Below are 56,096 nucleotides of genomic sequence, written 5' to 3'. Positions count from 1 at the left end.
GGTCGTGGTGGCACTCATCAGAAGTAGCCCTCCTTCTTGCGGTCCTCCATGGCCGCCTCGGTCATCCGGTCGTCGGCGCGGGTGGCGCCCCGCTCGGTGATGGTGGTGGCGGCCACCTCGGCCACCACGTCGTGCACGTCCATCGCCTCGGAGTCGACGGCGCCGGTGCAGGACATGTCGCCGACGGTGCGGTAGCGCACCTGGCGGGTCTCCACCTGCTCGCCCTCGCGGGGCTGGGAGACCGCGCCGACGGCCAGCCACATCCCGTCGCGGCAGAAGACCTCGCGCTGGTGGGCGTAGTACAGGCCGGGCAGCTCGATGCCCTCGCGCTCGATGTAGCGCCAGACGTCCAGCTCGGTCCAGTTGGACAGCGGGAAGACGCGGACGTGCTCGCCGGGGCGGTGGCGGGCGTTGTAGAGGTTCCACAGCTCCGGGCGCTGGTTGCGCGGGTCCCACTGGCCGAACTCGTCGCGCAGGCTGACGATGCGCTCCTTGGCGCGCGCCTTCTCCTCGTCGCGACGGCCACCGCCGTAGACCGCGTCGAACCGGTTCTCCGCGATGCCGTCCAGCAGCGGGACGGTCTGCAGCGGGTTGCGGGTGCCGTCGGGGCGCTCGGTGAGGCGGCCGTCGTCGATGTAGTCCTGCACCTTCTTGACCACCAGGCGCAGGCCCATCCGCTCGACGGTGCGGTCGCGGTAGTCGATCACCTCGTCGAAGTTGTGGCCGGTGTCGACGTGCATCACCGGGAAGGGGACGGGTGCCGGCCAGAAGGCCTTGGCGGCCAGGTGCAGCATGACGATCGAGTCCTTGCCGCCGCTGAACAGCAGCACCGGGCGCTCCAGCTCGGCGGTGACCTCTCGGAAGATGTGGATGGACTCGCTCTCGAGGGCATCCAGATGGCTCATGGTGTGGCTCACAGGTGGATTCCGCATTCTGTCTTGGCGAGACCGGCCCAGCGGCCGGCTCGGGGGTCTTCTCCGGGGGCGACGCGACGGGTGCACGGCTGGCAGCCGATCGACGGGTAGCCGTCAGCCAGCAGCGGGTTGGTGGGCACCCCGTGGCCGGTGGCGAAGTCGAGGACGTCCTCGAAGCTCCAGGCCGCGATCGGGTTGAGCTTGACCAGCTCGTGGGTGGCGTCCCACTCGAGCAGCTGGGCGTTGGCGCGCAGCGCATTGTCCTCGCGACGGATGCCGGTCACCCAGGCCTCGTAGCCGGACAGCGCGCGGGCCAGCGGTTCCACCTTGCGGATGCCGCAGCAGGCGCCCGGGTCACGCTCGTAGAGCCTCGGCCCGTACTGCTCGTCCTGCTGCTCGACGGTGATGGCGGGCAGCACGTCGACCACGTTCACCGGCCAGCTGGTGGCCAGCGCGTCGCGGGTCTGGTGGGTCTCGGGGAAGTGGAAGCCGGTCTCCAGGAAGAGCACGTCCACGTCCGGGATGGTCTGGCTGACCAGGGCCGGCAGGATGGTGTCGGCCGCCATCGAGCAGGCCACCGCCAGCGCCTCGCCGAACTCCTCGGCGGCCCAGCCCAGCAGCTCCTCGGCGCTCGAGGTGGCCAGCCGCTGCTGGTTGGCGTCCACCAGGGCGCGCAGCTCCTCGGTGCTGCGGCGCGGGCCGGTCCGCAGGCTGCCGGCTGCCGGCACCACGGGTGCGCCAAGCTGCAGTCCGGGCGCCACGAATCCCTCGCGGGCCGCGGCCCCCAGGCTGTCCCCCTGGCGGGTGAGGTCCTTCGGCTTTCCGTCGACGGGTGCATCGCTCATCGCAGCACGTCCTCCTCGGCGCGGTGCGCCCATTCGGCGAAGGTCTCGTCGCCCTCGCGGTGGGACAGGTAGTTGCGGGTGACGCGCTCGACGTAGTCGGGCAGGTCGTCGGCGGTCACCTTGAGCCCGCGCACGGTGCGACCCAGGCCGGCCTCCTCGCGGTCGGCACTGGCCAGACCGCCGCCCAGGTGCACCTGGAAGGCGAAGTCGTCGCCGGCCAGCTGGCCCTTGAGGCCGATGTCGGCGATCTGGATCCGGGCACAGGAGTTGGGGCAGCCGTTGATGTTCAGGCTGATCGGGCGGTCCAGTTCCACGTCGCCGAGGCGCTGCTCCAGGTCGGTGATGGTGCGCGCCGCCAGGCCCTTGGTCTCGACGAAGGCGAGCTTGCAGAACTCGATGCCGGTGCAGGCCATGGTGGCCTGCCGGAAGGGCGAGGGGTGGGCGGTCAGCCCGATGGCGTCCATCCCGGCCACCAGCTGGTCCACCTTCTCGGGATCCACATCGAGCACCAGGATCTTCTGCTTGACGGTGAAGGCGATCCGGCCCGAACCGGCGGCCTCGGCCAGGTCGGCGATCTGGTTCAGCAGGGTGCCCGACAGCCGTCCCACCACCGGGGCGAAGCCGACATAGGCGCGGCCGTCCTTCTGCTGGTGCACGCCCAGGTGCTCGGCCGAGCCGGTGGGGCGGGCCGGGGCGGGGCCGTCGGCGAGCCGGTAGCCCAGGTACTCGGTCTCCAGCACCTCACGGAACTTCTCCGGCCCCCACTCGGCCAGCAGGAACTTCAGCCGGGCCTTGGTGCGCTGCTTGCGATAGCCGTAGTCACGGAAGATGCCGGTGACGCCGGCCCAGACCTCGACGGCCTGCTCGGGCGTCACGAAGGCGCCGAGGCGCTCGGCCAGCCGCGGCGTGGTGGACAGCGCGCCGCCCACCCACAGGTCGTAGCCGGCGCCCAGCTCGGGGTGCTGCACGCCGACGAAGGAGATGTCGTTGATCTCGTGCACCACGTCGAGGCTGGGATGGCCGGTGAGCGCGGTCTTGAACTTGCGCGGCAGGTTGGCGAAGGACTCGTCGCCGATCCAGCGCTCCGCGATGGCGCGGGCCTGCGGGGTGGGGTCGATGATCTCGTCGGCGGCGATGCCGGCCACCGGGCTGACCAGGAAGCCACGCGGCGTGTCGCCGCAGGCCTCCGTGGTGCTCAGGCCCACCGCGGCCAGCCGGGTCCAGATCTCGGGCAGGTCCTCGACCCGCAGCCAGTGGAACTGGATGTTCTGCCGGTCGGTGATGTCGGCGGTCTCCCGGGCGAAGTCGACGCCGATGCCGCCCAGGGTGCGGACCTGGTCCAGGGTGAGTTGCTGGCCGTCGATGCGCACCCGCATCATGAAGTAGTCGTCGCTCAGCGCATCCGCGTCCAGCTTGGAGGTCTGGCGGGCGTCGATGCCCTGCTTGCGCTGGGTGTAGACGCCCAGCCAGCGGAAGCGGCCGTGCAGGTCATCGGTGGGGATCGACTCCAGGCCCAGCTTGGAGTAGGTGTCGATCACCCGCTGGCGCACGTCCAGCGGGTTGGACTCGGCCTTGAACTCCTCGTTGTGGTTCAGCGGCTCGTGGCCGTCCACCTTCCACTGGCCCTTGGACTGCCCGGCCCTGGGAAGGCGCACGCGACTCGGCGCGGTCTCGGTTGCGGGATTCTGGCTCACTGTGGCTCACCTCGGTTGGAGATGGCGCGTGAGCACGGGCGGCAGGTTCTGACAGACCTGCTGGTGGGGGTGTCCGGGCGTCACGCGCCCGGACGGTTTCTGCCCTGTGGGAGGGCTCGTCAGACGCGGGTCAACGCATCCAACACATGCAGCCATTGAGGCGCAGCAGGTCCACGTGACGACGGGTCACGAGGAGCGGGTTGCTGGCGGTCTGCATGTCCGTGAGTCAACCACGCGACCTCCCGATTTCCAATCTGGTCTCAACTTCTGGGATCTCGTCGAGGACGCCGGGAACGACGAGAGGCCCCCGGCCGGGTGGCCGGGGACCTCTCGCGAAGGCCTTGCTGGACGGGCGCCGCAGGCGCCGCAGGATCAGTGGCGGAACTGGTCCGCCGCGGTGGCGCCACCCCGGCGACCCGGCTCGGGGTCCACCTCCAGCTCGTCGTGGCGGGCATCGGTGTCGACGGCGCGCGCGGGCGCACCCTCGACGGCGCGCGAGGGCTGGGCGCGGCGCAGCGCGGGGCGGTCGGGATCGTCGACCAGGCCGACGGCGGCCTCCTCCTGCGCCACGGCGTGGCGGCGGCTGCCGCCCAGGAAGAAGGCGGTGACCAGGGCGCCGAGCAGCAGCGGGCCGAGGATGCAGATCAGGAACAGGTGCCACAGCGAGGGCTCGGGAACCTCGGGCCAGCCGGGGAAGGTGAAGGTGTCCAGCAGCGTCCATGCGTTCATGTCCCGGATCCTAGCGAATCCGGCCCCCGGTCGGTGTGCGACCACCCCTCGGCTGTTGCTAGATTGGCGGTTCGAGGACCTTCGTCCCCGAACCGCGGTGACATCGGGGTCCCAGAGCGGAGACCCATCGTGACATCCGAAGCCCCACCGCCCGAGCGTGCCGACGATCCCGGCGCCGATGTCGGCCCGGTGCGGACCATCCTCGACTCCGCCGAGATCGCGCGATCGCTGACCCGCATGGCCCACCAGGTGGTGGAGCTGAACCATGGCGCGGACGACCTGATCGTGCTCGGCATCCCCACCCGAGGCGTGCCGCTGAGCCGTCGCCTGGCCGCCCTGGTGGGCCAGGTGGAGGGCGTCGAGGTGCCGGTGGGAACGCTGGACATCACCATGTACCGCGACGACCTGCGCAAGAACCCCACCCGCAAGGTGGGCCCCACCCATGTCCCGGGCAGCATCGAGGGCAAGAACCTGGTGATCGTCGACGACGTGCTGCAGTCCGGCCGCACCGTGCTGGCCGCGCTGGACGCGCTCAAGGACATCGGCCGCCCGGCCCGGGTGATGCTGGCCGTCCTGGTGGACCGCGGTCACCGCGAGCTGCCGCTGCAGGCCGACGTGACCGGCCTGGCCATCGGCACCGCCGCCGACGAGCGGGTCAGCGTGCACCTGTCCGAGGCCGACGGCACCGACGAGGTCACCATCCAGCGTGTGGGAGGAGTGCGATGAAGAACCTGCTGGCGGCATCCAACCTGGACCGCGCCGAGGTGCTCGGCATCCTGGACCTGGCCGAGGAGATGCACGAGGTGCAGGGCCGCGAGATCAAGAAGCTGCCCACCCTGCGCGGTCGCACCATCATCAACATGTTCTTCGAGGACTCCACCCGCACCCGCACCTCCTTCGAGATCGCGGGCAAGTGGATGAGCGCGGACACCATCAACGTCTCCGCCAAGGGCTCCAGCGTCAGCAAGGGCGAGTCCATGAAGGACACCATGCTCACCCTGGACGCGATGGGGGTGGACTGCTTCGTGATCCGCCATGCCGGCTCCGGCACGGTGCAGCAGGCCGCCGACTGGGTGCGCGCCAGCGTGGTCAATGCCGGCGACGGCTCCCACGAGCATCCCACCCAGGCGCTGCTCGACGCCTATGCCATGCGCCAGCACTTCCGCAGCCTCGACGGCGGTCCGGTGGACGGTTTCGAGGGCCGCACGGTGGCCATCACCGGCGACCTGCTGCACTCCCGCGTGGTGCGCTCGAACGTGAGCCTGCTCAACACCCTGGGCGCCGAGGTGCTGCTCTGCGCTCCCCCGACCCTGATGCCCACCGGCGCGGACCAGTGGGGTGTCGAGGTGGTGCAGGACTTCGACGAGGCGCTGCAGCGCGCCGACGTCGCCATGATGCTGCGGGTGCAGCGCGAGCGGATGAGCTCGGGCTTCTTCCCCAGCGCCCGGGAGTACATCGCCGGCTGGGGGCTCACAGCCAACCGCCTGCGCCGGCTGCGCGAGGGCGTCGCGATCATGCATCCGGGCCCGATGAACCGTGGCCTGGAGATCTCCAGCGAGGCGGCCGATGCCGCGAGCTCGCTGATCCTTGACCAGGTCTCAGCCGGTGTCGCCGTCCGGATGAGCGTCCTGTACCACGTGCTCGGCGGCTCGAACGAGGGATCCAAGTGACCAACTACCTGATCAGCGGCGCCCGACTGGCCGACGGCACCACCACCGACCTGCACCTGCACGAGGGGCGGATCGTCGACGAACCGGTGCCCGGCGCCGAGCGGATCGACGCCGACGGCCTGCTGGCCCTGCCCGGCCTGGTGGACCTGCACACCCACCTGCGCGAACCCGGCCGTGAGGATGCCGAGACGGTGCGCACCGGCACCCTGGCCGCGGCGCGCGGCGGCTTCACCGCCGTCTTCGCCATGGCCAACACCGACCCGGTCACCGACGACGCCGAGAAGGCGGAGTACATCCAGCTGCTGGGCCGTCGCGACGGCTCGGCCCAGGTGGTGCCGATCGGTGCCGTCACCAAGAACCTGGACGGCAAGGAACTGGCGGAGATGGGCCTGATGGCCCGCTCCGAGGCGGCGGTGCGGGTCTTCAGCGACGACGGCAGGTGCGTCATGGACTCGCTGCTGATGCGTCGCGCGCTGGAATGGGTGCGCCCCTTCGACGGCGTCATCGCCCAGCACTCCCAGGACGCCGGCCTGGCCGGCCCCGGCGCCTGCTGCCACGAGTCGGAGATCTCGGGCCGGCTCGGCCTGGGCGGCTGGCCCGCGGTGGCGGAGAGCGTCATCATCGCCCGCGACGTGCAGCTGGCCGAGCTGACCCGCTCGCGGCTCCACGTCTGCCACATCTCCACCGCCGAGGGCGTCGAGGTGGTGCGCTGGGCCAAGCAGCGCGGCATCAACGTGACCGCCGAGGTGACCCCGCACCACCTGCTGCTCGGCACCCGTGAGGTGGAGGGCTACGACACCACCTTCAAGGTCAATCCCCCGCTGCGCACCGACGAGCACATCGAGGCGGTCCGCGAGGCGCTGGCCGACGGCACCATCGACGTGGTGGGCACCGACCACGCCCCGCACGCCGCGCAGGACAAGGACCACGCCTTCGCCGACGCGCGCCCCGGCATGCTCGGGCTGGAGCAGGCCCTGGCGGTGGTGATGGAGACCATGGTGGAGACCGGCCGGATGGACTGGCCCACCCTGGTGGAGCGGATGAGCACCGCCCCGGCACGCATCGGCCGGATCGCCGACCAGCAGGGCCAGCCCCTGGTGCCCGGCTCGGTGGCCAACCTGGTGCTGGTGGACCCCTCCGCCCGCGGCACCGTCGACCGCGAGGCCTCGGCCTCGATGAGCCGTAACAACCCCTACCACGGCCGCGAGCTGCCCGATCCGGTGGTGGCCACCTTCTGGCAGGGACGGCGCACCTTCCAGCGCTGACCCCGCATGCCTGCTGCACCTCGGTCTGCCCTGTCCTCGCCGGTCCCCGGTCCGCCCCTGCGGCGGCCCGGGGACCGTCGTGCTCCCGGTGCGGGAATGCGCCGCCCCGCCGCGACGTTGTACCGTCCCGGAGCGCAGGACAGCGGCCGGCGCGACACCAGCACCGCAGGGCATCGACAGGAAGGGGACGGCCATGGGCATCCTGGGCCTGCCCCTGGAGGGCGTCGGCCTGCTGCTGGCCATCGACCCGATCCTCGACATGATGCGCACCGCCACCAATGTGGCCGGCCAGGCCGCGATCCCCGTGATCGTCGCCAAGCGCCACGGCATCCTGGACGAGGAGGTCTACAACGGCCGGCACCTGGCCCAGGACCGCGTCGAGGAGCGGGAGTTCTCCCCCGCGCTGTGACACCTCCTGGCATGACACGGGCGCCCGGGAGCAGTTGCTCCCGGGCGCCCGTGGTGTCCGTGCCGGTCGAGGTGAGACCGGCGTCGGATCAGATGTCGCGACGACCGTCGTTGTTCAGGTCGCCCTGACGCAGGTTGTCGGTGCGGCTGTTCAGGTTGTCGGTGCGGTTGACGTCGTGACGGACATCGTTGCGCACGTCGTGGTTGGTCTCCACGCGACGGGTCTCCACGTGGGCGGGACGCACGGTGGTGTGGTGCTCCGGCTTCTTGCGGAGACCAGCCAGGCCGGCCAGGCCCAGCAGACCGGTGAGGCCCCACAGGCCGGTGCGATCCTTCTCGTGCACGGTCTTGGTGGTGGTCTCGGTCTCGGTCGCGGTGGCGGTCGCGGTCGGCGAGGGGGTCGGGGTGGCGGTCTGGGCCTCGGCGATCTGGGGGGCACCCAGGACGACGACACCGGCCAGAGCGGAAGCGGCGAGAGTCTTGCGCATGATTTTTCTCCTCGTTTTTCGGGGAAGGAATTACTGCGGTCCTCCGTCCGGCAATTACCCCCGGACGACGCTTGGAAACACTAGGTGCAAACAACTCCACAGTGCCTACCCAATCCACTCACAGCGAACGCCAAGCGGCTTGTGAGCGGCGATTCCACCCCAGAAGATGCACCCAAAGGGGTGGGAATCGACGATTTTGGTCAGCCAGTGATCGACATGGGTGCCGCAATTCTTCACCGCATGACAAATGGCACCCGATCATCGGGTGCCATTGGTCTGTCCCCGGTCGATTGCAGCTGCCGGGGGCGAGAAATCAGACGATCTCGAGGGTCTTCGGGACCGAGGCAAGGGCCTGCGAGACCGGGCAGTTCTCCTTCGCCCACTCGGCCTTCTCGGCGAAGTCGTCGGCGCTCAGGCCGGGCACGTCGCCCGACACCTTCAGCGTGATGCCGGTGATCCCCTGGCCGGGCTGGAAGCTCACCTCGGCGGCGGTGTCCAGGCTGGTGGCGGGCGTGCCGTCCTGGGCCAGCTTGTTGCTCAGCGCCATCGAGTAGCAGGTGGCGTGCGCGGCCGCGATCAGCTCCTCGGGGTTCGTGGTGCCCTGGCCGGCCTCGGCGCGGGCGGCCCACTTCACGTCGAAGCCGGCGACGCCGGAGGTGGCCAGCTCGGTGCGGCCCTGGCCCTCCATGAGGGTGCCTTCCCAGTGTGTGGTGGCGGTGTTGGTGGTGGCCATGTCGGTTCTCCTTCTGGGGTTCTGGACGGGACAGGGCCCACCCTGCCACACGGGTGCGTGGCCGGGCAGGCCCTGTCCGGGGAGGGGTCAGCGCTTGATACGGGCGTTGCCCTTCCAGATGCTCCAGACCTGTTCCTCGTCGGCCGGGGCGCCGTAGTCGGTCATCATGGTGGCGGCCAGGGCTCCGGTGGCCCAGCCGAACTGCATGCACTTCTCGGCCGGCCAGCCCTGCAGGATGCCGTAGAGCAGGCCACCCACCGAGCCATCGCCGCCGCCGACGCGGTCCAGTACGCCGATCTCGCGCAGCTCGGCCACGTGGAAGTCGTCGTCGCCGTAGACCACCATGCCCCACTTGTGGGTGTTCACGCTGACCACCTCACGCAGCGTGGTGGCGTAGAAGGAGGCCTTCGGGTAGGCCTCCTGCAGGCGTCCGATCATGTCCTTGAAGCCGTCGATCTTGCTCTCGATGCCCTCGCCGCCGGGCGGGGGGCCCTGGATGCCCAGGCAGAGCTGGAAGTCCTCCTCGTTGCCGATCAGGACGTCGCACAGCTCGGCGATCTCGTGGAAGGCCTTGCCCAGCTCCTCCTCGCGGCCCTTCCAGAAGGAGGCGCGGTAGTTCATGTCCATGCTGACCACGGTGCCGTTGGCCTTGGCCTTCTTGGCCAGCTCGACGCAGAAGGCGCTGGTCTTCGGGCTGATCGCGGCCACCAGGCCGGACAGGTGCAGGATCTTGACGCCCTCCTCGACGAAGAGCTTGTCCAGGTCGAAGTCCTTGACGTCGAGTTCGCGGCCCACCTCGCCGGCACGGTCGTTCCACACGCGCGCGCCGCGCATGCCGTAGCCGGAGTCGGCGATGTTGAACTGGTGGCGGAAGCCCCAGGCGTCGCCCTGCGGGATGTCGGGTCCCTCGAAGGCCATGCCGCGGGCGCGCAGGTTCTGCTTGATGAAGGCGCTGATCGGCGAGCCCTCCACGAAATTGGTCAGCACCTTGGTGGGCAGGCCCAGGTAGCTGGACACCGAGGCGACATTGGTCTCGGCGGAGGTGGCCTGCATCAGGAAGCGGTCGGAGGTGTGGACCGGCTGGCCGTTCTCGGGTGTGATGCGGATACCCATGCTGGTGGGCACCACCAGCGCCCAGCGGGCGTCTTCTCGAAGCTGCATGTCATTCGTCCTTCGCTGTCGTGGCCGTCAGGCCTGGATCTCGGCCATCTGTCGCCTGACGCTATCGAAGATGCGTCCATCGTCGATCCCCAGGTGGCCGAGAACCCGGTGGACCGCAGTGTCCTCGTCGCCCTGCACCAGGGCCAGCACCTCCTCGGCACGGGCATCGGTGACCGGGGCGCCGGCGCCGCGCAGGTGCAGCACCCAGGCCGCGACGGCGCGGGTGGCACCCTCGGCCACCTCGCCCTGGGCCAACGAGGCCTTGATGGTGGGCACATGACGGATCAGCACCTTCTGCGAGCCGTCACCGGCGATCTGGGCCAACAGGTGCTTGATACGGGGGTTGCGGTAGCGAGCCAGCAGGGCCTCGCGGTAGTCGGCCAGCTCCTGGGCGGGCAGCTCCAGGTGCTTGACGGCATCGTCCCAGAAGTCGTTGACCCAACCGAGCACGGTCTCGTCGCTGATCGCCTCGTAGACGGTCTCGTGGCCGCGGATCGAGCCGGCATAGGCCATCAGGGAGTGCGAGCCGTTCAGCAGGGTGAGCTTGCGGGCCTCGTGCGGAGCCACGTCGTCGACGAAGCGGGCGCCCTTCGTCTCCCACTGCGGGCGGCCAGCCGTGAAGTCACCGCAGAGCACCCACTCGGAGAAGGGCTCGGTGACCACCAGGGCCGGGTCCTCGACGCCGGTCTCGGAGGCGACGCGCTCGCGGTCCTCGTCGGTGGTGCGCGGGGTGATCCGGTCCACCATCGTGGTGACCACGCCGACGTGCTGCTCGATCCACTCCACCAGGGAGGGGTCCACCCGCTCGGCGGCCTGGCTGACCAGGCGCTTCACCATCGGGCCGTTCTCCGGGATGTTGTCGCAGGGGCAGAAGGTGATGTCACCGGCGCCGGCCTCGCGACGGGCCAGCAGGCCGGCCACGAACTTCGCCGGTGCGGTGGAGACATCGGCCCTCGGATCGGCGGCCAGGGCGGTCAGGTCTGCGGTGAGCTGCTGGTTGGACGCGTCGAGGTTGCCCTCGGCATCGCGCAGGTAACCGGCCTCGGTGATGGTCGAGGTGACGATCGCCAGCTGCGGGTCGGCGAAGTAGCCGCGCCAGGCGTCCAGGTCGTCGGCGGCGTGCACCTCGGACAGGCAGCTGATCACCTCCACCTCGTCGCCCTCGGGGGTGGCGGTGCAGAGCTGGTAGAGGCCCTCGGAGGGGCGCAGGGTCTCGGCGATGGCGGCGGAGCGGCCGGTGAAGGCGGCGATCCCCCAGTCGGCCGCGTCGGCGGCGTGCTCGGTGTACCAGGCCTGGTGGGCGCGGGTGAAGTTGCCGATGCCCAGGTGCAGGATGCGCACCGGGGCCTTGGGACGGCCGTGGGTCTGTCGGGAGAGCGTGGTCACAGCTTGAACACCTTCTTCGGGTTGTTGCTGACGAGGTCCAGCAGGGAGTCGAGCGCCTCGTCCTCGTCGAGGCGGTGCTTGACCACCAGGTCGGCCAGGTGGGCGCAGTCCAGGCGACGGCTCATGTCGTGCCGGGCGGGGATGGAGCAGAAGGCGCGGGTGTCGTCGATCATGCCGGAGACGCGGCTGAAGCCGCCCATCTCGGTCACCGACTGCTTGAAGCGCATGATCGACTCCGGGGCGTCGATGAACCACCACGGGACACCGATGTAGACGCTGCGATACCAGCCGGCCAGCGGTGCGATCTCACGGCTGAAGACGTCCTCGTCCAGGGTGAAGATCACCAGGTTCAGGTTGGGGTGGTTGCCGAACTGGTCCAGCGCCGGCTGCAGGGCGTTGGTCACCTCGAGCTTGACCGGGATGTCATTGCCCACGTCGGCCCCGTAGCGACGGGTGGCCTCGGTGTCGTGGCCCCGGCGCACCGCCGGGTGCAGGGTGAGGGTGAGGCCGTCCTCGGTGGCCATCCGGATCTGGTCGGTGAGCAGCCAGCGGCGCAGCAGGGTGCACTCCTGCTCGCTCGCCTCGCCGCGACGGGCCTTGTCGTACAGGGAGGCAGCATCCACCTCGTCGAGGCGCACGGTGCCCAGGTCGGCATGGGAGTGGTCGGTGGAGACCGCCCCGTGCTGCTTGAAGAAGGCACGACGGTTCTCCATGGCGGCGGTGTAGCCGGCCAGGCTGTCCACGGCCACGCCGGCGGCCTCGCCGAGCGCGTCGACGAGCTGGTTCCAGTCCTCGCGCGCCGGCTCCAGGTACTTGTCGGGCCGGAAGGTGGGCACCACGCGACGGGTGAAGCCGGCGTCCTGGGCGATCTTCTCGTGGTGCTCCAGGCTGTCGCAGGGGTCGTCGGTGGTGGCGATGAAGGCGATGTCGAAGCTCTCCATCAGGGCCCTGGGCCGCATCGCCGGGGTGGCGAGCTGGGCGGCCACCTGGTCGTAGATCTGGTCAGCGGTCTCGGCAGAGGGGCGCACGTCGACGCCGAAGATGCCGCACAGCTGGTCCTGCATCCAGTAGCGCATCGCGGTGCCGTTGAAGTCGCGCCAGTGGGAGCAGAAGATCCGCCAGGCCTCGCGCGACTGCTGCTCGCTGAAGTCGCTGCCCACCGGCACCCCGAGCTGGGAGAGTTCCACGCCGTTGGCGTGCAGGATCCGGTTGATGTAGTGGTCGGGCGTCAGGAAGAGCGCGGTGGGATTGGTGAAGGGGACGTCGTCGGCGATCCACGCCGGCGGCACGTGGCCGTGGGGCGAGATGATCGGGAGGTGCTCCACCTCCGCGTAGAGACGCCGGGCCACCTCGCGGGTGGCAGCATCGGGCGGCAGGAGTCGGTCTGGGTTGAGCGTCATTGCACGGGCCATGGCGGCAATCCTGCTCAGGGCACGGCGCGGCCACCACGGGTTGCCAGTTGTTGCAGCCTTTCGACTGCGCGAAAACCCCTTCCCACAAGGGAGTTCGCGCCCCTTCGAGCGGAGGCGAGGGGGACCCTCCTCCGCCAACCGGCGGCAACCGCTTGCCGCGCCCCATCACCGCGGCTTGGATGGGGCCATGACCACTGCGATCCCCTGCGAGTCCATCGGCGGCCCCCACCAGCACGTCCAGGAGGCCGACTTCGAGGCCTTCGTCGAGCGCAACCTGGCCGCCCTCCCGCTGGACGGCAAGAAGGTGGTGCTGGTGGTGCCCGACGGCACCCGCTCGATGCCGCTGCCCCAAGTGATGCGCGTGGTGCACCGCTGCCTGGTCGACCGGGTGGGCCAGCTCACCGCCGTGATCGCGCTGGGCACCCACTCCTACATGGAGCCCGAGGAGATCGACCGGATGTTCGGGGTGGGCGGCGAGGGCCAGCCCGCCAGCCTCGCCGAGGCCTACCCCGGCCTGACGGTGGTCAACCACGAGTGGCAGGACCCCGAGCAGATCGTGAAGGTGGGCACCCTCACCGCGGACCGGATCGCCGAGCTGAGCCAGGGTGCGCAGAAGGTGGACGTGGACGTGGAGATCAACCGCCACGTCGTCGAGGCCGACTACAACATCGTGATCGGGCCGGTCTTCCCGCACGAGGTGGTGGGCATCTCCGGCGGCAACAAGTACTTCATCCCCGGCTGCGCCACCCACGACGCGATCGACCTGAGCCACTGGGTGGGCGCCCTGCTGGGCGTCGAGAAGGTGATCGGCACCACCGGCATCACCCCGATGCGCGCGATCATCAATGCCGGCACCGACCTGATCCAGAACGAGAAGCTGGCGCTCTGCCTGGTGGTGGAGTCCGGCACCGGGGAGCTGGAGGCCGCGGCCTTCGGCACCAGCGAGGATGCCTGGGCCGCGATGGCCGAGGTGGCCGCGGAGAGCCACATCGTCTGGGTGGACGAGCCCTTCCAGAAGATGGTGGCCTGCATGCCCACCCGCTATGACGACATCTGGACCGCCGCCAAGGGCTGCTACAAGGCGCAGCCCGCGATGGCCGACGGCGGCGAGGTGATCATCTACGCCCCGCACGTCACCGAGGTGAGCGAGACCCACCACGAGATCTACGAGATCGGCTACCACTGCATCGACTACTTCACCAAGCAGTGGGACCGCTTCTCCGAGGTGCCCAAGGGGGTGCTGGCCCATTCCACCCACGTGCGCGGCGCCGGCACCTGGGACCCGGCCACCGGCGAGCAGAACCGGATCAAGGTGACGCTGGCCACCCAGATCCCGCCGGAGGTCTGTGCGCAGGTCAACCTGGGCTATCTGGACCCGGCCACCGTCGACCTGGAGGCGCTGGCCGCCGAGCCCGGCACCACGGTGGTCGAGAATGCCGGCGAGGTCCTCTTCAAGCTCGCCAGGGACCGACGCGGCTGAGCCCCACCCCGCGACGGGCAGGGCGGCTCAGCGGCGCGCCGCCCGGGGCGCGGGGCCGGTGGACTCCCGCACCACCAGCTTCATCGGCATGGTGGACAGGGCGTCCTGCGGCAGCGGCTTCTGGGAGCGCAGCATGGCCAGCACCGCCTTGGTGGCGCTCTCCCCCAGCTGGCGCAGCGGGGCGGCGACGGTGGTGAGCGCCGGGCTGACCAGGTCGGAGGCGAAGGTGTTGTCGAAGCCCATCACGGAGTAGTCCCGCGGCACCTCGATCCCGCGGTGGGCCAGGCCCCGCAGCACGCCGATGGCGGTCAGGTCGTTGTAGCAGACCACCGCGCTCTCGCCGTGCGAGCCGAGCTGCTGGGCGGCCACCAGGCCGCCGCGCACCGTCGGGGCCACCGGGCCGTAGCGGCAGTCGTCGAGCTCCAGCTCGGAGCAGGCCTCGCGGAAGGCGCGCCAGCGGGTGCCATCCACCCAGGAGGCCTCCGGCCCGGCGAGGTAGGCCACCTTGCGATGCCCCAGCTCGCCCAGGTGCTCGAGCGCCCGGCGCATGCCGCGCTGGTTGTCGCTGGTCAGGCAGGGCAGGCCGGAGACCTGGCGGTTCAGCACCACGGTGGGCAGCTTCTTCGCCACACCGCGCAGCGCGGTGTCCGAGACCCGCGAGGTGACGATCACCAGGCCGTCCAGGGCCGGCAGGGTGCGCTCGAAGAAGGCGCGCTCCAGGTCGCTGGACTCCTGCGCATCGGCCAGCACGATCGAGAAGCCGGCCTCGTTGGCCACCTGCTCGGCGCCGCGGATGATGTTGAAGTAGAAGGGATTGGTGATGTCGCTGATCGCCAGGCCGATCATCTGGGTGCGCGGGGGCCGTTCGGCGCGGAAGACCGCGTCGGTGCGGTAGCCCAGCTCGCGGGCGATCTGGTGGATCCGGGCGGCCGTCTTGTCGCTCACCCGTCCCGGGCGCGAGAAGGCCCGGGAGACGGTGGAGGGGCTGACGCCGGCGGCCTCGGCCACCTGGTAGATCGTCGCGGAGCGTTCGCCGCCGCCATCGTTGTCCATGGGAGGACGTTAACTTTGGGCATGGTCCTTGGCAAGCGCTCTGGCAAGCCATTTCACAGCGTGGGGAGGCCCGTCCCGGTGGGTGGACGAGAGGTCAACAGATGGCAAGGGATGCAGCGGTGCACCCGGTGGTGGTTGCATGGGCCCATGGCCCGCCGCACCGAGGCGCGCGGCACCGGACGAGCAAGACCTGCAGCACCGACGGAATGGAGATCTGATGACCGAGACCACCCCCACCCCCAGCGGCGAGCTGGCCGACGTCGGCGTCATCGGCATGGCCGTGATGGGCTCCTCGCTGGCCCGCAACATGGCCCACAAGGGCTACACCGTGGCCGTCTACAACCGCACCTATGCCAAGACCGAGGAGGTCATCGCCGACCACGGCTCCGAGGGCCGCTTCATCGCCTCGGAGAAGATCGAGGACTTCGTCGCCTCGCTGGAGCGCCCCCGCCGCATCGTCATCATGGTGCAGGCCGGCAAGGGCACCGACGCCGTGATCGAGCAGCTGATCCCGCTGCTGGAGCAGGGCGACATCATCGTCGACGGCGGCAACGCCTTCTACGAGGACACCATCCGCCGCGAGAAGGAGGTCAGCTCCCACGGCCTGCACTTCGTCGGCTGCGGCATCTCCGGCGGTGAGGTCGGCGCCCTCGAGGGCCCCTCGATGATGCCCGGCGGCACCCAGGAGGCCTACGCGGCACTCGGCCCGATCCTGGAGAAGATCGCGGCCCAGTACGACGGCGAGCCCTGCTGCACCTACATCGGCACCGACGGCGCCGGTCACTTCGTGAAGATGGTGCACAACGGCATCGAGTACGCCGACATGCAGTTCATCGGCGAGGCCTACACCCTGCTCAAGGCCGCCGGCCTGGACAACGACGCGATGGCCGATGTCTTCGCCGAGTGGAACACCGGTGACCTGGACTCCTACCTGATCGAGATCACCTCCGAGGTGCTGCGCCAGAAGGACGCGAAGACCGGCGGGCACCTGCTCGACGTGATCGTGGACCAGGCCGGCATGAAGGGCACCGGCACCTGGACCGTGCAGTCCGCGCTGAAGCTGGGCGTGCCGGTCAATGCCATCTCCGAGGCCGTCTTCGCCCGCGCCATCTCCTCCAGCCCCGAGCTGCGCGAGCACGCGCAGGCCGCGCTCGAGGGCCCCGACGGCAGCCTGTCGGTGGACGACCTGCACGCCTTCACCGACGACATCCGCCAGGCCCTGTGGTCGGCCAAGGTGATCGCCTATGCCCAGGGCCTGGACGAGATCCGCATCGCCGGCCAGGAGTACGGCTGGGACATCGATGTCGCCGAGGTGGCCAAGATCTGGCGCGACGGCTGCATCATCCGCGCCAAGCTGCTGGACCGCATCTCCAACGAGTACGCGGCCCACAACCTGGTCACCCTGCTGGAGGCCCCCTCCATCAAGGCCGAGCTGGCCAAGGGCCAGGACGCCTGGCGTCGGGTGGTCACCACCGCCATCACCGCCGGCGTCCCGGTGCCCGGCTTCAGCTCCGCGCTGGCCTACTACGACCAGGTGCGCGCCCCGCGCCTGAACGCGGCCATGACCCAGGGCCTGCGCGACTACTTCGGCGCGCACACCTACAAGCGCACCGACGCCGAGGGCGCCTTCCACACCCTGTGGTCCGGCGACCGCAGCGAGGTGGGCGGCTCGGTCACCGGTCACTGAGCTGGACCACGAGGGGGCGCATCCTGCGGGATGCGCCCCCTCGTCGTGCCGGGGTCACTTCGTCGGGGCCGTGGGGGTGGCCGCCCCGCTGGCGCGTACCCCGGGGTCTGGCCATAGGCTTGACCGGTGAGATTCGACGACCCGAACTGGTGGCGCCATGCCGTCACCTACCAGATCTACCCGCGCAGCTTCGCCGACAGCAACAACGACGCCACCGGCGACATCCGGGGCATCATCGACAAGCTGGACCACCTGGCCAGCCTGGGCGTCGATGCCATCTGGGTCTCGCCCTGGTACCCCAGCCCGCTGTGGGACGGCGGTTACGACGTCTCCGACTACGGCGACATCAACCCCGACTTCGGCACCCTCGCCGAGGCCGACGAGTTCATCGCCAAGGCCCACGAGCTGGGCCTGCGGGTGCTGATCGACCTGGTGCCCAACCACTGCTCCATCGACCACCCGCTCTTCCAAAAGGCGCTGGCGGCCGGGCCCGGCTCGCCCGAGCGCGACTGGTTCATCTTCCGCGACGGCAAGGGCCCCCAGGGCGACGAGCCGCCCACCAACTGGGGCGGCATGTTCGGCGGTCCCGGCTGGGAGCGCGTCACCGAGGCCGACGGCCGTCCGGGCCAGTGGTACCTGCACATGTTCGCCCCCGAGCAGCCGGACTGGAACTGGGACAACGAGCAGGTGCGCGCCGAGATCGACCGCGTGCTGCGCTTCTGGTTCGACCGGGGCGTGGACGGCTTCCGCGTCGACGTGGCCGACTCGCTGGTCAAGGACCCCTCCTTCAAGGACATGCCGATCGACCCGCTCACCGGGCACGGCTCGTTGCAGAAGGTGGCAGGGTCCCCGCTGTGGGACCAGCCCGGCCTGGCCGAGGTGCAGCGTCGCTGGCGTCGGCTGGCCGACTCCTATGCCGGCACCGAGCTGGGCGCGCGGATCTTCGTCTCCGAGGCCTACCTGCCGCTGGAGCAGCTGGTGGAGTACGTGCGCCCCGACCGGCTGCACACCTCCTTCAACTTCGAGTTCCTGCAGTCGGAGTGGACCCCCACCTCGATGCGCACCGTGATCGACGCCTCCATCACGGGCCACGACGCCGTGGGGGCGCCCACCACCTGGGTGCTGGAGAACCACGACGTGATCCGCGTCCCGAGCCGCTACGGCAAGCCGGTCAGCGGCCGCCCCTTCACCGGCGCGGACCAGGAGGAGGACGGCCACTGGCAGGAGCGTCTGGCGGGCCAGCCCACCGACCTGGAGCTGGGCCGTCGTCGGGCCCGCGCGGCCGCTGCGCTGATGCTGGCGCTGCCCGGCGGCGCCTATGTCTATCAGGGCCAGGAGCTGGGTCTGGAGGAGGTCGAGGACCTTCCCGACGAGGCACTGCAGGATCCCACCTGGGTGCGCTCCAACCACACCGTGCGGGGCCGCGACGGCTGCCGCGTGCCGCTGCCCTGGGGCGGCGACCAGCCGCCCTTCGGCTTCGGCACCGACGCGGAGCCGTGGCTGCCGCAGCCCGAGGGCTGGGGCGAGCTGAGCGTCGAGGCGCAGGACGGCGACCCGTCGAGCACCCTCAACCTGTTCCGCACCCTGCTGCGGCTGCGCCACGAGCTGGAGGCGCTGGGCGACGGAGCGATGGCCTGGGACCAGAGCGCCCCCGAGGTGCTCAGCTTCACCCGTGAGCCGGGCTTCCGCTGCGTGGTGAACTTCGGCGCCACCCCGGTGGAGCTGGACGGGGAGCTGCTGGTCAGCACGGTCGAGCTGGTGGACGGCAAGCTGCCCGTCGACGCGGCGGCCTGGCTGCGCGTCTGAGCCGGCACGAGGCCCCGGGACCGCCATCGCGGTTCCGGGGCCTCGTCGTCTGCGGACCTCTTGGTCTTGCGGGGTCGTGGCTCAGGCGGTGACCAGGGCCGCGGAGAGGGCGGCGCGGGTGGACTGTGACAGCGGCTGCGGGCGTCCCTGGGCATCGGCGCAGACCAGCACGGTGCGGCCCCGGGCCAGCACCAGGCCGGAGCCGTCGGCGTGCGGGTGCAGCGGGTCGGTCACCTCGGCGGCGAGCACGATGGAGGAAGTGCCCAGCCGCACCGGCGCCGTCACCACCTGGTAGGGCTCGAGCCGGTGGTCCATCTGCACCACGTAGTCGATGTCCTGGCGGGCCACCAACCACATCTGCTCATCCAGCCCGGCCTGGCGGCCGTCGTCGAGCTGGCTGCCGGCACGCACCATGCCCGGGTCCAGCGCGGTGGTCATGGCGATCCGCGCCTCCTGCAGGTAGTCGAAGTAGCGCACATTGTTGACATGGCCGTAGGAGTCCAGGTCGCTCCAGCGCACCCGGAAGGAGTGCACGTGGCCGCGGCCCCGCAGCGGCGGGGCGGACAGCTCGCGCTGCGGCTCCACGGGGGCGCTCAGCGAGGCGAAGTGCTCCCGCTCGGCGTCGGTGAGCCGGCGGGGCCGCTGCCGGGTGAAGTCGAAGGGGCACAGCGTGGTGCGGGCCCGGCCCACCGGCTCACCCTCGTGGAAGAGCTCGTAGGCCAGCCGGAAGCGGGAGGCGCCCACCTCGGTGACCTGCAGTTCGACCCGCAGCGGCTCGGCGGAGAAGACCACCGGGCGCAGGAAGTCCACGCTGTGGCCCACCACGACGACTCCCCCACCCAGCAGGTGGCGGTTCGGGCCGTGGAGCAGGAAGTCGGCGCGGGCCTCCTGCAGGTAGTCCACGTAGGTGCCGTTGTTCACGTGCGCCTGGGCGTCCATGTCGCCCCAGCGCAGCGGGACCTCCACCACGTGCCTCACCTGGGCTCAGTCCTCCTTGTCGTAGAGCGAGTCCACGACGTGGGCGTACTTCTTGTCCACCGCGCCGCGGCGCACCTTCATGTTCGGGGTGACGCCGCCGTCGTCGACGCTGAACTCGTGGTCCAGGATCGCGAAACGCTTGACAGTCTCCCACTTCTCCAGCTTGGCGTTGGCGCGGCCCATCAGCTTGTCCATAGAGGCCTTGATCTCGGGCAGCTGGGTCAGCTCCTCGTAGCTGGCATTCGGGTGGCCGTGGTTGCGGCCCCAGCGCAGCAGGGCCTCGCGCTCCATGGTGACCAGGGCGACGACGTACTTGCGCCCCTCGCCCAGGGCGACCGCCTGGCTGACATAGGGGATGTTCGCGGTGATCGCGTTCTCCACCTTCTGCGGGGCCACGTACTTGCCGCCGGAGGTCTTGATCAGGTCGCGCTTGCGGTCGGTGATCGACAGGTAGCCGTCGTCGTCCAGCTCGCCCAGGTCACCGGTGTGGAACCAGCCGTCGGCATCGAAGACCTCGGCGGTCTTGTCCTCGGCATTGTGGTAGCCGCGGAAGATGGTGGGGCCCTTGAGCAGGATCTCGCCGTCCTCGGCGATGCGGACCTCCAGGCCGGGGGTCACCGGGCCGACGGTGCCGAAGCGGGGGGTGCGCGGGTCGTTCACGAAGGCGATGGCGGTGGTCTCGGTGGAGCCGTAGCCCTCGATGACGGTGATGCCGGCGGAGTAGAACCACTCCTGCACCTGGCTGGACAGCTTGGCCGAGCCGGAGATCAGGAACTTGATGTTGCCGCCCAGCTTGGCCTTGAGCTGGCTGAAGACGAGCTTGTCGGCCAGCTTGTACTGCGCCGCCAGCTTCTTGGGCATCGGCTCGCCGGCCAGCCGGTAGGGACGCGAGTCGCGGCCCACGGCAAAGGCCCAGCGCGAGATCCGGCCCTTGGCGCCGGTGCTGGGGCTGGCGGTCATCACCGCGGCGCGCACCTTCTCGAAGATGCGCGGGGCGCCGCACATGAAGTCGGGCTTCACCTCACCCAGGCCGGTGACGATCCGGTCCACCCGGCCGTCGACGGCGGTGGCGAAGCCGTAGGCCAGCGAGACCGCCACCAGGCAGTTGCCGAAGACATGGCTCAGCGGCAGCCACAGGTACTGCACACCGTCCTCGTCCATCATCTCCATGTACTTCATGGCCTTGGCGATGTAGGTCCAGCTCTCGTGCGCCAGCTCGACGCCCTTCGGGCGACCGGTGGTGCCGGAGGTGTAGATCAGCGTGGCCAGGCTCTCGGGCCGCAGGCTCGCCACCGCATCGGTGACGCAGTCGGGCTGCTCGGCGAGCCGGGCACGCCCCAGCTCGCGCAGCTGCTCCAGCGTGATGACGCGCTGGTCGACGCGCTCGGCGGCATCACGGTCGTCGTCGATGATGACGATGTGGGCCACCTGGTCCCACAGCTCGGCATTGTGCAGCTGCACCTTGGCCACCTGGGCCTGGTTCTCGGCCACCAGCATCACCGAGTCGGAGTCCTGCATGATGTAGAGCACGTCGTGGTCGGTGGTGTTGGGGTAGATCGCCGTGACGGCACCGGCGGCGCACTGCACGGCCAGGTCGGCCACCACCCACTCGTAGCGCGTGCTGGCCGCGATCGCCACCCGCTGCTCCCGCTCCAGGCCCAGCGCCAGGAAGCCGGCGGCGTGCTCGTGGATCTCCTGGCGCGCCTCCTGCCAGGTGATGCGGCGCCACTGGTTGGGGCCCTTGGGCTTGCGGTCGGGCTGCAGGAAGGCCAGCTTGTCGGGTGTCGCGCGGGCCCGCTCCTCCAGCATGTGGCCGACGCTCGGCGGACAGGTGGCGAGGATCTCCTGCTGGACGGTGCTCAATGGACGACCTTTCGTGTTGACCGCTCGATCCTAGACCCGCCCGCGGGGACGGTCTGGGAGGCACTTCAGCAGCGTCGACGACCAGTCGTCAACCATTCAACCGCTGCCCTACCGCGCGCGAACCCGGCACGCGCGGCTGACTGCTTTGCAGGCAAGGGAATCGTCTTGTCCTGCAGGCAAGGGAATCGCCGCCTCAGTCATCGACGCCACGGGCGGCCAGCGCCTCGCCCAGCGCGTCGGCGTCGCGCAGGCAGCGCACCACCAGCGGCACCGCGAAGCTGCGCAGGCTGAACTGCCCCAGTCGGGCGTACTGAGCCTCGCGCACCTCGGCGGCGATGGCCGCCACCAGCGGCACGCAGCGGATGCCCAGGTTCAGCACCAGGCCCACGCGTTCGGGGTCGACGCCCAGGCGGCGCAGCGGGCCGGCGGCGCGCACCACCTGGTCCACCATGGCGGTGGTGCGGGTGGTGAGCGTCACCAGGGCGGCGGCCAGCACCATCACCACGATCATGGCGGTGTAGACCAGCGCCTTGCGCCAGCCAGAGGCCCACAGGTGGAAGGCGGCGGTGAAGAGCAGCAGCCAGGCCATCGGGCGCACCTGCTGCCAGGTGGTGCGCAGGTCCATGCCGGCCACCGCATAGAGCACCAGCACCACGGCCAGGCTGCCCAGGGTGGCCACCAAGGAGCGCTGCAGCAGCACCGAGGCCAGGCCCAGGACCAGCAGGGCCACCAGCTTCGGACCGGCACCCAGCCGGTGCAGCGGGGAACTGCCGGGACGGTAGAGGCCCAGGGTGGAGCGCATCAGGCCTCCATGATGCGCTCGTAGGTGGCGATCGACTCCTGCGGACTGCCGTCGGCCACCAGCCGGCCCTGGTCGAAGACCAGTACCCGGTCGAAGGAGTGCAGCAGGTGCAGGTGGTGGGTGGCCAGCACGACGGTGGCCTCGACGGTGTCGATGATGCGGCCGATCTGGTTGGCATTGCGGATGTCGAGCAGGGTGGTGGGCTCGTCCATCACGATCATCCTCGGCTCGGTGACCAGCACCGAGGCGAGTGCCAGCAGCTGTTTCTGCCCGCCGGAGAGCAGCTGGGCCGGGTGGTCGCGGTGGCCCAGCAGCCCGAAGCGCTCCAACAGGGCGTCGACCCGCTCGGCCACCTGTTGCTTGTCCAGACCGCTGCGACGCAGCCCGAAGGCCACATCCTCGGCGACGGTGGGCATGATGATCTGGTTGTCCGGGTCGGTGAACAGGAAGCCCACCAGCTTGCGGATCTCCTTGGCGCGGGAGGCGGTGTCCATGCCGTCCACCAGGATGCTGCCCTCGGTGGGCAGCACCAGGCCGTTGAGCATCCGCAGGAAGGTGGACTTGCCCGAGCCGTTGTGCCCGATCACGCCGATCCGTCGCTCGGTGGCGCGCAGGTTGACGTCGCTGAGCACCACCCGTCGGGTGCTGCCCTCGCCGTAGGCGTGGCCCACCTGGCGGGCCTCGATCGAGATCATCGCGCCTCCCCCGCCAGCCGGACGGTCGCGGCCGGGACTGGCGCCGGCAGCAGGCCGGGCACGGCGCGGTGCACGCCGACGGCCACGGAGGTGGCCAGGGCCGCCTTGAGCAGGCCGCCCGGAACGTAGGTGGCGGCCATCACCAGTGAGGCGACCGGCCCGGTGCGCAGCACCGCGGCGAAGCCGAGGGCACCCAGCAGGTCGAGCAGCAGCACGCCGCCCAGCAGGTTGACCAGCAGCAGCGGCAGGGCCCGCTCGGTGTGCCAGCGCTGGCAGGCCCAGCCGATCGCCCCGGCGCAGAGCACATAACCCAGCAGGAAGTCCACCGACGGGCCGAGCAGCACGCCCAGGCCACCACGACCGCCGGAGAGCAGCGGCAGACCCAGGGCCACCAGCAGCCAGAAGATGGTCTGCGAGGCCAGCGCCCGCCGCCAGCCCAGCAGCGAGCCGGCCAGCATCGGGCCCAGTGACTGCGGGGTCACCGGCACCGGCGACCACGCCACCGGGAGCGCCGGCAGCAGGCCCAGCAGGGCGGTGAGGCCCGCGAAGCTGCAGACCAGCGCCAGGTCCCGCGAGGAGGAGCCGGTCACCGGGAAGCGCCCACCCGTCGCGAGGCCAGCAGACCCGGGTAGGCACGGTGCACACCGAGCGCCACCAGGCTGGCGATGACCACCTTGATGGCATCGCCCACCAGGTAGGGCACATTGGACAGCAGCGCCGCCTTCAGGGTCATGCCGGTGCGCACCAGGACGCCGGCGATGCCGCAGACATAGAGCAGGACGATGCCGCCCAGCACATTTGCCACCAGCCCCTTGGCCAGTGTGTAGGGGGCGCCCAGCCGCTCGGTGACCAGGCCGATGAACCAGGCGCAGACCACCCAGCCCACCAGGAAGCCCACCGACGGGCCCATGAAGACGCCCAGGCCGCCGCGGCCGCCGGAGAGCAGCGGCAGGCCGATGGCCACCAGGGCGAGGAAGAGCAGCAGGGCACCGGCGCCACGCCGGGCGCCGATGATGGAGCCGGCCAGCATGACGCCCAGCGACTGGGCGGTGATCGGCACCGGGGAGAGCGGGATCGGGATCGGCGGCAGCAGCCCCAGGGCGGCCATCAGGCCAGCGAAGACGGCGATCATCGCGAGGTCGCGGGAACGGGAGGGGCGGGCGGCGTCGGCCATGATGGAGCTCCTGCGGACGAGGCCCCGTGCGGGCCTGAACAGTGTTCAAGTATGGGCCCTGGACAGGGGCGAGTCCACTCGTGGGCGGCCCCGGGAGCAGTGACCTCGCGTGGATATACTCCGCTCCATGGCCAAGCACGACGAGACCCTGTGGCTCACCGAGGAGCAGCAGCGCATCTGGCGCAGCTACCTGCTCGGGGTGGCGCGCATCGACTCCTACCTGGACCAGGACCTTCGTCGTCACGGCCTCGACCTGGGCGAGTACGAGATCCTGGTCTGCCTCTCCGAGGCGGAGGGGCGTCGGCTGCGGATGAGCGAGCTGGCCGACCTGGTGCACCAGTCGCGCTCTCGGCTGACCCACGCGGTGGCCCGGATGGAGAACTCCGGCTGGGTGGCCCGCTCCTCTGCGCCGGAGGACCGTCGCGGCGTGGTCGCGCAGCTGACGGACAAGGGCTACGAGCTGCTCGAGCAGGCCGCCCCCAGCCACGTCTCGGCGGTGCGCCGGGTGCTGGTGGACAACGTCTCCGAGGAGGACTTCGCCGCACTGGGACGCGTGATGCGCGCCGTGCTGGCGGTGGCAGACTGAGCGCGTGAGCGCCCTCGACGACTACCTCGCACAGCCCGATGCCCGTGACTGCACCGACACCACCAGCCTGACCCGGGCCCTCTACTCCAGCGACGGCTCCATCTACCGCGTCGTGCCGCAGGCGGTGGCCCGGCCCCGCAGCGTCGAGGAGCTCACCACCGTGGTCCGCGCCGCCCTGGCCGCGGGACTCCCGCTGGTGCCCCGTGGTGCCGGCACCTCCTGCGCCGGCAATGCGGTGGGCGAAGGACTGGTGGTCGACGTCGCCCGGCACCTCCACCAGATCGGCACCATCGACCCCGAGGCCCGCACCGCCGTGGTGCAGCCCGGTGTGGTGCAGCAGAACCTGCAGCTGGCCGCCCGCCCGCACGGCCTGCGCTTCGGCCCCGACCCGTCCACCGCCACCCGCTGCACCATCGGCGGCATGATCGGCAACAATGCCTGCGGCCCCCGCGCCCTGGGCTATGGCCGCAGTGCCGACAACGTGGTGGCCCTCGACGTCATCACCGGCACCGGGGAGCTGGTGCGGCTGGGCGAGGGGGGCTCGGATGCCGCTCCCCTGCCGGCGCTGCGCGAGCTGGTGGCCGCCAACCTGGGCACCATCCGCACCGAGTTCGGGCACTTCTCGCGCCAGGTCTCCGGCTACTCGCTGGAGCACCTGCTGCCCGAGAACCGCTTCGACGCGGCGCGCTTCTTCTCCGGCACCGAGGGCACGCTGGGGGTCATCACCTCGGCCACCGTGCGGCTGGTCTCCGACGCACCCGTCTCCCGGATGTTGGCGCTGGGCTACCCGACGATGGCCGAGGCCGCCGACGCGATGCCCGCCATCCTGCCCTTCTCCCCGGTGGCCTGCGAGGGCATGGACCGCCGCATCGTCGACGTGGTGGCCCGCCAGCACGGCAGCGCCGCCGTGCCCGAGCTGCCGCGCGGCGACGGCTGGGTCTTCGTCGAGCTGGTCGGCGAGGACGAGGCGGAGGTGCAGGCGCGGGCCGAGGGCCTGCTGGCCGCCTGCGGGGCGCTGGAGGGCTGGATCGTCACCGATGCGGCCGTGGTCAAGGCGCTGTGGAAGATCCGCGCTGACGGCGCCGGCCTGGCCGGTGTCAGCCTGGACAACCCGGCCTATGCCGGCTGGGAGGACGCCGCCGTGCCGCCCGAGCGGCTGGGTGCCTACCTGCGCGAGTTCGACGCCCTGCTGGGCGAGCACGGCCTGCAGGGCCTGCCCTACGGCCACTTCGGCGACGGCTGCGTGCACTGCCGCATCGACTTCCCCCTCACCGAGGCCGGTGGGCCGCAGCGCTACCGCGAGTTCGTGGAGCAGGCAGCCGCGCTGGCCGCACGCCACGGCGGCTCGATGAGCGGTGAGCACGGCGACGGGCGGGCGCGCTCGGCGCTGCTGGGGGCGATGTACTCGCCCGAGGCGATCAGCCTGTTCGGCCAGGTGAAGCAGCTCTTCGATCCCCACAACCTGCTCAACCCCGGCGTCCTGGTGGACCCGCGGCCGGTGGAGGCCGACATCCGCGTCGCCGCCACGCTGGCTTCCCCGCTGCGCACCGAGGACCCTGACTTCGTCACCGCGGTGCACCAGTGCACCGGCGTGGGCAAGTGCCTGGCGGACTCGACGGCCGGCGGCGGCGTGATGTGCCCCTCCTTCCAGGCCACCCGCGACGAGAAGGACTCCACCCGCGGCCGCGCCCGGGTGCTGCAGGAGATGGTCAACGGCTCGCTGGTGGCCGAGGGCTGGCGCTCCCCCGAGGTGCACGAGGCGCTGGACCTGTGCCTGAGCTGCAAGGGCTGCTCGCGCGACTGCCCCACCGGCATCGACATGCCCAGCTACAAGTCGCGGGTGCTGCACGAGAGCTACAAGGGCCGGCTGCGCCCGATGAGCCACTACGCGCTGGGCTGGCTGCCGCGCTGGGGCCGTCTGGTGACCCGCGTGCCGGGCGTCGGTGCCGTCGCCAACCTGGGCACCCAGCTGCCCGGCGCCAAGCACCTGGTGCGACTGGCGGCCGGGGTGGACCAGCGTCGCCCGATGCCCGAGTTCCGTACCGGTGGCAGCGCCCGCTCCGACTTCCGCGGCCTGGGCGCCGTGGAGGGCGCCGCGCGGCCGGGCCTGGAGCAGCAGGCCCAGGCGGAGCACTCCGACGACACGACCCCGTCCCCCTATGCCCCCTCCCGGCTGGTGCGGCGCGTCGCCTCCGGCCTGACGGCCGGACGCACCCGCCCGACCCCGGGACCCGTCTCGGCCCCCGAGGGCCAGGGCCGTCCCGTGGTCATCTGGGTGGACTCCTTCACCGACTCCTTCGTGGGCAACCAGCTCGCCGGCCTGGTGCAGACCCTGGTGGGCGCCGGTTTCGAGCCGCGGGTGCTGCAGGAGGACGCCTGCTGCGGGCTGACCTGGATCACCACCGGCCAGCTCGACGGGGCCCGTCGCCAGCTGCGGGCGGCGCTGGAGGTGCTGCACCCCATCGTGGCGGCCGGCATCCCCGTCGTCGGACTGGAGCCCAGCTGCATGGCGGTCTGGCGCAGCGATGCCAAGGAACTGCTGCACGACGACGAGCGGGTGGCCGAGGTGGCCGACGGGATCCACACCCTGGCCGAGCTGCTGGCCACCGTCGAGGACCTGGAGCTGCCCGACCTGAGCGGGCACACCATCATCGCGCAGCCGCACTGCCACCATGCCGCCGTGCTGGGCTGGGCCGCCGATGCCGCCCTGCTGGCCCGCACCGGTGCCGAGGTGGTGACGCTGGGCGGTTGCTGCGGCCTGGCCGGCAACTTCGGCGTCGAGCGGGGCCACTACGAGGTGAGCGTGAAGGTGGCCGAGCACGACCTGCTGCCCGCCCTGCACGCCAAGCCCGAGGCCATCGTGCTGGCCGACGGTTTCTCCTGCCGCAAACAGGTCAAGGACCTGGAGGCCCGCGACGCCATGACCCTGGGCGAGCTGCTCGCGGCCCACCGGGGCTGAGCGTGGCGGGGCCGCTGGCCAGCTCGGCCCTGCTGCCGCAGGCGCCGGGCGTCTACCGCTTCCACGCCGCCGACGGCCGCACCCTCTACATCGGGCGGGCCACCAGCCTGCGCAGCCGGGTCCGCTCCTACTGGGGAGAGCTGAAGGGACGTCGCCACCTGGGCCGGATGGTGCCGCAGGTGGCGCGCATCGACGCCCTGGAGTGCGCCTCGGTGCACGAGGCCGCCTGGCTGGAGCGCAACCCACTGGAGCGGTCCTTGCCGCGCTGGAACCGGGCGGTGGGCGGGGCGGACGTGCCCTGCTGGCTGGTGCTCGACGAGGACCCTGGGCGCCCCGGCCTGCGCATCGCCTATGCACCACAACCCGGCGGCACCACACGCGCCGTGCTGGGCTCGGACCGTGCCGTCCTGGCCCGCAGCGCGGTGCTCCGCGCCTGGCCGCTGCACCTCACCGGCACCCAGCTGGACGGCGCCGAGCGCGCCTTCGCCGAGGCCAGAGGGATCTCCCCTGCCGTCCACGAGGCCTGCCTGCACTGGACCCGTCGGGTGCTGGCAGGTGAACCCACTGCCGCCGAGGCCCTGCGCGAACGACTGCTCGACGCCCGGGAGCGCGCCAGCGAGGGCCTGGCCTTCGAGACCGCCCAGCGCATCCAGCTGGAGCTGGCGGCCATCGACTGGTTGGTGCAGCCCAACCGGATGACAGACCAGCAGCCGGCCGACCTGTCGGTCGCGGGCTGGCACGACGGGCTGCTGCTGCAGCTCAGCGCCACCGACGGTCGGCTGGACCGCTGGCGCACCCGCCCCACCAGCTCGGACCAGGCCCTCGCGCTGGCCGAGCGCACGCCCTCACACTGGCAGGACCTCGCCTGCCGCAACGCCGAGCTCGCCGCCCGGCTGCGCCGCTGAGGCAACCGGGCTGAGCCTTTCCGGGGTCCGTCGGCGGGTTTCGTGCATCCGACGCCCCGGGGCATCACAATCAGCTGGTGGACCTGACCTGGCGCGGAGCGACGTGGAGCCGGCGCACGCCGCAGCCCAGGATCCGCCTGCAGTGCCCGCGATGGGCCCACCGTTGCCTCACCTGGTGGAGCAGCACCGCCGTCGGCTCCCGCGCCGTGCACCGCTACTACGTGCAGGACGAGTTGCCCTCGCAGAACCTGCTGGACCGCCGCCGCCCACCCACCCAGCTGGCGGTGCTGGTCACCTCGCTCTCCCGCCCCCTGCAGCCGCTGCTGGTCACCGACGACATCACCTTCCCCGTGGGCCAGCACACCCCCGTCGCCCGGGTGGACGTCGAGGTGCCCGAGGACCGCGACGGGTATGACTCGCGGGCCTGGCGGGTCCATGCCGGCTCCACCGACTACGCCCGCACCGTGCTCGACCCACAGGTCTGGCATCTGCTGGAGGAGCACTCACGACGCTGGCCGGTGCGCCTGTTCGTCGACGCCGACCGGCTGGTGGCCCTGGACGACCGCCATCGCAACCAGACGGCGCGGCTGCTGGGGCAGGTGGCCGACCTGCTGGAGCAGAAGATGGCCGCCGGCCTGCTGGCGCGCTGGTACGACCAGCCCGTCGCTCCGCCCGGTCCCGCCCAGCCCTTGCGTCTGGGCAGCCGTCACGACACCCGCACCTGGCCCGGCTGGGAGCACCCGGTGGACCACGACCAGCCGGACCTGCTGGAGCTCGCCACCGATGACCCGGAACTGGCCGACGTGCGTCCCCGGCGGGCGCTCGACCCACCGGGGCGACTGCTGCGGGGACGGATCGACGGCCAGGTCTTCGCCCTGGTGCGTGAGGACGCGCACCACGCCCGGCTGCTGGTGCCGCTGGTGCGACCCATTCCCGACGAGGTCACCATCCGCGCCCGACGCCTCTTCCCGGGCGGCATCGGCACCGAGTGGGAGGACTTCAACGACCGCTACGTCGTGAAGGCCACCTTCAGCCGGGTGGGCCACGCCACCAGCAGTCCGCTGCTGATGCAGCTGCTGCAGGACGACCCGATCGACGCCCTCCACGTCCGTGGCCGCTGGGCCTGGCTGGACGTGGAGGGCGACACGATCGAGGCGCTACGTGGTCCGCTGGCCGTGCTGGCCAGGGCCCGCGAGGTGCTGCCCGACTTCGAGATCTCCCCGCCGCAACGTCGTGGCTACTACGCGCTCGACGACTGAGCCGGCTCAGCCCTTGACCGAGCCCGACATCAGGCCGCCGACGAAGTACTTGCCCAGCGCGATGTAGACCAGCAGCGTCGGCACCGAGGCGATCAGCGCACCGGACATCGAGGCGCCGTAGTCGGCCATGATCGAGCCGTGCGCCAGGTTGTTCAGGGCCAGCGTGACCGGGCCGGACTGCGCGCCGCCACCGAAGAAGAGTGCGAACAGGAAGTCGTTCCAGGCACTGGTGAACTGCCAGATCAGCACCACCACGAAACTCGGGATGGAGATCGGCAGCACCACGCGGAAGAAGGTGCTCAGCATGCCGGAGCCGTCCACCTTGGCGGCCTCGATCAGCTCGGTGGGAACGCTCTCGTAGTAGTTGCGGAAGATCAGCGTGGTGATCGGGATGCCGTAGACCACGTGCATCAGGATCAGCGTCGGGATCCCCATGCCGATGTCGGCCGAGGTGACCAGCTTCATCAGCGGGATCATCACCGCCTGGTAGGGGATGAACATGCCGAACAGGATCATGGTGAACACGATGTTGGCGCCCGGGAAGCGCCACTTGCTCAGCACGAAGCCATTGGCGCTGCCCAGCATGGCGGAGATGATCGAGCTGGGGATCACCAGCAGCAGGGAGCGCACCAGCCCACCCTTGAGCTGGTCCCAGGCCCGGACCCAGTTGTCCATGGTCCAGGTCTCGGGCAGCAACCAGGTGCGCGAGGGGTCGGCGTCGGCGCCGTTCTTGAAGCTGGTGATGAACAGCACGTAGACCGGGATCAGCACCAGGAAGAGCGAGAAGAGCAGCAGGGCGTAGCGCAGGCCGGTGGCCCAGGTGAAGCGCTCGCCGGCGGCGCGGCGGGTGCTGGGCGCGGCGAGCAGCTCGGCCTCGGTGACGGGCGCCGGGGCGGTGGCGGTGGGTGCGGACATGTCAGTTCCTGCCCTTCGCGTCGTGCACCAGGTAGGGGATGACGGCCACGGCCACCAGGACCAGCAGCACGGTGCCCACGGCGGCGGCATTGGAGTAGTCGTTGTCGGTCATGAAGTTGAACATGTCGATGGCCGGCACCTTGGTGGAGTAGGTGCGCTGGTCGGTGATGGACATGATCAGGTCGAAGCTCTTGAGCGACATGTGGCCGATGATGATCACCGCGCTCAGCGCGATCGGGGTGAGCTGGGGGAAGATGACGCTCTTGTACAGCTCCCACTCGTTGGCGCCGTCGACGCGGGCCGCCTCGCGCAGGTCCTCGGGGATGCCGCGGAAACCGGCCAGGAAGAGGGCCATCACGTAGCCGGCGAGCTGCCAGACCGCGGGCAGCGCGATGGCCAGGATGCCCAGCGCGGTGTTCTGGGTCCACGAGTTCTGCAGGAAGTCCAGCCCGACCATGTCGAAGAGTCGGTTCAGGCCCGAGGCCTGCTCCCCCTGCGCGGAGTTGAGCAGCCAGCGCCAGACGATGCCGGAGGCCACGAAGCTGACCGCCATCGGGAACAGGAAGATGGAGCGGAAGATGCCCTCGCCCTTGATCGGGCGGTCCAGCAGCCAGGCCCACAGGAAGCCGATCACCAGCGTGCCGGCCAGGAAGGCGACGGTGAACAGCACCAGGTTCACGAAGGAGTGCTGGAAGTCCGGGCTGGAGAACAGGTTGGTGAAGTTCTCGAGGCCAACGAAGTGGGTGGGCTTGCGACCCGAGATCTGGGAGGCCTTGTGCGAGTCCAGCAGCGAGGTGTGGATGTTGATGCCGATCATGCCGTAGACGAAGACGCCCACCAGCAGCAGGGAGGGCGAGATCAGCAGCAGGCCGGGCAGCCAGTCGCGCCACCGGGGGCGCCGGCGCCGGGTGGCGGGCGCGGGGGTTGTGCTCACGGTATTCCTTCGGTGCTTTGTGCGGACAGCGGGGCACCCGCGACGGTGCGGGTGCCCCGGTGACCGAGAGGTGTCAGGCGACGGACTTGTAGGCGTCCGCCAGGGCCTTCTGCAGCGCGGTGACGTCGGAGGCGCCCTGGGCGAACTTGCTCAGCGCGTCGCCCATCGCATTCGAGGCCTTGGCCGGCAGGGCCGCGCCGTGCGCGATCGAGGAGACGATCGTGTCGGCGGCGAAGTCCTTCATGGCGCTCTGGTGGTACTCGCTGAACTTGCCCTTCTCCTCCTCGCTCAGGTCGGCGCGCGCCGGGATGGAGCCCTTGATGGAGTTGAAGGCGATCTGGCCCTCCTTGGAGGAGATCGTGTTCAGCCAGTTCTTCGCGCCGCCGGGGTGCTTGGCGCCCACCGGCAGGGTGAAGGAGTCGGCCAGGAAGTCGAAGGTGCCCTTGGTGCCGGGCACCGGGAAGTAGACGTAGTCCGTGCCCGCCTTCTTCTTGGCGCCCTCCCAGGCTGCGAAGGCCCAGTCGCCCATCACGTTGTAGGCGGCCTTGCCGTCCATGATCGGCTTCATGGCGGGCTCCCAGTCCTCGGTGTAGAGCGACTTGTCGGTGAAGCCCACGATGGTCTTGTAGTGGTCCAGCGCCTTCTTCACTCCGTCACCGGCCCAGTCGGTCTTGCCGTCGAACAGGCCGTTGTAGCCGTCGGCACCCAGGTCTGCCAGCAGGATGGTCTCCAGCAGCTGCAGCTGGGTCCAGGCAGCGCCCATGGTGATGGGGGTGAGGCCCTTGGCCTTGATCTTCTGCATGTCCGCGATCCAGCCGTCGATGTCGGCCGGCGGGTTCTTCGGGTCCAGGCCGGCGGCCTCCAGCGCCTTCACATTGGCCCAGACCACATTGGCGCGGTGGATGTTGGAGGGCACCGAGTAGATGGCGCCGTCCTCGTCCTTGATCCGGTCCATCAGGGTGGCCGGGAAGGCGTCGGTGAGCTTGAACTCGTCGAAGAGCGGGGCGATGTTCTCCAGGTAGCCGGCGTCGATGTCGTCCTTCAGCTCGGCTCCGGCGTGGGCCTGGTAGGTGTCCGGCGGGTTCTTCGCGGCCAGGTCTGCGGCCAGCTTCTGCTTGGCCTGCGAGCCGGCGCCACCGGAGACGGCCTTGTTCTCGAACTTGGTGCCGGCGTTCTGCTTCTCGAAGACCTTGACCAGCGCGGCCAGGCCCTCCTTCTCCGAGCCGGCGGACCACCAGGTGACGACGTCGACCTGCGAGGCGTCCCCCGCGCCGATGGACCCGGCGGAGGCCGAGGACCCGGACTCGCTCTTCTTGTCGCTGCCGCCACAGGCGGACAGGCCCATGGTGGCGGCGACGGCGACGCCGGCACCGAACAGGCCGCGGCGGGTGATGACTGGATTGATTGCCATGGTGGTGACTCCTGGAACAACGTCGTTCCACCGCTGCTTCCTTGCAACGGCGGGTCGGTGTCTCGACCGATGACAGACAGTGTGCACCCTGCGCCAGTCCAACCCGACATCAGGGTGGCTACGACTTTCAAACATAATCAACAGTTCAGGTTCTGGAGCACCCGGCGAGATTTCGTGCACCGTGCGCGGTCATGGCCGGCCTCGGGCTCGCGGCACAATGGGGGCCATGATCACCATCACCGTGAAGTGGGACGTCAAGCCCGAGTACGCCGACGATTTCATGGAGCTCACCCGTGAGTTCACCGAGGCCTGCCGCGCCGAGCCCGGCTGCCTGTGGTTCGACTGGTCGCGCAGCGTCGACAATCCCAACGAGTACATCCTGATCGAGGCCTATGCCGATGCCGAGGCCGGCAGCGCCCACGTCAACAGCGAGCACTTCACCAAGGCCATGAAGGAGCAGGGGCGATACGCGGCCACCCGGCCCCAGGTGATCTCCTACGAGATCCCGCAGGACGGCTGGAACGACCTGGGCGAGATCGAGATGCCCGACGGGCAGTGACTCAGGCCGCGAGGCTGCTCGCGTCGTAGCGGTGGAAGGCTGGCACCCGCACCACCAGGGCGGCCACGACGGCCACCAGGACGATGCCGCCCAGCAGGGGCGGCGCCCAGACGGCCAGCAGGGCCGCCAGGCCGACGAAGGCATCACCGATCCGAGGCCCGCCGGTGACCACCATGATGTAGATCCCCTGCATCCGGCCACGGATGGAGTCCGGCACGGCCTGCTGCAGGATGGTGTTGCGGAAGATGGCCGAGACGTTGTCGCTGGCCCCCATGCCGAAGAGCATCAGCAGGGCGACGGCGAGCGCGCTGCGGTTGGCGTGCTCGACGCTGCCCGCTCCCCCGGGCCAGATGCCCAGGTGCACCATCAGCACCACGACGCCCATGCCGATGGTGAAGCCGCCGTAGGCCAGCACGGCCAGGTTCACCGCCCGACCGTGGCGGCGCCAGGTGACGATGCGTCCGCTGAACAGGCTGCAGACCACGGCCCCGACGGCCATCGCCGCCGCCAGGACACCGGCGGTGATCGCCCCGCCGCCCAGCACCACGGCGCCGAGGGCCGGGTAGAGCGAGCGCAGGTTGCCGAAGGTCATGGCGACGATGTCCACCACGAAGCTCATCGCCACCACCGGCGTGGCGCGCACATAGGCGAAGGACTGCCGGATCGCGGCCCAGCTGCTGGTCTCCGCACCGGGTTCGGGTGGCATCGGCGGCAGGGCCGCCAGCCCCAGGAAGGAGCCGCAGAAGAGCAACAGGTCCAGGGTGTAGGTCCAGGCGAATCCGCCGTGGGCCACCAGCAGGCCGGCCAGCATGGGGCCGACGGTGATCACCAGCCCCATGCTCATCCCGTTCAGCGCACCGGCCGCCGGCAGCATGGCGGCGGGGATCAGGTTGGGGATCATGGCCTGGCGCGATGCCCCCACCAGCGTGGCGCCGATGGTGTTGACCGCGCTGAGCAGGTACAGGCTCCAGATGGTCTCCTGGCCCAGCCAGGCCAGCAGGGCGATGCCCGCCGTGGAGAGCCAAGCCAGCACGGCGGAGGCCAACGCCACCCGGCGACGGTCGAAGCGGTCCACGATGGTGCCGCCGTACAGGCCCGCCCACAGGGTGGGGAGCAGGGCGATCACGCCCACCATGGAGACCGCGAAGGTGGAGCCGGTGAGCTCGTAGACGTGCAGGCCGACGGCCACCGAGGTGAGCGTGTTGCCGATACCGGTGACCAGGGCACCGATCCACATCCAGGTGAAGTGCCGTGAGGCGCGGAAGGGGCCCAGGTCGAGCAGCAGGCTGCGCCGTGGGCCGGCTGTGGCGTCGGGCTCAGGCGCTTCGGGGTCGGCGGTGCTCACCCGTCGATCCTGCCACGCCGCTCCAGGCCCACTGCGCCAGATCTAGGATGCGTCCATGACGTCCTACCTTCTCTACGACCCCGACTGCGGCTTCTGCACCAGCACCGCGCAGGCCATGCAGGGCTGGGGGCTGGGCTGCCGGATCGAACCGATGAGCCCGCGACGGCTGGCGGAACTGGGCGTCGACGAGCGTCGCGCCGCCCGGGAACTGCCCTTCGTCGACGAGCAGGGCCGCACCAGCCACGGCGCCGAGGCCTTCGGCCGGGCTCTGGCCACCGGTCGCGGTCCGGTGCGGCTGGCGGGGCGCCTGCTGGCGAGCCCGGCCCTGCTCTGGCTGGCGCAGCCGATCTATCGGCAGGTGGCCGCCCACCGCCACCAGCTGCCCGGGGGCACCGGCGCCTGCCAGATGCTCCAGCGCTGAACCAGCGCAGCTCCACGAGCAGACCCCCGACCAGAACGACGAGGGCGCCGCACCCGGATGGGTGCGGCGCCCTCGCGCAGGAGACCAGCGGTCCCGTCGGACCGGTGATCAGTCGCGGGTGAGGCGACGGTGCTTCGAGGCGTGCGGACGGGCCGCCTCGACGCCCAGACGCTCGATCTTGTTGGCCTCGTAGTCGGCGAAGTTGCCCTCGAACCAGAACCACTTGCTCTCGTCCTCGTCGTCGCCCTCCCAGGCGAGGATGTGGGTGGCGATGCGGTCCAGGAACCAGCGGTCGTGGGAGATCACCACGGCGCAGCCCGGGAAGTCCAGCAGGGCGTCCTCGAGGCTGGACAGGGTTTCGACATCCAGGTCGTTGGTGGGCTCGTCGAGCAGCAGCACGTTGCCGCCCTGCTTCAGGGTCAGCGCCAGGTTCAGGCGGTTGCGCTCACCACCGGAGAGCACACCGGCCAGCTTCTGCTGGTCCGGGCCCTTGAAGCCGAAGCTCGCCACGTAGGCCCGCGAGTTCATCTCGAAGTTGCCGACCTTGAGGAAGTCCAGGCCGTCGGAGACGACCTCCCAGACGTTCTTGTTGGGGTCGATACCGGAGCGGTTCTGGTCGACATAGCTGAACTTGACCGTCTCGCCCACCTTCACGGTGCCGGCGTCGGGCTGCTCGAAGCCCACGATGGTCTTGAACAGCGTGGTCTTGCCGACGCCGTTGGGGCCGATGATGCCCACGATGCCGTTGCGCGGCAGGGAGAAGGACAGGTCCTCGATCAGGACGCGGTCGCCGAAGCCCTTCTTGAGCTTGTCCACCTCGATGACGGTGTTGCCCAGGCGCGGACCCGCCGGGATGTTGATCTCCGAGGTGTCGATCTTGCGGTTGCGCTCGGCCTCGGCAGCCATCTCCTCGTAGCGGGCCAGACGGGCCTTGCTCTTGGCCTGGCGGGCCTTCGGGCTGGAGCGGACCCACTCCAGCTCCTTCTCCAGGATCTTGGCGCGCTTGGCGTCCTTCTGGCCCTCGATCTGCAGGCGCTGGCGCTTGGTGTCCAGGTAGGTGGAGTAGTTGCCCTCGTAGGGGTGCAGGCGGCCGCGGTCGATCTCGCAGATCCACTCGGCCACGTTGTCCAGGAAGTAGCGGTCGTGGGTGACGGCCAGGACGGCGCCCGGGTAGGTCTTCAGGTGGCCCTCGAGCCAGTTCACGCTCTCCGCGTCGAGGTGGTTGGTGGGCTCGTCGAGCAGCAGCAGGTCGGGCTGCTCGAGCAGCAGCTTGCACAGCGCCACGCGACGGCGCTCACCGCCGGAGAGCACGTTGACGGGGGTGTCGCCGGGCGGGCACTGCAGCGCCTCCATGGCCTGGGCCAGCTGGGCGTCGATGTCCCAGGCGTTGGCATTGTCCAGGTCGGTCTGCAGCTCGCCCATCTCGGCCATCAGGGCGTCGAAGTCGGCATCGGGCTCGGCCATCTCCATGCCGATGGCATTGAAGCGGTCCAGCTTGCCCTTGATCTCGCCGACGGCCTCCTCGACGTTCTCCAGGACGGTCTTGTCCTCGGTCAGCGGGGGCTCCTGCAGCAGGATGCCCACCGTGGCGCCCTTCATCAGCTGGGCCTCACCGTTGTTGGGCTGGTCCATGCCGGCCATCAGCTTGAGCATGGTGGACTTGCCGGCACCGTTCGGGCCGACGACGCCGATCTTGGCGCCCGGGAAGAAGGAGAGCGTGACGTTGTCGAGGATCAGCTTGTCGCCGATCTTCTTGCGCACGTTGTGCATGGTGTAGATGAACTCGGCCATGGGTGGCTTGTCGTCCTTCGCATCGAGTGTGGAGGCGCCTCGGAACCGGGCGCGGCAAACGTTGTCCAGTATGCCAGCGTTCCCGCTCGCTCCCCTACTTCCCCGGTCAGGGGGCCGTCGCGGTCTCGACCCCCACCCGACCGCGACGGCCCCGGCTCAGGCCGCGGTCAGCGTCTCCTCCGCGGGCGGCGGGGTCGGGGCACTCTCCTCGGGCTCGCAGACCTCTCCGGTCACGCTGTCGATCCGTTCGCCCTGCTCCATCACCACGCGGCGCTCGTTGCGGGTGAACTCGCTGCGCCCACGGGCCAGGTCGTGGCCCAGGCTGCCGGCCTCCACCACCAGGCGCTCGTGCCGCACGCCCTCGGCGTCGTTCCAGGCGCTGGTGCGCAGCTTGCCCACCACCAGCACCGGGTCCCCCTTGGCCAGCGAGACCTTCGCGTTCTCCGCCATCCGGCCCCAACAGTTCACCGAGATCCAGGTGGTCTCCTGGTCCACCCAGGCGCCCTGCCGCAGCCGACGCGGCGTGCAGGCCAGCCGGAAGCGCGCCAGCATCCAACCCTCCCCCTGGCTGAACTCGACATCGGTGCCGACATTGCCCGACAGGCTGATCAGTGCATCCTGCATGTGTCCTCCTTGGTCGTGCCCGCGAGCACGGGCTGTGCGAAGCAGCATGGACGCGCAGCCCGCGCCTCCCTCACCGACCCGGCCAGCTGTGGACAATTCCTCGGCAACCGGCGGTCTGTGGACAAGCCCTAGGCTGGGCGGGTGAGCACCACCCAGGACGACATCCCCACCAGCCGGCTGGCCGCCTGCCCGCACTGCCACGATCCCCTGGTCCTCGGCGTCCGCGAGGTCTGGTGCGCCAACAACCACCGCTTCGACCGCGCCAAGGAGGGCTTCGTCAACCTGCTGCGGCCCGGCCGCTCCCGCAAGGCGGTGATCGGCGACGACGCCGACATGGTGTCCGACCGGCGTCGCTTTCTGGACCGCGGGCACTATGCGGTGTTGTCCGAGGGGCTGGCAGCGCTCACGCACGAGCTGGCCGACGCCAGCCCCGTCGCCACGCTGCTCGACGTCGGCTGCGGGGAGGGTTCCTTCACCCGGTCCCTGGCCGAGGCGGCCCCGCAGGCCGAGACGATGGCCTTCGACATCTCCCGCCCGGCGGTCCGTCTGACGGCCAAGCGGGTTCCCGGCGCCTTCAGCGCGGTCGCGAGCGTGATGGACATGCCGGTGCTCGACGCCTCGGTGGACCTGCTGTGCAGCATCATGGCGCCGCTGCACGAGGCGGAGTTCGCCCGCGTGGTGCGCCCGGGCGGCCGGATCCTGGTGGTCTCCCCCGGTGACAGCCACCTGGCCGAGCTGCGACGGCTGATCTACCCGCACTACCGGCCCCACGACGAGCTGGTGGCCCTGGCGCAGAACCATCCGGTGGTGGAGCGTCGTCGGTTCACGGCCACCGTGCAGCTGGCCACGCCGCAGGAGCTGCACGAGGTATGGGGCATGACGCCCTACCGCTGGAACACGCCGCTGGAGGGCCAGGAGCGACTGGCGCAGGCCTCCAGCCTGGAGGTGCAGGTGCACTTCGTCGCCACCGTCTTCTCCGCCTGAGACACACCCGGCCCCGGGACGCCAGGAGGGCCCGACCGGTGCGGTCGGGCCCTCCTGGGTGCTGTGCTGCTGGGGGGTTCTGCCTCAGAGCGCGCGGGCGACGGTGTCGCGGGCCTGCTCGTAGCGGCGCAGCTCGGCATTGATCGGGCCGATGATGCGTTCCTCGGAGACCCGGCCGATCGACTTCTCCAGCACGGCCGTGGCGCGCGCCGCCTTGGCGCGGGCGGCGAATTCCACCAGGAGCCGACTGACCGCGGCCAGCAGCAGTCCTGCCGCCACGCCCCCGATCACCAGCAGGGTGGGCAGCGCGAAGCCGTGCCAGGTGGGGCCCAGGTCCAGCGGCGGCAGACCGAAGTAGATCATCGCGAAGCGGGCGCCCAGCCAGACCAGACCCACCACCACCGCGGCGATCAGCAGCCACTGCAGCACCTGGAAGATCTTCCACCAGCCCTGGCCTCGGTCCATCGCCAGGTCGGTGGTGGCCACCGCCTTGTCCAGCTCGTCGGCCAGCAGCTTGTCGTCGCGACGCGAGGCGGTGCGCACGGCGTCCGCCCAGCCGCGGGGCAAGCCCGCGGAGGCCTCGTCGGCCACGGCACGCACCGCGGAGTCGACGCGGGCCTGCTGCACGCCGTTGAAGCTCATGCCACCGCGGTTCACGCCGGTGCGCTGCACCCGGGCGGGCTCCAGCTCGGCCTTCTTGCCCAGCTTGACGCTGTCCAGGTGCAGCCGGCGCAGCGGGTCGGGGCGCAGCCGCTTGACCCAGCTGATCGCGGGCCAGCCGGTGGCCAGGGTGCCGCGATGGCGCATCGCCTTGAGCACAGCATCGCTGACCACGCCCACGCCGGCGGCCTCGCCGAGCGCCTTGTTCAGCTGGCGGGTGCGGGCGCTGGAGACCTCATCGGGATCGGCATGGCCGATGTCGGCGCTGAGTGCCTGGGCGGCCTGCACCACATCGCCCTCCAGGCGCTTGGCGGCCATCTGCTTGTTCTGGATGGCGGTGGCCAGCTGAGCGCGCAGCTCCGGGACCCCGGTGCCGTTCAGGGCGCTGATGGCGCACAGCTGCGCCTTGCCCAGGCCTTCGGAGTCGAGCAGGGCGCGCAGGTCGCGCAGGGTGGGTTCGAGCTGGCCCTCGGGCAGCCGGTCGGCCTGGTTGAGCACCACCATCATCACCTCGGCGTGGGCGGCCAGCGGCTTGAGGTAGCGGTCGTGCAGGGCGGCGTCGGCGTACTTCTGCGGATCCACCACCCAGATGAACATGTCCACCAGCTGCACCAGGCGGTCCACCTCGTCGCGGTGGGCGCGCTCGGTGGAGTCGTGGTCCGGAAGGTCGAGCAGCACGAGGCCCTGCAGGGCCTCGTCTCCCCCGGTCACGACGTGGCGGGTGGGGACCTCCAGCCAGTCCAGCAGGTCATTGGGCACCTGCTGGCCCCAGTAGGCGGCCATCGCCTTGCTGGTGGTGGGCCGGGTGACGCCGGGCACGGCCAGCTGGGTGCCGGACAGCGCATTGAAGGTGGACGACTTGCCCGAGCCGGTGGCGCCGGCCAGCGCCACCACGGTGATGTCACCGCTGAAGGCGAGCCGCTTGTCGGTGTGGCCCACCACCTGACGGGCACGGTCGACGAGTTCGGAGTCGGCGCGTCCGTCGGCCAGCTCGATGGTCTCGGACAGCGAGCGGACCTTCTCCGGCAGCTCGATCCGGTCGGGATTGCGGCGGGCCATCACTGCTCCTCGTGGACGATCTCGGCGTCGACGACCTCGCCCTGGGCGGGTCCCTCGACGGTGTTCAGCTGCACCTGCTCGCGCTGGGCGGGCTCCACCACGGGCGTGCTGGCGGTGCGGAAGTCCTCGGCGCTGCCCAGGGCGGGCTGCTCATCGGCCGGCTCGACGGCGGCGGGGGCCGCGGCGGCGGGCAGCGCGGTGCCAGCCAAGTCGTCGTAGCCACCGTGGCGGGCGGACTGGACCTGCTCGACGGCCTCGCGGATCCGCTCGGCCTGCTCGGGGTCGCCGCCCAGCTCGGCGATCGCGTCGTCGAAGCGACGCAGCTCGTCGGCCATCACGGCGCTGACCCGGGCGTCCAGGTCGGACTTGGCCTGGTTGGCCAGCTTGCGCACCGCATCGTCACCGAAGACGGCCTCCAGCACCCGCTGGGCCAGCACCACCGAGCCACCGGCGATGCCCACCTCGGCGCCGGACAGGCCGGCGGTGTGGAAGAAGACCACCAGCATCAGGGCGGCGGAGGCGCCGTTGACGCCCAGTGCCAGGTAGCGGGCCTTGGCACGCTTGTCCATGCCCTCCTGGCTGACCAGCTCCATCACGTCGCCCTGCCAGTCGCGGATGGCACGGGCCACCGCGTCGGGGAAGCCGGCCGAGGCGCGCGACAGGTCGCCGCCGGTGTGGTTGCGCAGCACGTCGCGACCGAAGGGGGTGGCGCGCCAGGCGGCCTCGGCGCGCTCGGCGGCGGCCTCGCCCTCCTCGCGGACCAGCGCCTCCAGACCGGACTCGACGGCCACCTTCACACCCTCGGCCTCCGGCGGGGTGCCCTTGATGGTGGCGAACAGACGGTCACGGACCCAGCCGATCTTCTGCTCCATGGCCTTCATGAACTCGCCGGTGCCGACGAAGTCCTGCCAGCGGGCCAGCACCTCGCCGCGCAGCAGGGTGCCGTCGGCGGACTGCACCGAGACCTGGCGCACCGCCTCGCGGTAGCTGGCGGCGGCGTCCTCGCGCAGGCTGGTCAGCGCCTCGGCCTGGGCGTCGACGGCGGTGGCCACGCCGGGCGCCTTGGCCGCCAGCGACCCGATCGCGCCGTCGAGGGTCTGCAGCACGATCCGCTGGCGGCTGGCCTGGTCGGCGGCCAGGGTGGCCAGCCAGGTGCGGATCGGGGAGACGGCGGCGTCGGGCAGCAGGCCCTCGGCATCGGTCTCGGTCTCCGGCACGGCGAAGAGCGGGGAGTCGGCCAGGCCGCGCTCGGTCATCAGCTGGCCCAGGTGCGGCGGCACCTGGTTCATGGCGGCCGGCGGGATGCGGTCGAGCACCACGGCGACGGCGGCGGAGCGGTCGACGGCGGCCTTGAGGAAGTCCCACGGCACGGCGTCGGCATAACGCGCGGCGGAGGTGACGAAGACCCACAGGTCGGCGGCCTGCAGCAGCTGCGCGGCCAGGTTGCGGTTCTGCTCCACGACGGAGTCGACGTCGGGGGCGTCGATGATGGCCAGGCCCTGCGGGATGCTGGCCTCCTCCACGATCTGCAGGGTGTTCTGGTCGTGGGAGCTGGAACGCGAGCGCACCAGGCCGGGCAGGATCCGGTCGTTCTCGAACCACTTCACGTCGGCCGGGTGGCAGATCAGCACCGGCGACTTGGTGGTGGGGCGGATCACGCCGGGCGTGGTCACGATCCGCCCGATCAGCGAGTTCACCAGGGTGGACTTGCCGGCACCGGTGGAGCCGCCGACGACCGCCAGCAGGGGGGCCTCGATGGTGGCGAGCCGGGGCAGGATGTAGTCGTCCAGCTGGCGCTGCATGTCGCGCGCGGAGCGGGCCTGCTCGGTGGCCTGCGGGAGGGGCAGGGGCAGCCGGACCGGTGCGAGGGATTCCCGCAGCTCGGTGAGTGCCTGCGTCAGCCTGGTGCTGCTGCTCACGCTTGTCCTTTCGACGGGCGCAGGCGATGCGCCCGCGAGTACATCGTCAACTGTGGCATGAACCACGCATCCCGCGCGCGGGCATGGTTGAGACTTCCGCCGTGGGCACAGCCCGTGCTCAGCGGGGCGGCGCCGGCCAGGACTGCTGCTGCACGGGCACCGGAGCGGGGCTGCCGGGAGCGGCCCAGGCCTGGGGTGCGACGGCGGGGCGACGGCGACGCCAGACCGCGAGCCGGTGCCAGGGGATCTCGAGCCGAAGCCCGGCAGGGTCGGACAGGCCCTGGGAGCGCAGCACCTTGGCGCGGGCCAGCAGCTCCTTCTCGCGTTCCTGGCCGGCCTCGTCGACGATGCCGCGCACCATGGCGTCGCGCAGGTAGGCGAGCTCGGTGAGGGTGCGCATCAGCCGCAGCGTGGCCAGCCAGGTGCGGGGGCCGCGGAAGAGGGCCACCAGCAGCAGCCGGAAGCGCGAACGCATCCGGCCGTAGACGGCCGGGTCACTGGCCGGCAGCCAGCCCATCAGCACGTAGTCGGCCAGCCGGGTGCCCACCCGCTTGTACTCCTTGAGTTCCTGGCGCAGCAGCACGAAGAGCATGAAGGCCACCACGACGGCGAACTGCACGAGCAGGCGCACCATCCCCATGTTGCTGACGCTGCTCATGCCGTTGAAGGCCATGTGCCCGAAGGCCGCCACCACGAAGCCGGTGAGCGGGGCCAGCACGCGCACCAGCTTGCTGCGGGTGCGCAGGCCCAGCACCATGCCCAGGCCGATGAACATGGTGAACAGCGGATGGCCATAGCTGGTGATGACGCCGCGCAGCAGCACCAGCTGCTGCACCGCCTCCTCCACGTCGCCAGCGCCGGCGGTGACCGAGCCGTAGATGTAGCCGCGGGCGTAGTAGACGATGTTCTCGGTGAAGGCGAAGCCGATGGCGCACAGGCCGGACAGGCTCACCGCCTGCAGCGCGGAGACGATGCGGTAGCGCATCAGGATGGCCAGCAGGAAGACGAAGGTGCCCTTGGAGGCCTCCTCCACGAAGGGCGCCACGAAGACGGCGGGCCGGGCCTGCGCGGCAGGATCACCGGGGGCGGCCGAGACATTGAGCAGGGTGGCCGCCCAGGAGTTCACGTTGAGGCTGATCCAGATGGCCATGCAGGAGCCCCAGCCGAAGGCCAGCGCCCACCAGCGCAGCCGCATCGGGCGCACCCGGTCGACGAGGATGAAGAAGGCCGACCAGACCGCGGCGGTGGGTGCCGCCAGCCGGGCGCACTTCTTGGCGGTCTCCCAGTCGATGCCGGGGATGACGCCCTGCTCGAAGACCTGGTCGGGATGCATCTGGCGCCAGACCAGCCACAGGGCCAACGCGTAGAGCTGCACCAGCACCAGGGTCAGCCAGTTCCACGGGTCGGTGAGCTGGCGCATCCAGAAGCCCTGCCCCTCGACGTCCTTGCGGGGCAGGCCATTGAGCGCGCGCGCCCGTCGCTCCGGCCGGACGGTGGCCGAGGGCTCCAGGGCGCCGGTCAGGGTCCAGCCCCGGTGACGAGGGGTGCTGCTGCTCATGGGATCCATCCTGTCACGCGCCACCGACACCGCACTGTCGGCGCTGGCCGGGCGGCGCGCCTGCGGGCCGCCGCCCGGTACCGGTGCTGCTGGCGCCCCAGGCAGGAATCGAACCTGCGCGCGACAGATTAGAAGGCTGCTGCTCTATCCGCTGAGCTACTGGGGCCGGGTCGGGCACCATCCTAGCGGCGGGCCGTCCCGAACCCCGTCGGGCGCAACGGTGGCGCCGTCGGCTGGGCGTAAGGTGGGGCGGGTGAATGACGTGCTGGTGTGGATTGACTGCGAGATGACCGGGCTGGACCTGGCCAATGACGCCCTGATCGAGGTGGCCGCCCTGGTCACCGATTCGGAGCTCAACGTGCTGGGTGACGGGGTCGACGTGCTGATCCGTCCCAGCGACGAGGCGCTGGCCCAGATGGGCGACTTCGTGCGCGAGATGCACACCAAGTCCGGCCTGCTGGACGAGTTGGCCGGGGGCCTGGAGATGCGCGAGGCGGAGGAGATCGTCCTCGACTACGTCCGCACCCACGCCCCCACCGCTCGCAAGGCGCCGCTGGCCGGCAACACCATCGGCACCGACCGGATGTTCCTGGCGCGCGACATGGCCGAGCTGGAGGGCTGGGTGCACTACCGCAATGTGGACGTCTCCAGCATCAAGGAGCTGAGCCGCCGCTGGTTCCCGCGCGCCTACTACCACTCCCCTGCCAAGAGCGGGAACCACCGCGCGCTGGCCGACATCCAGGAGTCGATCGAGGAGCTGCGCTACTACCGCGAGGCGGTCTTCGTGCCCGCCCCCGGCCCCTCCACCACCGAGGCCAAGGCCATCGCCCGCAAGTACCAGGGCATCCTCACCGGGTCTCGCCCCGCCGACCTGCTGGGCACCGACCCGGCCTGATTTCCCAGCGGCGGCGCGAGCCGCTATGCTGGTCGAGCTGTTCAGGGCGGAGACGCCCGAAGAACACATGGTGGGTATAGCTCAGTTGGTAGAGCACCTGGTTGTGGTCCAGGTGGTCGCGGGTTCAAGTCCCGTTACTCACCCCGACACGAAGGCCCCGATCCTCACGGATCGGGGCCTTCGACGTTGTGGGGAGCTCAGGCGGTCTGGTCCTCGGCCTCGGGGGCCGGCTGGACGCTCCAGCTCGGCGGCTCGTCCCGGCCCTCCTCCTCGTCACGCTCGGCGTCGGCGGCGGTGGCCTGCACGATGCCGGCGGCGTGGTGCACCGGGGCGTAGATGGCGTAGAGCTTGAGGTCCTCCTCGCCGGTGTTGCGCACGTCATGCCACATGCCGGCCGGCACCAGCACCACCCAGTCGTCGCCGACCTCCTGCTCGAAGTCCAGCTGGTCCTCGGCGGGACCCATCACGGCGACGCCCGTACCGGACTCGATGCGCAGGAACTGGTCGGTCTCGGGGTGCTGCTCGAGGCCGATGGACTCCCCCGGCTTGATCGACATCAGGGTCACCTGGAGGTACTTGCCGCTCCAGGCCACCTGGCGGTAGTCGTCATTGCCGGTGGTCGCCTCCTCGATGTCGAAGGCGGTGGGCTTGGGGCCGATGTCGTTGACCATGTCTTCTCCTTCGTCGGGTACGTCTGAGACGCTACCGTGCGCCACCGACAGTCGCCGGACCGGTACCGACCCCAGGCCACTTCACCTCAGCGAGTCAGCGCCACCCCTCCGAAGACGTACATGCTGACCAGGAAGATCAGGAAGGTGCCGATCGCCCACTTGCCGGCCTGCCGCTGCCAGGCGCCCATGTCCACACCGGTCAGGTTGAGCAGCAGGTAGATGAAGCCCACCAGCGGGCTGAGCAGGTGGAAGGCCTGCCCCACCGTGGAGGCCACGCCGATGTCCATGGCGCTGAAGCCGTACTGCTCACCGGTCTTCGCCAGGATCGGCAGCACGCCCAGGTAGAAGGCGTCATTGCTGAGCAGGAAGGTTCCGGGGGCCGAGATGATGGCGGTGACCAGGGGCCACTGACCGCCCAGCGAGCTGGGAACCCAGTTGGCCAGCGAGGTGCCGATCGCCTCGCTCATGCCCGACTCGTTGAGGATGCCCATGAAGATGCCGGCGGCCAGCACCATGGTGACCACCTGCAGCGCATTGGCGCCGTGGATGTTGATGATGGCCTGCTGGTCGGACAGCTTGCGGTAGTTGATCAGCAGGGCGATCGCGAAGCCGATCTCGAAGAGCACCGAGGCGGGCACCTTGGGCAGGCCCCACATGCCGCCGAAGACCAGCAGGACCATCAGCACCATGGTGAGGATGAAGTTGGGCCACAGCATCTTCGGCCGCAGCAGCGCCTCGTCCTCCTCTGAGGTGGTGGCGTGCATCGCGGCGATGTCGTCATTGTCGAGTTCGCGGATGCCCAGGCGCTTGCGCTCCTGCAGGCCGCGGATCCAGGCCACCGCGATGATCCAGACGATGGCGATGAACATGCCGGGCAGGATGCGGCGCAGCAGGGCACCCTCGTCGACGCCCAGGGCCGCGATGATGCGGGCCGTCGGGCCGCCCCAGGGCAGCAGGTTCATGATCGAGTTGGCCAGGATCACGATCACGGCCAGGTCCATCATCTTCATGCCCAGCCGCTTGTAGACCGGGATCATGGCGGAGCAGACGATCATCGTGGTGGTGGAGCCGTCGCCGTCGACGCTCACCACTGCGGCCAGGATGGCGGTGCCCACCAGCACCTTCAGCGGGTCGCCCTTGACCACTTTGAGGATGAAGCGCACCAGCGGGTCGAACAGGCCGGCGGTGATCATCAGGCCGAAGTAGAGGATGGCGAAGAGCAGCAGCACGACGGTGGGTGCCACCGACTTGATGCCCGCCAGACCGAAGGGACCGACCTTGCTGCCGAGCCCGGCCATCAGACCGATGACCAGTGGCACGAGGACCAACGAGGTGAAGGGGGTGGCCTTCTTGGTCATGATCAGCAGCATGAACACGACGACGATCAGGTAGCCCCAGATGGCGAGCATCATTGGCTCGACTCCTTTCCGGGGCCGCGGGGGTGCGACTGCTCCGCATCCAACCACGCCCGGGGCCTTCCTGACAGGGGTGTCAGAAGCCGTTGCAGGATTGAAACGTGGACCGGCCTGGCGCCGCCTCACCGGCCGTGGATGCCGCGCCCACTAGCATGGGGCGCATGCCTTCGACTCGTTCCCTGCCGGACGCCCGCCTGCTGGCGGCCACCACGGCCGGTCGCGCCGCCGCCCTCGCCTCCCGGCTGGCAGGACGTGGTTCCGGCGCCTCGATCCGGGGACAGGTGATGATGCGGGTGGACCCGGGAGCGCTGGGCAAGCTGCTCGCCGGGCGCCGGGTGGCCAGCGTCACCGGCACCAATGGCAAGACCACCACCACCCACCTGCTGACCGCCGCGCTGCGCGCCGGGCTGTCCGAGCCGGTGGTCACGAATGCCGACGGCGCCAATCTGCACCACGGCATCGCCTCCGCGCTGGGCGAGAGCCGGGCCCCGGTCGCCTGTCTGGAGACCGACGAGCGCGTCGTGGCCGATGTGGTGCGGCTGGGCACACCCGAGGTGCTGGTGATGCTGAACTTCAGCCGCGACCAGATGGACCGCAACCACGAGATCAAGTCACTGGGACGTTCCTGGCGGGCCGCCCTGGAGGCCGCGGGTTCCGCGGGCCCCGTCGTGGTGGCCAATGCCAACGACCCGCTGGTGGTCTGGGCCGCGCAGCCTGCCCGTGAGACCGTCTGGATCGACACCGGTGACGGCTGGTCGGCCGATGCGGCGCTGTGCCCCGGCTGCGGTGCCGTGCTGGCCCACACCGACCAGGGCTGGGACTGCCCCGCGTGCGACCTGACCCAGCCCGCCGCCAGCTACCGCGTCGACGGCGAGGACGTGGTGCAGGCCGACGGCACCCGCTGGACCCTGGCCCTGCAGGTGCCCGGACGCTTCAACCGCGCCAATGCCGCCTGCGCGCTGGCCGCCGCCCGCGTGATGGGCGTCGAGCCGGCCGATGCGGTGCGCGGCATGAACACCGTCGCCTCCCCCGCCGGCCGCTATGCCGTGGGCACCTTCGGCGACACGAAGGCCCGGCTGCTGCTGGCCAAGAACCCCGCCGGCTGGGCCGAGAGCCTGCCGCTGGCCACCAGCGATCCTGTCGTGCTGGCGATGGACGCCGTGGCCGCCGACGGTCGCGACATGAGCTGGCTGTGGGACGTCGACTACGAGCAGCTGGCCGGCCGCCACGTGGTCTGCACCGGACCGCGCGCCCACGACCTGGCGGTCCGGCTGGACTATGCCGAGGTGGAGCACAGCATCGTGCCCGACCTGTCCGCGGCGATCAGCGGGCATCCCGAGACCACGCTCGACGTGATCAGCACCTACACACCGTTCCAGAAGCTGCGCAAGCTGGGAGGCCTGGCATGAAGCCCGTCAAGATCGTGCTGGTCTACCAGAGCGTGCTCGGCATCTACGGTGACCAGGGCAATGCCAAGGTGCTCCTCAAGCGCCTGGAGCGCCGCGGCCTGGCGGCGGAGCTGGTCAGCGTCGAGCCCGGCGACCTGGTGCCCGACGATGCCGACATCTACCTGCTGGGCGGCGGCGAGGACATGGCCCAGATCAGTGCCGTGCGGGCGCTGCAGGCCGACGGCAACCTGATGGTGGGGCTGGATCGCGGGGCGGTGCTCTTCGCCGTCTGCGCCGGCTACCAGATCTGCGGCAGGACCTTCACCGTGGGAGACCGCGACGAGGTGGTCGAGGGCCTGGGCCTGCTGGACGTCGACACCCGCCGCGGCCCGCGTCGCGCGGTCGGCGAGGTGCTGCACGCCTGGAACCGGCCCGACGGCTCCACCAGCCGGGTGACCGGCTTCGAGAACCACGGCGGCTGGACCACGCTCGGCCCCGAGGCCACGCCGCTGTGCACCGTCGAGGTGGGCGTCGGCAACGACGGCCAGGGCACCGAGGGCGCCCGCCAGCAGCTCGCCAGTGGCGGCCACGTGATCGGCACCTACCCCCACGGCCCGGTGCTGGTGCGCAACCCCGAGCTCGCCGACCACCTGCTCGAGCTGGCCACCGGCACCGAGCTGGAGCCGCTGGAGATGCCCGAGCTCGACGAGCTGCGTCGCCAGCGGATCGCCGCCGTGCGCTCCGCCAGGCGCTGAGCGCAGGGCCGGAGCCATGGGCAGGAAGGTCACCGCGCGCGACGTCGCCGAGCTGGCGGGGGTCTCGCGCAGTGCCGTCTCCATGGTCCTCAACGGCCGCGGCGACGGCGACGTCTCGCCGGAGAACCAGGAGGCCATCCGGCAGGCGGCGGCCCAGCTGCGCTACCGACCCAACAGCGTGGCGCGCAGCCTGCGCAACCAGGCCACCCACACCATCGGCGTCGTGACCGACTCGGTGGCCTCCGGAACCTATGGCGGGGCCATGATCGCGGCCGCCTCCCGGGTGGCCGCCGAGCACGACTTCCTACTGCTGGTGGTCGACTCCCACAAGGACGCCCAACTGGAGCAGGATGCCGTCGATCTGCTCCAGGCCCGCCAGTGCGACGCCCTGATGTTCGTGGCCGAGGGACTCGTCCCCTGGCAGCCGCCAGCAGCCTTCCATGACGACCCCTGCCTGCTGGTCAACGCCTTCGACCCGTCCGGGCGCGCGCTCGGCATCTACGGCGACGAGGAGCAGGGCGGCCGCGAGGCGGCCCGCCTGGTGCTGGACCGGGGGCATCGCGAGGTGGTCCACCTGCACGGCACCACCGACGTGGTGGCCGTTGGTCGCCGCATCGCTGGCTACCGCCAGAAGTTCGAGGCGGCCGGCCTGCCGGTCCGGCTGGTTCCCTGTGGCTGGGAGATCGACGACGGCTGGGAGGTGGGCGGCCGGGTGCTCGACGAGCAGCAGCCCACTGCCGTCGTCTGCGCCAATGATCGGGTGGCCGCCGGCGTACACCTCGCTGCGGCACAGCGCGGGCTGCGGATCCCCGAGGACCTCTCGGTGGTGGGCTACGACGACGACCCCAGCCTCGCGGCGCAGCTCGGGCTCAGCACGGTGCAGATCCCCTTCGACGACATGGGCGCCCAGGCCATGCGCACCCTGCTCGCCCACCTGGACGGGGTTCCCCTGCCCACTGCCGACGTCGAGCTGCCCAGCCGTGCGGTGGTGCGGCGCTCCGTCGCCGCCCCCGCGGCGCGGGGACGGCGCGGCTGAGCCGTCGGTCTCAGCCCAGGACGCGGACCTCGGCCTGGCCGGTGACGCTCCAGGTGGCTGCCAGTGCCGGATAGCAACGCGTAGTGCGGGTGCTGCCCTCGTGGAAGACCTCCACCAGCGAGCCGTCGAGGATCACCGTGCTTCCGGCCTGCAGCTCCAGGCGGGACTCCCCCTCGGCCAGGTCGCAGGTCAGCACGACCGCGGACGTGGCGCGGACCAGCACACAGGGATGTTCGGCTGCTCGCCAGCTGGGATCGACCCGCTCGGCCACCGCCTCCATCACCTCACGGGGCAGGTCCTGCACCAGCCGGCCGTCGCGCACCGAGAGTTCACGGGGCGTGGTCAGCACCCCGGCCCAGCCCTGTTCGGCCAGCACCTCGTCGGAGCGCTCCAGTTCCCAGGACCAGCCGATCAGCAGCGTGCGCTCCTCATGGGTCACCAGCTGGGGCGCGTAGAAGCAGGGTCCGGTGTCCAGCACCCCGCCCGTCCTCGGAGAGAACCGCGGGACCTGGTTGCCGTCCTGTTCCTCCAGCTGCAGGTCACCCAGCAGCCAGCGCACCCCACTGAGCTGGCCGTCGAGCCACAGGCTCACCACCAGCACCCAGTCGTCCCCGAGCCGGACCAGGTTCGGACACTCCCAGATGTCGGCCGGCGCGTGCTGGGCGGCCACCGGGTCGGCGACGGTGACCAGCTCGCCCAGCAGGGGCCAGTTGGTCAGGTCCTCCGCGTCGTGGACCAGGATGGAGGCCGTGGTACCGCGGCCACCGTGGCCCTGGATGATGTAGCGGTGGCCCTCGATCCAGACCACGAAGGGATCGCGGGTCTCCGCTCCCGCCTCGCCGTGCGGCGGCGCAGCCGGGGTCTGTTCCAGCTCCCAGCTGCGCAGGTCAGCGCTGCCCCGGGCGATGGCGCCCACCGCGGCAGCCGGCGTCGTCGACACGGCGGTGCAGCAGATGGTCGGCACTGTGTCGTCGACGGTGAGACATCCGCTCCAGGAGCCGACCGCATTGATCCCCTCCGGCTCGGGGACCAGGACGTCCGGCTCGAGCTTCCAATCCAGCAGGTTGGTCGAGGTGGCATGGCCCCAGCGGATGGCGTCGTGGCGGTGCGAGGCCGGGTTGTACTGGAAGAAGACGTGCCAGGTGCCGTCGACGTGGGCCAGCCCGTTCGGGTCGTTGATCCAGCCGCGCGGGGGTCGCACATGGCGGGTGGGCAGGATGTGATCGCTCACTTGACGCTCCCGGCGGTCAGGCCCTCACGCAGCGGTCGCTGACCGAAGATGAAGACGACCAGGGCGGGAATCATCGACAGCACCACGCCGGCCAGCACCGTCGACATGCTACCGGTGCCCAACTGGCCCTGGAGACTGACCATGCCCAGCGGCAGGGTGAAGTTCTCCTGGCTGATGGTCATGATCAGGGGACGGAAGAACTCGTTCCAGATCCCGTTGAAGGCGAGGATCCCCACGATCGCCAGACCCGGCGCCGACAAGGGCAGGTAGATCCGCGAGAAGACCTGCCACGGGCTGGCCCCGTCGATCTGGGCGGCCTCGGCGAGGCTGTCCGGGATGCCCATGAAGTACTGGCGCATCAGGAAGGTGCCGAAGGCCGTGGGGATGGCGGGCAGGATCAGGGCCAACAGGGTGTCGGCCAGCCCCATGCCGCGTACCAGCATGAAGACCGGGACGATGGTCACCTGCATCGGCACCATCATGGTGGCCAGGATGATGCCGAACAGGACATTGCTGCCCCGGAAGCGCAGCCGGGCGAAGGCATAGCCGGCCAGGGCGGCGGTGAGCATCTGGCCGACGGCGGCCAGTCCGGTCACCAGCGCCGAGTTCCAGAACAGCCGGACGACGTCCACCTTCGCGGAGACGTCCTTGAAGGCGGCCAGGCTGAGCGTGCGATGGCCCGCCGCGTCGGTGGGCGTGAGTGCGACCCACAGCGTCCAGACCACAGGACCAAGGGTCAGGAAGAGTGCCACCAGCAGCACCAGGATGCGGCCAGCCAGCGAGAGGCGGCGAAGCGTGCGGGCCGAGTTCGAGCGCGGCTCGACGGATTGGGTGTCAGTCATGGTCGGACCCTCACATGTAGAAGACGAAGCGGCGGCTGAGGCGGAACTGGAGCCAGGTGACGAACATGATGATCAGCATGAGCACCAGTCCGATGGCGGCGGCGAGACCGAAGTGCAGCTCCTGGAAGGCCGACTGGTAGATCACCATGACGGCGGTACGGGTGGAGTCGCCGGGACCACCCTTGGTGAGCACGAAGGGCTGGTCGAAGATCTGCAGGGCCGAGATGATGGCCATCACGCTGGCCACCAGCATGGTGGGGCTGAGCAGCGGCAGGGTGAGGCGCCAGAAGCGGTTCCAGGTACTCGCCCCGTCGATGTCGGCGGCCTCGTAGACCTCCTGCGGGATGGAGGACAGGCCCCCGATGAAGAGCAGGAAGGTGAAGCCGAAGTTCTGCCAGACGTAGACCAGGACGGTCACCACCATGGCGCCGTGGGTCGAGGTGAGCCAGGGCACAGGGGCCATCCCCAGCAGACCGAGCAACTTGTTCACGGTGCCGAAGTCCTCGTTGAACAGGTAGGACATGATCAGTGAGACCGAGGCGGCCGACAGGATCAGCGGGAAGAAGAAGACCGAGCGGAAGAAGGTGCGCATCCACCCCGGCATCTTCGACTGCACCAGCACCGCCAGCCCGAGGGCGACGGCGATCTGCAGCAGCACGGCCACCACGACGAAGCCGAAGGTGTTGAGGAAGCTGACCCGGATGGTGGGCGAGGTGGCCATGGTGCGGAAGTTCTCCAGGCCGACGAAGCGGGGCGAGGAGATGATGTCCCAGCTGAAGAAGGCCAGCACCAAGGAACCGATGATGGGCAGCACGGTGAACAGACCGATGCCGACCACGGTGGGGGCCAGGAGCAGGGCGGCCAGACGGGACTCACCGGTCCGGCCGGGCGCACGCCCCGCAGCAGCGGGGAGCTTCTCGGTCTGGGTGGTTGCAGGGGCAACAGGCAGGCTCACGGCGTTCACTCCCCTTCCAGGGCGATGGTCAGGTCTCGTTGCAGCGTCCCGAGGGCGCGGCGGACGTTGGCGCGGGAGCCGGTGACGGCACCCAGGACGTTCTTGATCAGGGCCGTCTCGACGGCAGCGGCCTGCGGAGGCGCCGGGATGGGGGCGGTGCTGGGGAACTTGTCGAGGGTCTCGTAGAAGACCTCCCAGTGCTTCGGCCCACGGTCCTGGTAGAGCTCGGTGTTGTGCGAGCGCCTGGCGCTGTTGGAGTCGGGATTCTTCTGGGCGATGGCCATCCCCTGCTTGGAGACACAGAACTTCAGCCACTCCCAGGCGGCGTCCTGGCGCTTGGAGGCGCGCATGATGGCGTAGCCGGCGGTCCCGAACTGGTGCTGCTGGGTACGACCCTTGGGGAAGAAGCAGACGTCGTAGTCGTCGCGCTTCATCCCGGCGCCGGCCAGCCCGTGCACCCAGTAGCCGCCCGAGGGCGTCATGCCGATCACGCCGGAGCCGAAGCGGCTCACCAGCTCGTTGCCACCACCCTGCGCCGGGGAGGAACCCAGGCCCTCCGCCACCAGCGACTGCAGGAACTCGAAGGACTCCAGCACCTTCGGGTCGTCGGCATTGGGCTCGGTCCAGCGGTAGCCACCGCTACGGCCCTTCTCCCCCGGGTAGAAGTCACCCCACAGCCAGTCCCCTCCCTGGTACCGGCTCGGCTTCAGGAAGGCGGTGTCATTGCTGTACAGCCACGGCACCACGCCGCCCCACATCCGGTTGGTCCAGAAGAAGGGGCGGAAGGAGCCGGAGGCGGCCTCGCGCATCTGGGAGAGGTAGCCGTGGAAGTCGTCCCAGCTCCAGTCCTCGCGGGGGTACTCCAGCCCGGCGCGCTCCATGGCCTTGGCCGAGAAGTAGATGTTGGCGGCATTCCAGCTCAGTGGCAGCTGGAAGAGGCTGCCCTCGTACATGAAGGCCTCGATCAGTGAGGGGTGCACATCCTCGAAGAATTCGCGCATCTCGTCGCGGTCCCGCTTCACGAAGTCATCCAGGGGAAGGGCCAGCCGTTCGGCGAACAGCTGCGTGCCCTCCGTGGCCACCATCACCACGTCGGGCGGCGTACCGGCCGCCACCAGGGTGAGGATCTTGGCGAAGAAGTCACCCCAGTCGGCGCCCTGGATGGGCACGATCCGTACGTTGATGTCGGGGTGCTGCTGCTGGAAGGCGTCCACCAGCCCCTGGTTGGAGGCAGCGTCCTGGGCGGTTCCGTTCAGCGCGATGGTGAGCTCGTCCTTGCCCCGGCCGGGGATGTCGAGCCCCGTGAGGCGTTTCCAGGAGAGCACCGTTCCAGCGGCTCCTGCACCCGCAGCACCGATCAGCGCGCGGCGAGACATGTCGGTCATATTGGCTCCTCGTTGAGTACCTGACACGTGTCAGCTTAAGCAGGTGACTGGCTCCGGCGCAAGAGGTGGGGACCGACGAGCGGACGCATCCCGGCCGCCGGGGCCATCCGCTAGCGTCGGGCCATGAAGACTCGACAGCTCGGACCCTTCACCGTCAGCGCCATCGGCATGGGCTGCATGCCGCTCAGCATGGCCCGCGACCCCCAGCCCGACGAGGAGCAGGCGATCGCCACCGTGCACGCCGCTCTGGACGCCGGCATCACCTTCTTCGACACCGCCGACTGCTACGCCCCCAGCTGGGACCAGATGGGGCACAACGAGCGGCTGGTGGCCAAGGCTCTGCGCGGCATCGCCAACCGCGACGAGATCGTGGTGGCCACCAAGGGCGGCATCACCCGCAGCGAGGGCGAGGCGTGGGGCCGCGACGGCTCCAAGCAGTACCTGCGCAAGGCGCTGGAGGCCTCGCTGCGCGCCCTGGAGGTGGACGTCATCGACCTGTACCAGTGGCACCGCCCGGACCGCTGGAAGGTCTACGGCGAGGTGGTGCAGCACTTTGCCGACTTCCAGGCCGAGGGGCTCATCAAGGCAGTCGGCATCTCCAATGCCAATGTCGAGGAGATCGAGGTGGCCCAGCAGGTGTTGGGCCCTGGTGGCCTGGTCAGCGTGCAGAACGAGTTCTCGCCGCGCTTCCGCTCCTCCGCCGACGAGCTGGCCCACTGCGACGAGCACGGCATCGCCTTCCTGCCCTGGAGCCCGCTGGGCGGTACCTCCGGGGGCGCCACCGAGGTGGGCGAGAAGTTCCAGGCCTTCGGCGACGTGGCCCGAGAGCACGGTGTCAGCCCGCAACAGGTGGTGCTGGCCTGGGAGCTGGCCCAGAGCGAGCAGGTGATCCCGATCCCCGGCGCCAGCCGCCCCGCCTCGATCACGGACTCCGCCCGTGCCGTCGACCTGGTGCTCACCTCCGAGCAGCTGGCCCGCCTCGACGGCTGAGCCATCAAGGGCGAGGGTCCCAGGACACGACGAAGGCCCCGATCTGATGATCGGGGCCTTCGTGTCTGGTACACCGCCAGGGACTCGAACCCTGAACCCGCTGATTAAGAGTCAGCTGCTCTGCCAGTTGAGCTAGCGGTGCGCGCGAGAAGAAACAATACATCCTTGTTCTTCTGCTGCCAAATCGGGGCTTTCGACCCGCTCCGGCAAGAAGGAGAAAATATCACCGCGGAGCCACCGGGCACAAACCGGGCGGTCAGCCGACGCCCCGTTACCTTGCTGGTGACCCCGTAAGGCGGGGTCACGGTCGCCGGGCCCGGCATGACTTACTGCCCCTGTCTCACCAATGATCCGGGGGGTGTTGTCACCGGGCCTGGTGGCGCCAGCCGACCGCTGATAGG

The 56,096-nt window shown here is 70.3% G+C and carries 51 protein-coding genes, 3 tRNA genes and 1 pseudogene (1 of these 55 running past the window's edge); 20 read left to right on the top strand and 35 right to left on the bottom strand.

The window, feature by feature from the left end; all coding sequences use genetic code 11:
- From ABD073_RS07035 to ABD073_RS07015, 6 genes are all read right to left on the bottom strand, one after another.
- On the bottom strand, positions 1–18 hold the beginning of the coding sequence (locus tag ABD073_RS07035; RefSeq protein ID WP_343873288.1) for a sulfate adenylyltransferase subunit 1. 1,323 nt of this gene lie to the left of the window's left edge; only the first 18 of its 1,341 coding nucleotides appear in the window; its start codon is at positions 16–18; its stop codon lies off the left edge, out of view.
- Positions 18–932 (bottom strand): sulfate adenylyltransferase subunit CysD, encoded by a 915-nt coding sequence (cysD, locus tag ABD073_RS07030; RefSeq protein WP_386751629.1) that lies wholly within the window; start codon positions 930–932, stop codon positions 18–20. The genes ABD073_RS07035 and cysD overlap by 1 nt, the downstream gene beginning before the upstream one ends.
- On the bottom strand, positions 914–1,759 hold the full coding sequence (locus tag ABD073_RS07025; RefSeq protein WP_343873286.1) for a phosphoadenylyl-sulfate reductase: 846 nt from the start codon (positions 1,757–1,759) through the stop codon (positions 914–916). Before ABD073_RS07025 ends, cysD begins: the two co-directional genes overlap by 19 nt.
- Positions 1,756–3,453, bottom strand: a complete 1,698-nt coding sequence (locus ABD073_RS07020) for a nitrite/sulfite reductase (protein ID WP_343873284.1) — start codon at positions 3,451–3,453, stop codon at positions 1,756–1,758. The genes ABD073_RS07025 and ABD073_RS07020 overlap by 4 nt, the downstream gene beginning before the upstream one ends.
- Before the next feature lie 130 nt (positions 3,454–3,583).
- The gene (locus ABD073_RS15530) at positions 3,584–3,670 is read right to left on the bottom strand and encodes a putative leader peptide (protein ID WP_386751632.1); all 87 of its coding nucleotides are present in this window, start codon (positions 3,668–3,670) and stop codon (positions 3,584–3,586) included.
- Positions 3,671–3,825: 155 nt separating this feature from the next.
- Positions 3,826–4,182, bottom strand: a complete 357-nt coding sequence (locus tag ABD073_RS07015) for a hypothetical protein (protein ID WP_343873283.1) — start codon at positions 4,180–4,182, stop codon at positions 3,826–3,828.
- A 129-nt stretch (positions 4,183–4,311) separates the two neighbouring features.
- Here ABD073_RS07015 and pyrR point away from each other — a divergent pair, with 129 nt between their 5' ends.
- The 4 genes from pyrR (at position 4,312) to ABD073_RS06995 (ending at position 7,526) form a co-directional block, all read left to right on the top strand.
- On the top strand, positions 4,312–4,908 hold the full coding sequence (gene pyrR, locus ABD073_RS07010) for a bifunctional pyr operon transcriptional regulator/uracil phosphoribosyltransferase PyrR (RefSeq protein WP_343873282.1): 597 nt from the start codon (positions 4,312–4,314) through the stop codon (positions 4,906–4,908).
- On the top strand, positions 4,905–5,852 hold the full coding sequence (locus tag ABD073_RS07005) for an aspartate carbamoyltransferase catalytic subunit (protein ID WP_343873281.1): 948 nt from the start codon (positions 4,905–4,907) through the stop codon (positions 5,850–5,852). The genes pyrR and ABD073_RS07005 overlap by 4 nt, the downstream gene beginning before the upstream one ends.
- The gene (locus ABD073_RS07000; RefSeq protein ID WP_343873280.1) at positions 5,849–7,117 is read left to right on the top strand and encodes a dihydroorotase; all 1,269 of its coding nucleotides are present in this window, start codon (positions 5,849–5,851) and stop codon (positions 7,115–7,117) included. Before ABD073_RS07005 ends, ABD073_RS07000 begins: the two co-directional genes overlap by 4 nt.
- Positions 7,118–7,310: 193 nt before the next feature.
- Entirely contained in the window at positions 7,311–7,526 is a 216-nt protein-coding gene (locus ABD073_RS06995; protein ID WP_343873279.1) for a cation:dicarboxylate symporter family transporter, read from the top strand.
- Positions 7,527–7,614: 88 nt separating this feature from the next.
- On the opposite strand, the gene ABD073_RS06990 is transcribed toward ABD073_RS06995, so the two are convergent.
- From ABD073_RS06990 to uxaC, 5 genes are all read right to left on the bottom strand, one after another.
- Positions 7,615–8,013, bottom strand: a complete 399-nt coding sequence (locus tag ABD073_RS06990; RefSeq protein ID WP_343873278.1) for a WGxxGxxG family protein — start codon at positions 8,011–8,013, stop codon at positions 7,615–7,617.
- A gap of 313 nt (positions 8,014–8,326) precedes the next feature.
- Positions 8,327–8,746: an OsmC family peroxiredoxin gene (locus tag ABD073_RS06985; protein WP_343873276.1), complete on the bottom strand. Its 420-nt coding sequence runs from the start codon at positions 8,744–8,746 to the stop codon at positions 8,327–8,329.
- Between the two features lie 87 nt (positions 8,747–8,833).
- Positions 8,834–9,907, bottom strand: coding sequence for a PfkB family carbohydrate kinase (locus tag ABD073_RS06980; RefSeq protein ID WP_343873275.1), 1,074 nt, complete (start codon positions 9,905–9,907; stop codon positions 8,834–8,836).
- A gap of 27 nt (positions 9,908–9,934) precedes the next feature.
- Positions 9,935–11,293 carry a mannitol dehydrogenase family protein gene (locus tag ABD073_RS06975; RefSeq protein WP_343873274.1) on the bottom strand — a complete coding sequence of 453 codons (1,359 nt, stop codon included), beginning with the start codon at positions 11,291–11,293 and terminating at the stop codon, positions 9,935–9,937.
- Positions 11,290–12,705, bottom strand: a complete 1,416-nt coding sequence (gene uxaC, locus ABD073_RS06970) for a glucuronate isomerase (protein ID WP_343873273.1) — start codon at positions 12,703–12,705, stop codon at positions 11,290–11,292. Before uxaC ends, ABD073_RS06975 begins: the two co-directional genes overlap by 4 nt.
- Positions 12,706–12,892: 187 nt before the next feature.
- Between uxaC and ABD073_RS06965 the strand changes: the two genes are divergently transcribed.
- Complete coding sequence (locus ABD073_RS06965; protein ID WP_343873272.1) at positions 12,893–14,185, top strand: lactate racemase domain-containing protein; 1,293 nt, start codon at positions 12,893–12,895, stop codon at positions 14,183–14,185.
- 27 nt (positions 14,186–14,212) lie between these two features.
- Here ABD073_RS06965 and ABD073_RS06960 read toward each other — a convergent pair whose 3' ends face one another.
- On the bottom strand, positions 14,213–15,238 hold the full coding sequence (locus ABD073_RS06960; RefSeq protein WP_343873271.1) for a LacI family DNA-binding transcriptional regulator: 1,026 nt from the start codon (positions 15,236–15,238) through the stop codon (positions 14,213–14,215).
- A 217-nt stretch (positions 15,239–15,455) separates the two neighbouring features.
- On the opposite strand from ABD073_RS06960, the gene gndA reads away from it, so the two are divergent.
- Both gndA and ABD073_RS06950 read left to right on the top strand, forming a co-directional pair.
- Positions 15,456–16,925, top strand: a complete 1,470-nt coding sequence (gene gndA / locus ABD073_RS06955) for an NADP-dependent phosphogluconate dehydrogenase (RefSeq protein ID WP_343873270.1) — start codon at positions 15,456–15,458, stop codon at positions 16,923–16,925.
- A 126-nt stretch (positions 16,926–17,051) separates the two neighbouring features.
- Complete coding sequence (locus ABD073_RS06950) at positions 17,052–18,731, top strand: glycoside hydrolase family 13 protein (RefSeq protein WP_343873269.1); 1,680 nt, start codon at positions 17,052–17,054, stop codon at positions 18,729–18,731.
- Positions 18,732–18,812: 81 nt separating this feature from the next.
- Here ABD073_RS06950 and ABD073_RS06945 read toward each other — a convergent pair whose 3' ends face one another.
- From ABD073_RS06945 to ABD073_RS06920, 6 genes and pseudogenes are all read right to left on the bottom strand, one after another.
- Complete coding sequence (locus ABD073_RS06945; RefSeq protein WP_425559931.1) at positions 18,813–19,709, bottom strand: acyl-CoA thioesterase; 897 nt, start codon at positions 19,707–19,709, stop codon at positions 18,813–18,815.
- Positions 19,696–21,518, bottom strand: a pseudogene (locus ABD073_RS06940) (AMP-dependent synthetase/ligase); the annotation flags it as partial. The gene ABD073_RS06945 and the pseudogene ABD073_RS06940, both read right to left, overlap by 14 nt.
- Positions 21,519–21,765: 247 nt before the next feature.
- The gene (locus ABD073_RS06935; protein ID WP_343873267.1) at positions 21,766–22,374 is read right to left on the bottom strand and encodes an energy-coupling factor transporter transmembrane component T family protein; all 609 of its coding nucleotides are present in this window, start codon (positions 22,372–22,374) and stop codon (positions 21,766–21,768) included.
- A complete protein-coding gene (locus ABD073_RS06930) occupies positions 22,374–23,069 on the bottom strand; it encodes an energy-coupling factor ABC transporter ATP-binding protein (protein ID WP_343873266.1) in 696 nt (231 codons plus the stop codon). The genes ABD073_RS06935 and ABD073_RS06930 overlap by 1 nt, the downstream gene beginning before the upstream one ends.
- On the bottom strand, positions 23,066–23,659 hold the full coding sequence (locus tag ABD073_RS06925) for a biotin transporter BioY (RefSeq protein ID WP_343873265.1): 594 nt from the start codon (positions 23,657–23,659) through the stop codon (positions 23,066–23,068). The genes ABD073_RS06930 and ABD073_RS06925 overlap by 4 nt, the downstream gene beginning before the upstream one ends.
- Positions 23,656–24,243: a biotin transporter BioY gene (locus ABD073_RS06920; RefSeq protein ID WP_343873264.1), complete on the bottom strand. Its 588-nt coding sequence runs from the start codon at positions 24,241–24,243 to the stop codon at positions 23,656–23,658. Before ABD073_RS06920 ends, ABD073_RS06925 begins: the two co-directional genes overlap by 4 nt.
- A gap of 127 nt (positions 24,244–24,370) precedes the next feature.
- Between ABD073_RS06920 and ABD073_RS06915 the strand changes: the two genes are divergently transcribed.
- The 4 genes from ABD073_RS06915 (at position 24,371) to ABD073_RS06900 (ending at position 29,952) form a co-directional block, all read left to right on the top strand.
- Positions 24,371–24,829 carry a MarR family winged helix-turn-helix transcriptional regulator gene (locus ABD073_RS06915; RefSeq protein WP_343873263.1) on the top strand — a complete coding sequence of 153 codons (459 nt, stop codon included), beginning with the start codon at positions 24,371–24,373 and terminating at the stop codon, positions 24,827–24,829.
- A gap of 4 nt (positions 24,830–24,833) precedes the next feature.
- On the top strand, positions 24,834–27,788 hold the full coding sequence (locus tag ABD073_RS06910; protein ID WP_343873261.1) for an FAD-binding and (Fe-S)-binding domain-containing protein: 2,955 nt from the start codon (positions 24,834–24,836) through the stop codon (positions 27,786–27,788).
- Positions 27,789–27,790: 2 nt separating this feature from the next.
- A complete protein-coding gene (locus ABD073_RS06905; protein WP_343873260.1) occupies positions 27,791–28,693 on the top strand; it encodes a hypothetical protein in 903 nt (300 codons plus the stop codon).
- A 77-nt stretch (positions 28,694–28,770) separates the two neighbouring features.
- The gene (locus ABD073_RS06900) at positions 28,771–29,952 is read left to right on the top strand and encodes a hypothetical protein (protein ID WP_343873259.1); all 1,182 of its coding nucleotides are present in this window, start codon (positions 28,771–28,773) and stop codon (positions 29,950–29,952) included.
- A gap of 6 nt (positions 29,953–29,958) precedes the next feature.
- Here the strand turns inward: ABD073_RS06900 and ABD073_RS06895 are convergent, their stop codons facing one another.
- The 3 genes from ABD073_RS06895 to ABD073_RS06885 all read right to left on the bottom strand — a co-directional run bounded on the left by ABD073_RS06895 (position 29,959) and on the right by ABD073_RS06885 (position 33,212).
- Entirely contained in the window at positions 29,959–30,867 is a 909-nt protein-coding gene (locus ABD073_RS06895) for a carbohydrate ABC transporter permease (protein WP_343873258.1), read from the bottom strand.
- A gap of 1 nt (position 30,868) precedes the next feature.
- Positions 30,869–31,801, bottom strand: coding sequence for a carbohydrate ABC transporter permease (locus ABD073_RS06890; protein WP_343873257.1), 933 nt, complete (start codon positions 31,799–31,801; stop codon positions 30,869–30,871).
- Positions 31,802–31,874: 73 nt separating this feature from the next.
- The gene (locus tag ABD073_RS06885) at positions 31,875–33,212 is read right to left on the bottom strand and encodes an ABC transporter substrate-binding protein (RefSeq protein ID WP_343873256.1); all 1,338 of its coding nucleotides are present in this window, start codon (positions 33,210–33,212) and stop codon (positions 31,875–31,877) included.
- A gap of 226 nt (positions 33,213–33,438) precedes the next feature.
- Here ABD073_RS06885 and ABD073_RS06880 point away from each other — a divergent pair, with 226 nt between their 5' ends.
- Positions 33,439–33,771: a putative quinol monooxygenase gene (locus tag ABD073_RS06880; protein WP_343873255.1), complete on the top strand. Its 333-nt coding sequence runs from the start codon at positions 33,439–33,441 to the stop codon at positions 33,769–33,771.
- A gap of 1 nt (position 33,772) precedes the next feature.
- Here the strand turns inward: ABD073_RS06880 and ABD073_RS06875 are convergent, their stop codons facing one another.
- Entirely contained in the window at positions 33,773–35,116 is a 1,344-nt protein-coding gene (locus ABD073_RS06875; RefSeq protein WP_343873254.1) for an MFS transporter, read from the bottom strand.
- Positions 35,117–35,171: 55 nt separating this feature from the next.
- Here ABD073_RS06875 and ABD073_RS06870 point away from each other — a divergent pair, with 55 nt between their 5' ends.
- Positions 35,172–35,537, top strand: a complete 366-nt coding sequence (locus ABD073_RS06870; protein WP_343873253.1) for a thiol-disulfide oxidoreductase DCC family protein — start codon at positions 35,172–35,174, stop codon at positions 35,535–35,537.
- Between the two features lie 108 nt (positions 35,538–35,645).
- Here the strand turns inward: ABD073_RS06870 and ettA are convergent, their stop codons facing one another.
- On the bottom strand, positions 35,646–37,328 hold the full coding sequence (ettA, locus tag ABD073_RS06865) for an energy-dependent translational throttle protein EttA (RefSeq protein WP_343873252.1): 1,683 nt from the start codon (positions 37,326–37,328) through the stop codon (positions 35,646–35,648).
- A 156-nt stretch (positions 37,329–37,484) separates the two neighbouring features.
- A complete protein-coding gene (locus tag ABD073_RS06860) occupies positions 37,485–37,952 on the bottom strand; it encodes a single-stranded DNA-binding protein (protein ID WP_343873251.1) in 468 nt (155 codons plus the stop codon).
- 141 nt (positions 37,953–38,093) lie between these two features.
- On the opposite strand from ABD073_RS06860, the gene ABD073_RS06855 reads away from it, so the two are divergent.
- On the top strand, positions 38,094–38,936 hold the full coding sequence (locus tag ABD073_RS06855) for a putative RNA methyltransferase (protein WP_343873250.1): 843 nt from the start codon (positions 38,094–38,096) through the stop codon (positions 38,934–38,936).
- Positions 38,937–39,020: 84 nt separating this feature from the next.
- Here the strand turns inward: ABD073_RS06855 and ABD073_RS06850 are convergent, their stop codons facing one another.
- The 4 genes from ABD073_RS06850 to ABD073_RS06835 form a co-directional block, all read right to left on the bottom strand.
- Positions 39,021–40,655: a YfjP family GTPase gene (locus ABD073_RS06850; RefSeq protein WP_343873249.1), complete on the bottom strand. Its 1,635-nt coding sequence runs from the start codon at positions 40,653–40,655 to the stop codon at positions 39,021–39,023.
- Positions 40,655–42,574, bottom strand: coding sequence for a GTPase family protein (locus tag ABD073_RS06845; RefSeq protein ID WP_343873248.1), 1,920 nt, complete (start codon positions 42,572–42,574; stop codon positions 40,655–40,657). The genes ABD073_RS06850 and ABD073_RS06845 overlap by 1 nt, the downstream gene beginning before the upstream one ends.
- 118 nt (positions 42,575–42,692) lie before the next feature.
- On the bottom strand, positions 42,693–44,132 hold the full coding sequence (locus ABD073_RS06840; RefSeq protein WP_343873247.1) for a PrsW family intramembrane metalloprotease: 1,440 nt from the start codon (positions 44,130–44,132) through the stop codon (positions 42,693–42,695).
- 90 nt (positions 44,133–44,222) lie between these two features.
- A tRNA-Arg gene (locus tag ABD073_RS06835) sits at positions 44,223–44,298 on the bottom strand.
- Positions 44,299–44,385: 87 nt separating this feature from the next.
- On the opposite strand from ABD073_RS06835, the gene orn reads away from it, so the two are divergent.
- On the top strand, positions 44,386–45,027 hold the full coding sequence (orn, locus tag ABD073_RS06830) for an oligoribonuclease (RefSeq protein WP_343873246.1): 642 nt from the start codon (positions 44,386–44,388) through the stop codon (positions 45,025–45,027).
- 70 nt (positions 45,028–45,097) lie between these two features.
- Positions 45,098–45,170, top strand: a tRNA-His gene (locus ABD073_RS06825).
- 54 nt (positions 45,171–45,224) lie between these two features.
- Here the strand turns inward: ABD073_RS06825 and ABD073_RS06820 are convergent.
- Entirely contained in the window at positions 45,225–45,698 is a 474-nt protein-coding gene (locus tag ABD073_RS06820; RefSeq protein ID WP_343873245.1) for a cupin domain-containing protein, read from the bottom strand.
- Between the two features lie 86 nt (positions 45,699–45,784).
- Positions 45,785–47,110 (bottom strand): CitMHS family transporter, encoded by a 1,326-nt coding sequence (locus ABD073_RS06815; protein ID WP_343873244.1) that lies wholly within the window; start codon positions 47,108–47,110, stop codon positions 45,785–45,787.
- Positions 47,111–47,400: 290 nt separating this feature from the next.
- Between ABD073_RS06815 and ABD073_RS06810 the strand changes: the two genes are divergently transcribed.
- From ABD073_RS06810 to ABD073_RS06800, 3 genes are read left to right on the top strand one after another with little or no spacing between them, the layout of a single operon-like run.
- Complete coding sequence (locus ABD073_RS06810) at positions 47,401–48,522, top strand: DUF1727 domain-containing protein (protein ID WP_343873340.1); 1,122 nt, start codon at positions 47,401–47,403, stop codon at positions 48,520–48,522.
- Positions 48,519–49,256 carry a type 1 glutamine amidotransferase gene (locus ABD073_RS06805; RefSeq protein WP_343873243.1) on the top strand — a complete coding sequence of 246 codons (738 nt, stop codon included), beginning with the start codon at positions 48,519–48,521 and terminating at the stop codon, positions 49,254–49,256. The genes ABD073_RS06810 and ABD073_RS06805 overlap by 4 nt, the downstream gene beginning before the upstream one ends.
- 16 nt (positions 49,257–49,272) lie before the next feature.
- The gene (locus ABD073_RS06800) at positions 49,273–50,292 is read left to right on the top strand and encodes a LacI family DNA-binding transcriptional regulator (protein WP_343873242.1); all 1,020 of its coding nucleotides are present in this window, start codon (positions 49,273–49,275) and stop codon (positions 50,290–50,292) included.
- 10 nt (positions 50,293–50,302) lie between these two features.
- Here the strand turns inward: ABD073_RS06800 and ABD073_RS06795 are convergent, their stop codons facing one another.
- Genes ABD073_RS06795 through ABD073_RS06780 form a run of 4 tightly spaced genes read right to left on the bottom strand, consistent with a single transcriptional unit; the run spans position 50,303 to position 54,705 of the window.
- Positions 50,303–51,523: a glycoside hydrolase family 32 protein gene (locus ABD073_RS06795; RefSeq protein ID WP_343873241.1), complete on the bottom strand. Its 1,221-nt coding sequence runs from the start codon at positions 51,521–51,523 to the stop codon at positions 50,303–50,305.
- On the bottom strand, positions 51,520–52,365 hold the full coding sequence (locus tag ABD073_RS06790; RefSeq protein WP_343873239.1) for a carbohydrate ABC transporter permease: 846 nt from the start codon (positions 52,363–52,365) through the stop codon (positions 51,520–51,522). The genes ABD073_RS06795 and ABD073_RS06790 overlap by 4 nt, the downstream gene beginning before the upstream one ends.
- A 10-nt stretch (positions 52,366–52,375) precedes the next feature.
- Positions 52,376–53,320, bottom strand: coding sequence for a carbohydrate ABC transporter permease (locus ABD073_RS06785; RefSeq protein WP_343873237.1), 945 nt, complete (start codon positions 53,318–53,320; stop codon positions 52,376–52,378).
- Positions 53,321–53,325: 5 nt separating this feature from the next.
- Complete coding sequence (locus ABD073_RS06780) at positions 53,326–54,705, bottom strand: ABC transporter substrate-binding protein (RefSeq protein WP_343873236.1); 1,380 nt, start codon at positions 54,703–54,705, stop codon at positions 53,326–53,328.
- 123 nt (positions 54,706–54,828) lie between these two features.
- Here ABD073_RS06780 and ABD073_RS06775 point away from each other — a divergent pair, with 123 nt between their 5' ends.
- Entirely contained in the window at positions 54,829–55,695 is an 867-nt protein-coding gene (locus tag ABD073_RS06775) for an aldo/keto reductase (protein WP_343873235.1), read from the top strand.
- 66 nt (positions 55,696–55,761) lie between these two features.
- Here ABD073_RS06775 and ABD073_RS06770 read toward each other — a convergent pair.
- Positions 55,762–55,837: transfer RNA gene (locus ABD073_RS06770), tRNA-Lys, on the bottom strand.
- Between the last annotated feature and the right edge of the window lie 259 nt (positions 55,838–56,096).

Source organism: Luteococcus peritonei, from assembly GCF_039526385.1.
Lineage (GTDB): Bacteria > Actinomycetota > Actinomycetes > Propionibacteriales > Propionibacteriaceae > Luteococcus > Luteococcus peritonei.
Note: the sequence above shows the minus strand (reverse complement) of the source record. Positions and strands in the feature narration are given on the sequence as shown.

Bases quoted from the DNA above. Each gene is read 5' to 3' on its own strand.
- cysD (WP_386751629.1), bottom strand. From the start codon at position 932: ATGCGGAATCCACCTGTGAGCCACACCATGAGCCATCTGGATGCCCTC.
- ABD073_RS07025 (WP_343873286.1), bottom strand. From the start codon at position 1,759: ATGAGCGATGCACCCGTCGACGGAAAGCCGAAGGACCTCACCCGCCAG.
- ABD073_RS15530 (WP_386751632.1), bottom strand. From the start codon at position 3,670: ATGCAGACCGCCAGCAACCCGCTCCTCGTGACCCGTCGTCACGTGGAC.
- ABD073_RS07015 (WP_343873283.1), bottom strand. From the start codon at position 4,182: ATGAACGCATGGACGCTGCTGGACACCTTCACCTTCCCCGGCTGGCCC.
- ABD073_RS07005 (WP_343873281.1), top strand. From the start codon at position 4,905: ATGAAGAACCTGCTGGCGGCATCCAACCTGGACCGCGCCGAGGTGCTC.
- ABD073_RS06995 (WP_343873279.1), top strand. From the start codon at position 7,311: ATGGGCATCCTGGGCCTGCCCCTGGAGGGCGTCGGCCTGCTGCTGGCC.
- ABD073_RS06990 (WP_343873278.1), bottom strand. From the start codon at position 8,013: ATGCGCAAGACTCTCGCCGCTTCCGCTCTGGCCGGTGTCGTCGTCCTG.
- ABD073_RS06985 (WP_343873276.1), bottom strand. From the start codon at position 8,746: ATGGCCACCACCAACACCGCCACCACACACTGGGAAGGCACCCTCATG.
- ABD073_RS06980 (WP_343873275.1), bottom strand. From the start codon at position 9,907: ATGCAGCTTCGAGAAGACGCCCGCTGGGCGCTGGTGGTGCCCACCAGC.
- uxaC (WP_343873273.1), bottom strand. From the start codon at position 12,705: ATGGCCCGTGCAATGACGCTCAACCCAGACCGACTCCTGCCGCCCGAT.
- ABD073_RS06965 (WP_343873272.1), top strand. From the start codon at position 12,893: ATGACCACTGCGATCCCCTGCGAGTCCATCGGCGGCCCCCACCAGCAC.
- ABD073_RS06960 (WP_343873271.1), bottom strand. From the start codon at position 15,238: ATGGACAACGATGGCGGCGGCGAACGCTCCGCGACGATCTACCAGGTG.
- gndA (WP_343873270.1), top strand. From the start codon at position 15,456: ATGACCGAGACCACCCCCACCCCCAGCGGCGAGCTGGCCGACGTCGGC.
- ABD073_RS06935 (WP_343873267.1), bottom strand. From the start codon at position 22,374: ATGCGCTCCACCCTGGGCCTCTACCGTCCCGGCAGTTCCCCGCTGCAC.
- ABD073_RS06930 (WP_343873266.1), bottom strand. From the start codon at position 23,069: ATGATCTCGATCGAGGCCCGCCAGGTGGGCCACGCCTACGGCGAGGGC.
- ABD073_RS06920 (WP_343873264.1), bottom strand. From the start codon at position 24,243: ATGGCCGACGCCGCCCGCCCCTCCCGTTCCCGCGACCTCGCGATGATC.
- ABD073_RS06915 (WP_343873263.1), top strand. From the start codon at position 24,371: ATGGCCAAGCACGACGAGACCCTGTGGCTCACCGAGGAGCAGCAGCGC.
- ABD073_RS06895 (WP_343873258.1), bottom strand. From the start codon at position 30,867: ATGTCCGCACCCACCGCCACCGCCCCGGCGCCCGTCACCGAGGCCGAG.
- ABD073_RS06885 (WP_343873256.1), bottom strand. From the start codon at position 33,212: ATGGCAATCAATCCAGTCATCACCCGCCGCGGCCTGTTCGGTGCCGGC.
- ABD073_RS06880 (WP_343873255.1), top strand. From the start codon at position 33,439: ATGATCACCATCACCGTGAAGTGGGACGTCAAGCCCGAGTACGCCGAC.
- ABD073_RS06870 (WP_343873253.1), top strand. From the start codon at position 35,172: ATGACGTCCTACCTTCTCTACGACCCCGACTGCGGCTTCTGCACCAGC.
- ettA (WP_343873252.1), bottom strand. From the start codon at position 37,328: ATGGCCGAGTTCATCTACACCATGCACAACGTGCGCAAGAAGATCGGC.
- ABD073_RS06860 (WP_343873251.1), bottom strand. From the start codon at position 37,952: ATGCAGGATGCACTGATCAGCCTGTCGGGCAATGTCGGCACCGATGTC.
- ABD073_RS06850 (WP_343873249.1), bottom strand. From the start codon at position 40,655: ATGGCCCGCCGCAATCCCGACCGGATCGAGCTGCCGGAGAAGGTCCGC.
- ABD073_RS06840 (WP_343873247.1), bottom strand. From the start codon at position 44,132: ATGAGCAGCAGCACCCCTCGTCACCGGGGCTGGACCCTGACCGGCGCC.
- ABD073_RS06820 (WP_343873245.1), bottom strand. From the start codon at position 45,698: ATGGTCAACGACATCGGCCCCAAGCCCACCGCCTTCGACATCGAGGAG.
- ABD073_RS06815 (WP_343873244.1), bottom strand. From the start codon at position 47,110: ATGATGCTCGCCATCTGGGGCTACCTGATCGTCGTCGTGTTCATGCTG.
- ABD073_RS06810 (WP_343873340.1), top strand. From the start codon at position 47,401: ATGCGGGTGGACCCGGGAGCGCTGGGCAAGCTGCTCGCCGGGCGCCGG.
- ABD073_RS06805 (WP_343873243.1), top strand. From the start codon at position 48,519: ATGAAGCCCGTCAAGATCGTGCTGGTCTACCAGAGCGTGCTCGGCATC.
- ABD073_RS06800 (WP_343873242.1), top strand. From the start codon at position 49,273: ATGGGCAGGAAGGTCACCGCGCGCGACGTCGCCGAGCTGGCGGGGGTC.
- ABD073_RS06790 (WP_343873239.1), bottom strand. From the start codon at position 52,365: ATGACTGACACCCAATCCGTCGAGCCGCGCTCGAACTCGGCCCGCACG.
- ABD073_RS06780 (WP_343873236.1), bottom strand. From the start codon at position 54,705: ATGACCGACATGTCTCGCCGCGCGCTGATCGGTGCTGCGGGTGCAGGA.
- ABD073_RS06775 (WP_343873235.1), top strand. From the start codon at position 54,829: ATGAAGACTCGACAGCTCGGACCCTTCACCGTCAGCGCCATCGGCATG.